Raw genomic sequence first — 57,671 nt, 5'->3', positions numbered from 1 at the left:
CAGTTTCCCCACGGTATTCATCCGGGATACCAACAGCTACAGCTTCCTGGATAGCATCATGCTCATAAAGGATTTCTTCAATATCACGCGGATAAATGTTATAACCCCCTGCGATGATCAAATCCTTTTTCCGGTCAATGATATATAAATAACCTTCATCATCCACACGTGCGATATCGCCGGTGTACAGCCATCCATCACGCAGGGCAAGCTCTGTTTCCTCCGGCATATTCCAGTATCCTTTCATTACCTGTGGTCCTCGGATAATCACTTCACCCGTATCACCTGCAGGGACTTCATCGATTCCGTTGCTGACATCTACGATTTTATAATCAGTCGATGGGATTCCGAATCCGACACTTCCCGGTTTTCTCTCCCCGAATAGTGGATTGCAATGCGTAACCGGAGAGGTTTCAGATAGACCGTATCCTTCATAGATACGTCCGCCAGTCTTTGCCTCAAAACTTCTCATCAGCTCCTGTGGCATCGGGGCACTGCCGCTGTTACACACTCGGATGCTGTCTATGCCATATTGCTCCGCCTTCGGATGGCTGGTGATGGCGACATACATCGTAGGGACCCCCGGGAAATAGGTCGGCTGCTCCCGTTTGATCGTCTCAAGGACTTCTTCTAATTCAAATCGTGGAAGCATGATGATTTTCGAACCTGATTGAATCGCCTGGTTCATACAGACGGTCATACCAAACACATGAAATAAAGGAATTACCGTCAAATAACGCTCCTTACCCAGTTCGATTTCATCTTTAAAATATTCATGAGTTTGCACCACGTTGGCTACTAAATTCCTGTGTGTCAGCATGGCACCCTTGGATCTTCCTGTCGTCCCTCCTGTATATTGCAGCACGGCAAGATCCTCACTTGGATTAATCTTTACACTTTTTGGTGGTCCAGGAGCAGTCTGTAAAAAGGTCGTGAATTCAATTTCGTTTCCGACCGGTTCGTATGCTTGAGAAAACTCTACGACAATTACATTTTTCAGCTTTGTGTTGGCTTTGATTTTTTCTAAAACAGGTACAAAAGGCGCATAAATGACCATCGTTTCGGCACCTGAATCAGTTAAGATGTGTTCGAGTTCACGGCCGACCAGCATCGGATTGACTTGCGTGACGACAGCTCCAGCACGCAATGCTCCATAATAACTGATAGCATAATGCGGACAGTTCGGCAGCATGATTGCTACTCTGTCCCCTTTTTCTACACCATTGTTCTGTAGGGAAGATGCAAAAGCTTCCACCTGGAGCCCTAACTCCTTATAGCTGATTTCTTTTTCATAAAAAGATATCGCCGGGTTGTCAGGAAATTGCTCGATCGACTTGTCCAAAAAGTCGGTGAGTGGAATGTCAGGAATCTCCACCTCACTTTGAATACGTTCTGGGTAATGCTTTTTCCACACTTTTTCCATTACGTGATTCCTCCCTATATTAAAATGTCAATCCTCCACCATCTACCAATAACGTTTCTCCAGTTATATAAGAAGCCTGGTCGGAAGCCAGAAACAAGACAGCTTCTGCGACTTCCTCTGGTTTTCCAAGACGTCCGAGGGCATTGGCACTGGCAATCAGCTTCCATTTTCTTTCATCTTCCCGCCAATTATCTACAATTGGCGTATCAATAACTCCTGGGGCGACAGCATTAACTCGTATTCCATATCGTCCATATTCGAGCGCTGCATTTTTGGTCAATGTGATAACCCCACCTTTTGATGCGTTGTATGGACCTGTCCGCTTTTTCCCTTTGAAACCTAACAGACTGGATGTATTGACAATCGCTCCCTTTTCTTGTTCAATCATTACTTGCGCTGCATGTTTAAGGCCAAAAAAGATTCCTTTTAAGTTAATATCAACAATCTGATCCCATTCTGACTCCTCTATTTCGTGCAGCTTTTTTTCATTACCTCCGACACCCGCATTATTGAATAACACATCCAGGGAACCGAACGTACCTTTAGCATATTGGAAGGCTTCCTTGAAACTTTTTTCGATAGCAACATCCACTTCTTGAAAGCTTGCTAGTCCACCATTTTGTTCAATAGTTTGAACGGTAGCTTGACCTTTCTCTTGGTCACGATCACAAACCAGAACCCTGGCTCCTTCTTGTGCCATTTTTATGGCAGCCGCACGGCCAATTCCGCTGGCACCTCCGGTAACCAGTACATTTTTCCCTCCAAACCTCACACAACCCCTCCTAAACTGCGTTCATACCACCATCTACCGATAATATTTCTCCTGTTACATAGTCAGATGCTCTTGAAGCTAAGAATAATGCAGCACCCATCAAATCTTCTTCTCCTCCAAGACGGCGGAGCGGCGTCCGGTCAAGAACCATCTCCTTCCCTTGATCAAGCAGCCCTTTAGACATTTTTGTAGGAAAAAATCCAGGGGCAATAGCGTTGACATGAACATTATCAGGACCCCATTTTGCCGCCAGGTCTTTTGTGAAGGTAACAATCGCTCCTTTACTTGTGTTATAGCCGATTGTATCCATAAACCGGGGATCGGTCCCTTTCAATCCTGCAACAGAGGCAATATTAATGATTTTTCCTGATTTTTGCCTGATCATATGGCGTCCGGCTGCTTTAGACATCAAAAAAGTTCCGGTGACGTTGACGTTCAATACTTTGTGCCAGGCTTCCATTGGCATATCAGAGACAGGCGCCCCCCAGGTCGCGCCGCTATTATTGACAACAATATCAATTTTTCCATACGCTTCGATCGTTTCTTCAACTACACGCTCGACCTGTTCGGCGATTCGTTACATCACAGGTGAGCGCCAGAGCGCTTCCTCCTTTTTCAGCTATTTCCTTTACCGTTTGCTCACAGGCCTCCATTTTTCGGGAACAAATCACTACATTGGCACCAGCCTCTCTGAAAGCCATGGTTATTTGCTTGCCTAGCCCGCGTCCTCCTCCCGTAATGATCGCTGTTTTTCCTTTTAAACTGAACAAGTGATCAAGGATAGTCATCCATCCCCCCTCAATGATAACGCTTACATTTCTAAATTAAGCAAATCCGCATTTCACGGATATCTGCTAACAGAACCTTTAATACTAACCGGTCGGTATGTTAATAATAAAAAAACTATTCCTTCCGAGGAATATACTTAGTCGCTATAATCAACTATATATTAACAATTCAGAAAATTCAATAGATAAATGAAAAGCAATAACGTTAAATTATTCCAGGATCATCCCTTATAGCGAAGAAGGTTGTGTAGGAATTGATTTTACAGTTAAGCTCCCTTTTGCTGAACACTCAGTATCGAGATATTTGGGTCCGTAACCATGAGAGGAATAGGATGGTTCGGGAAACGACTCGCTTTCCTGCGGGGGACCTGGCAAGCTTCCTCGGGCTAAAGCCCTGTGGGATCTCGCCTAGCCCCTTCTCCCGCGAGAGTCTCGCCGTTTCCCTGCCCATCCAGCCAGTTTAGTAATAAACGAACCCTTCAAAAGGAAAAAGTGTGTTTAACTAAAATCTTCATGTTCATGATTATAAGGAGGTATATAGAACTAAGGCTTCTTTCTACCATCATGGCGTTTACCCCAAGTGGGATTTCGAGAACTTCCTATGGCAAGGACGTGAGGGGAACGGCGAGACTCCTCGAAATGCTACGCATTTCTTCGTGCGGTGTTTCTCAAGGATGACAATTCAAAGTCCTGTGGGAAACGAGACCCCACAGAGCGTCAGCTCGAGGAGGCTCATCACTCGCCCACGGAAAGCGAGTTGTTCCCCAACGCCCTTCCCCTCTTATAATATCTCGAAATCGAGTCTTCCATTATACGGCCCTATTACTGAGAAAGGTTTTATGCCTTCAGTTTTAAAAAAACCTTGAAACCTGTCTTCAGATTCAAGCGTTTTTCCTTAAGTAATCTTTTTAGCAATGATTTTTAAATATATTCGGTAGAATGCAGAGAAAGAAAGGAACGCAAGCAAGCTTCCACTAAATAACGGGATAATGATAGGAAAGATATAGAGACTGATATACAAAACCACTCCGCTGCTGATAGAGACAGCGAGAAACAACAGCGGACTACCTACCGTTATAAAAAAAGAATGCCGCAACAGGCCGCGTAATTTCATATTATAATGGGCGCTGACAGAAAAGAAATTCAAGGTAAAAATGAACAACAGGATTCCCATCACAACAAATAAGTTCATCAGCACTTCATTTCTACCGGAAAAATAATAAATATCAGCAAGCAGTATGCCCCACAACGCGACAAACACAATTCCTGCAAGCAAGCTGGTCAGGTAGTTTTCTTTATAATAGCTCACATATTTGCGGGGTTCCCTTTCCTCTTCGTCCTTACGCACCCATTCCCTCGCTTTGGCAAACATGGCCGTTGTTGCAGGGAAAAATAAAGGTGGCAGCATTACTACCAGCGGAACTGTCAAATAAAATAGCTGATCAGAATTTTCTATATAGAGCATGCTGATGAGAAGGAGGGCAATTGGCAAGTTGAAAATGACCCACTGTAAATTGACGAGTGAAAATCGCATGATCCACTCACTTACTGCATAGAGTCCGCCCATAAAACCTGTATTTTTCACCTTGATCCCTCCTTCATGTCATCAACCTTAGGCCCACCACATATCTGCCGGGGGTTCTTCGATATTGACTGCTTTCAAATTTTTCACTGCTTGATTGAAGCCTTCGCTGATCGACATGATCGGATCCTCATGTTCGATGGAGATGACATGGTCATAACCAAATGTTCGAAGGGCACTTATAATATTAGACCATTCCTGGATACCGTGTCCATAACCGACCGATCGGAAACTCCACGCTCTTGTCTGAACTTCTCCATATGGCTGCATATCCGTAAGGCCGTACATGTCAACGTTTTCCTGGTCGATATAAGTATCTTTCGCGTGAAAATGGTGAATGGCGCCAGCTCTTCCCAAAATTTTGATCGCTGCGACTGGATCGATTCCCTGCCACCACAGGTGACTAGGGTCCAGGTTAGCTCCAACCGCCTCACATGTTTCCTCACGCAGCTTAAGCATGGTATACGGCGTATGAACAAGGAAGCCGGCATGCAGTTCTAAGCCTATTTTCACGCCATGATTTTCAGCAAATTTCCCTTGTTCTTTCCAATAGGGAATCAACTTTTCCTTCCACTGCCATTCTAGTACATCCGAATACTCTCCCGGCCATGGTGTTACCGGCCAGTTAGGTGTCTTGTCCCCTTCTGCCCCGCCCGGTGTTCCGGAAAATGTATTGACGACGGGTACATTGAGAAGTTGAGCCAGCTTTACGGTTTTTACAAAAATCTCATGGGATTCTTTTGCAAAGTCTTCATCTGGTGACAATGGATTTCCATGGCAGCTAAAGGCGCTGATTGTCAACCCGCGGGCATGCACTTTCTCCAAGTATTCTTCCCGTTTCTCTTCGCTTGCAAGCAACTCATCGACACCACAGTGAGCATTGCCTGGATAACCGCCAGTCCCTATTTCAACTGCTTTTAATCCAGCATTCTGTACATGATCGAGCATATCTTCAAACGCCATATCTGAAAACAAAACGGTAAACACACCTAATTTCATTTCGCTTCTCCCCTATCCTTTAAACTAATTTGATGCTTGAACCTGTTTCACTGCTTAAATAAATAGCTTCCATCAATTCGGTAACTTTCAAAGCTTGTTCCGGTTCGACAACTAATTGTGCGTCGCCTAAACAGCTATCGACAAAGTTTTTCGCCTGCAAAACTCCCGGACTGAGTTCTTCTTTTGGAAGTTTAACTTTGCTGTCCCACACAGCGCCGTACTTTGCCTGATAGAGCTCGAAGGGATAGACATCGAGCCCGCCATCGACCCCGGAAATACTGAGTGATGTCTTATCTTCTTTTATGTTGGCAGCCCATGAGGTTTCGAACTGCATCGACATCCCATTTTCAAAGGTAATGTAGCTTGTCACATGATCGTCGACATTGAAGGTTTCATGGTCGAACGGTCCCCAGTCATTGACCTGGCCCGGGATTTTGCTCAGCCGGTCATACGTTCTTCCCATCACTTCCACAGGTTTTGGATCATCAAGCAGCCAAAGCGACAGGTCGAGTAGATGACAGCCAAAGTCGATCAGACTGCCGCCTCCCTGTAATTCTTTATTTGTAAAAACGCCCCAGCCCGGTACTTTGCGCCTTCGTAACGCCTGCACACGTGTGACTAAAGGATCCCCGATTTCTCCATTGGTGATGAGGGTCTTGGCCAGCTGAGCTTCCGGTGTATAGCGATAATGGTAAGCAATCGACAATAGCCGGTCGTTTTTCTTGGCTGCTTTCACCATAGCTTTTCCTTCTTCTGTTGACATCGCCATCGGCTTTTCGCAAATAACATGTACCCCCGCTTCCAGAGCCGCAATTGACATTTCGGCGTGGAATTTGTTTGGAGTACAGATAGTTACGGCATCGACATGTTCAAAAAGCATGCCATAGTCTTCAAACACATGCGGGATATCAAATTGCTCTGCCACTTGCTTGGCGCGTTTCCCGTTGACGTCCTGTATTGCCGTTACTTCTACTTGATCAGAGAGTGATTGATAGGCCGGGATATGTCGTTGTGTAGCAATCCCTCCGACTCCGATGATTCCCATACGCAGCTTTGGCATCATTAATCACTTCGCTAACCTGGTGATTTGTTTGGTTTCTCCAGACTCCACGGCTGCAAGGATGACCTCTAAGGAACGTTTTCCTTCCTCACCATCAATCAATGGCTTTTTATCTTGGACGATACTGTCGACAAAATGATCGATGACACCTGTATTGGTTTGCCCTCCTTCATCATTTGACTGAATTTGGCCAAGCTCATATTTGACTACTTCCCCATTGGTATATTGGACAATAAGGGAATAATCAGGGTCGTCTTCCAGTCGAAGTGTCGCTTTTTCTCCATAGATGACAGTGGAGTTGTCTTCCTTTGCGTTGTATGCCCAGCTAGCTGTCAGAGTCCCCACAATGCCGGACTCGCTTCGTAAAATGCAGACGGCATTATCATCAACAGTGACATTATCTTTCGCATTATTTTCGACGAATCCAGCCACCTCGACAAACTCTTCCCCTAATAAGTGGCGCAACAGATCCGCTTTATGTACACCCAGATCGCCCATAGCCCCAATGAAGGCTTCATTTTTCTTAAAGAACCAGCTATCAGCACCATCGACACTCCAGCCCTCAGGACCACCATGGCCGAACGTCGTACGGAAGCTATAAATCTTTCCTGCTTCACCTGCTTCGATTAGATTACGCGCCCGTTCATGAGAAGAAACGAACCGCTGGTTGTGAGCAATCATCAATTTCTTGCCGTTACGTTCAGCAGCTTCGATCATATTTTCTGCTTCTTCCCGGGAAGTCGCCATCGGCTTTTCGCAAAGTACATGACAGCCCGCATTCAAAGCAGTAATCGATACGGGAGCATGTAAATAGTTCGGCAGGCAGACGCTGACAGCATCGATGTCCTCTTTTTCCAGAAGGTCTTCATAACTGGTATAAGATTGGGCGCCGAATGCCTCTCCCGTTACCATTGCCCGTTCCTCAACAATGTCGCAGACTGCGGTAATATCTATTTGTTCATTTGCTTCAAACTCAAGTAAGTGACGATTTTGCGCGATACTTCCACAACCGATAATAGCTACTTTTAACTTTTCCATCTGCATAGTCCTCCCCTGATTTTTATTTTTCGGATATCGTTTCTAATGGTTTTGCATTGCCATATACGTGTTTTGGAGTTCCTTCATTCTTGACCCACTTTACGCCATTTTGAATGACCTTTTGGATTTCCTGGTTATGGTAAGTCGGATAAGTTTCATGACCAGGACGGAAGTAGAAAATCTTACCGCGGCCACGACGGAAGGTGGCTCCGCTTCGGAATACTTCTCCACCTTCAAACCAGCTGACAAACAATAGTTCATCTGGTGCAGGAATGTCAAAATGTTCCCCGTACATTTCTTCTTTTTCCAGTTCGATATACTCTCCAAGTCCTTCTGTGATCGGATGACTTGGCTCCACAACCCATAAGCGCTCTTTTTCATCGGCTTCACGCCACTTCAAATCGCAGGTCGTACCCATCAATTTCTTGAATACTTTGGAAAAGTGAGCCGAGTGAAGGACAACAAGCCCCATTCCTTCTAATACACGCTGCTTCACTTTTTCTGCGATTTCGTCTTTTACTTCGTCATGAGCTTTATGTCCCCACCAAACCAAAACGTCGGTCTCAGCCAGCACCTCATCGGTCAATCCATGTTCTTCTTCATCGAGGATTGCCGTTTTCACATCGTGGCCTTCCTCCTTTAAAAATCCGGCAATGGCCCCATGAATCCCCTCGGGATAGATATCAGAAACCACTTGATTTTCTTGTTCGTGACGGTATTCATTCCATACTAAGACTTTCATGACTACATCTCCTTTAATATATAGATGGCAAACGTTTGCACTATTTAATACAAAATCACGGACTTACTTTTCATCTGACATAGCTTTTTTAGCTATGCAAGAATCCCTTTCCACGATAACTGTCGGTACGATGACGCTTTTTTTGAACACTTCGCCCCCACCGAGTAGTTCGACCAGACAATCCGCAGATTCATAACCAAGCTGATAAGACTGTGTATCCACTGTCGTCAATGGAGGATTGGCCAGTCTTGAGATAATCGTATTATTAAAAGAAAGAATACTCATTTCCTCCGGAATACGTACATTTTGTTCCTGCAATGCAAGCATGACAGATAACGCATTGAAATCATCGGTAACAATCAATGCTGTCGGAGGATTATCTACCTCTAACAGTTCAGAAACAATTTTCTTTGCGTCACCGCTATCTAATTGAATATTTTTAAACATAGCTTCTGGAAGCTCGATATGATGCTCTGCGATTGCCTGTTTGAATCCAGCCAAACGGGCAGTAGTCACTTCAAAATGGGAATCGCCGCCGATATAGCCGATCCTATTATGACCAAGTCTGATTAGAAACTCTGCCACTTCTTTCGCAGCCAGTATGTTATCGTTATCGACATAAGTAATATCGTTGGCATCTGCTGGTGGCTTCCCGATCATGACAAACGGGAAATCCCTTTCCCGCAAGTAAGGAACCACCTTATCCTCTTCCTTGGAGTACAAAACAATCACACCATCGACACGCTTTCCCTGCACCATTTTAACCACATCATGGAATATCGCTTCCTCGGAATCACCTGTGGTGATATTGATACTATAATCATGTTTATGACAGGAAGCGCTTATACCCCGCAATAACTCAGAGAAAAAGGGATTATCGAACGAGTGGCTGGAGGACCTTTTCATCACAATTCCAATTGTCTGCGTCGATTGCTGTACAAGCACACGACCACTGAAATTCAGGTGATATCCCATGTCGTCCATTACCTTACGCACTTTACGCTTCGTCTTCTCACTGATTCTCGGGCTATCCGATAGGACACGCGATACCGTGGATGGCGCCACATTCGCCTGTTTGGCTACATCTTTAATTGTAACTGACACCTCGACCCACTCCTAACAATTATTTTACCGCGCCTTCAGAAACCCCATTGATAATCTGCTTCTGTGCGAAGAAGTACCCAATAATGACCGGGATGATGGCAATTGTCAAACCTGCCAACGCCAAATGCCACTGCTTGGTATATTGTCCAAAGAAATAGAACATTTTCAATGGGATCGTCGCATTGGCTTCGCTTAAGACAAGCGATGGCAATAGGTAGTCATTCCAAATCCAGATGACGTTCAGGATTGCCACTGTTACAGATATTGGCTTCAATAAAGGGAATATAATTTTCCAGAATAGCTGGAAGCGGCTGGCTCCATCGATGATTGCTGCTTCATCTAATGATTTGGAAACACCAGTCATTGCTCCGTGATATAGGAAAATAGATAAGCTGCAGCCGAATCCCAGATACATGAAAATCAGTCCAGCCGCATTCAACATGTCTGCCTGTCCGAAAATAGAAATTAGCGGAATCATAACCGATTGGAATGGAATCAGCATTGCCGCTACGAACACAAAGAACATTACTCCACTGAGTTTGCTCTTATTACGAGCAAGTGCGTAACCAGCCATTGAAGAAAAAATAACGATGATTCCGACACTAAGCCCCGTAATCAAAACAGAGTTGAATAGCGATTTTAAAAATGCGAGATCAATGAATGCCTGGACAAAGTTATCAAATTCCCATTCTGCCGGGAACCCGAGAACCCCGCTGAATATATCCCGTTTCGTTTTAAATGCATTGACAATCATTAAATAAAAAGGTGCGATCCATAAAAACCCCAGAATAATTCCGAGAATTTCGATTGAGAATAAGCTTTTCTTTTCTTGATTTTTCATTACATCTCAACCTCTCGTTTCTTATTATAGTATACCTGTGTCAGCGCAACGACAGCGACAATCAGGAAGAAAATGACAGCCTTTGCCTGTGCATAGGACATTTGATTATCTGAGAAAGCTGTCCGCACGATTTCCATCGCCACCATCTGTGTGGAGTTATAAGGTCCCCCGTTTGTCAGTGATAAGTTCTGATCATAAATTTTGAAGGACGTGGAAAGTGTCAAGAACATACTGATGGTGAAAGCAGGCGCCACAAGTGGGAAAGTAATATTTTTGAAACGCTGAAAGCTGCTCGCTCCATCAATTTTAGCCGCTTCAATCAATTCTTTAGGAATGTTCTCTAAGTACGCGATATAAATGATCATGATATATCCGGCCATCTGCCAGGATGTCAGTATGACTAAGCCCCAAAACCCGGTCTCTGTGGTCGACAGCCAGCCTTGCATGGATTCAACCCCTAGCAACTCTCCGATATCACCGAACACACTGACAAAAATAAACTGCCAGATAAAACCGAGAATCAGACCGCCAATCAGGTTCGGCATGAAAAATACTGTCCTTAGCAAGTTGTTGGTTTTAATATTACGTGTGACAATCAAGGCAAGTGCAAGACCGAAAAAGTTTAATAGCAATACGGATGCTACTGCAAACTTAAGTGTAAACCAGATCGAATTCATAAACTCTTTTTCCTGGAACAAGTTGATGTAGTGTTCAAAGCCGATAAACTCCGTCGCTGCAAGGCCGTTCCAATCGGTAAACGAATAAACAAGCCCATACAAAAACGGAATGACCACTACTATCCCCAATGCTAAAATAACCGGTGTAAGAAAAAGCCAAAAGGCAGGGCTGCGGTTTTGCATCTGTTTCTCCTCCAATTCTGAGCACGATAACCCCTTTTGCTATCGTTTTGTGGTTTGCTTCTGATGTATAAATGAAAACATCTCAACTATCAGGCATTAGTTTCAATAATCACCTGACAGGAGAGATATTTTCAATTATGATCGACAAGAGAAAACTGAAAACAGCTTGTCTATGTCAGTAAATTTCACTTATTTATTGACGTGAGTTTTCCCAATCTTTTCGAGCATTTTCTTCTACTTGTTCCCATGTGATATCTCCACTTAGATACTGCTGCATGTTGACCGCAAGACTTCCTTCTGTCCAATTCGTTGGTGCTCCAAGGAATACCCATCCTAACGTGTCTCCAGCAGCTGCATATTCATAGATTTCTTTAGAAATTGGATCCGCAATCTTTTGATCTTCATAACCTTCGTATGCAGGGATGAATTTAAATTCTTCTGTAACGAATTTCTTACCTTCTTCAGAAGTATACATCCAGTCTAAGAATTCTTTACTTTCTTTGACTACTTCATCTTCTGATTGTTTGTTGACAGCCCAGTACATCGGAACGCCTACAGGGATACTTCCTTCATAGCCTTCAACCGGAATCGGCAAAAGACCTACATTATTCTTGGCCATCTCTTCATCCATTTGAAGAATGGTGTTGTATACCCAATTCCCTTGTTGAATCATAGCTACTTCACCTAAAGAGAACAATTCTTCCACCTGTTGAGAATAATCGAGACTCAAAGTAGGCTGTACGGAATATTCATTTTGTAGATCCAGGAACCGTTTCATCTGATCTCCCATGGCGAATTCAACTGTATCCGCCTGATATGCTTCCATTACATCATGATTGAATTCATCAGCAAGGAATGTATTAGCCAGATGATTTCCGATTACCCAAGTTTCTTTCGCAGGCAGTGCAAATGGCGCCTGAATTCCGAGGTCTTCTTTTTTGCTGTCCAATTTTTCTGTTGCCTTCACTAAATCCTCATGTGTTTTGATGTCATCAGGGTTGATGCCTGCTTCTTCAAAAATTTTCTTGTTGTAGAGGATCCCGTATCCTTCCTGGTTGAAAGGCAGGCCAAGGGTTTCATCATTTTTGTTCACGCTCGTAAGTGTACCTTCTAAAGCTGCTTTAGCAGCTTCTGTATCCGACATGTCTGCTAAGTATTTTTCATAAGTTTCCACGTCGGATGGACCTCCGATGTTAAAAATGTCAGGTTCTTCTCCAGAGGAGAATGAAGTCTTCAAGGAAGACCCGTAATCATTTCCCCCACCGACAGTTTTTACATTGATATTAACATTGGGGTTTTCTTCCTCATATTTCTTTGTCAGCGCTTCAAACTGATCTTTGAATTCTACTTTAAACTGGAAAATATCTACGGTTACTTGATCTCCAGATCCCTCGTCCGAACCAGAATCTGACCCTGCACCAAATGAACAGCCAGCCAATGCGATACTGGAAGCCAACAGAGCAGAAGCTACGCCATACAACTTTTTCTTCTTCATGTAAAACACTCCTTAAGTTGGAATAGGATTGAATGAATGCGCTTCCATCATTCACAAAAATACGCCTGTCCCGCTAGATTAATAGATTTAACCGTTAGCGCATACGTTTGCATTAAGATATGTAAGAAAATACAAACAGCTGTGATTGCACGCAATCAAATCATAGAGCAATGGTTTCGCGATTTTTGTGAATACGTTTGCACAAAATCATTAATCAAATCATATCACGCCACTTTATGAAATACAACATTAATTTTCAGAAAGTTCCCCCATTATTCTATCCCACTATTACAGCTCAATCATGTAAAATAATTAACAAATTGAACATACTTCGTCGCCTTTCTTATAATTTGTTACTAATAGATCATCCAATCAAAGCAGATGATACTGCCTATAATAAGATTAAAAAAAGAGACGCCCATAAACTGGACGTCTCAAAAATCATTATACCATTTATTGAAGGCGTGGATCTGCTAACAGACGATCCATTTCTTCCATATGATGTGTTTCATCAGCAATCATGTCTTCCAGTTTGACAACAAGTTCGGTAAGACCTAATTCTTCTGCTTGCTCCTTACGAATTTCATAACGCTTGATGGTATCTTCCTCGGATTTACGTGCTTCTTGCAGCATTTCTTTTACATTTTCTAACTGTTTAACTTCTGCAGGCTTCGTTGTTGGTGTTCCACCTAATGTTTTGATTTTTTCGGACAAGTAAAGGGCATGTCCCTGCTCATCAGCGATTTCTCCTTCGAAAAATGGCTTCAGTACAGAATAGTACAGACCATCTACGGTAGCAGCATTGTACGTGTACATAATTGACGCTGCATATTCATGTGCTAAGTCCTCGTTCAGACCCTCGATCAGTTCTTTCATTTTTGCATCCATTAAACAACATCCTTTCCACTAATAAATTGTTCATCTTACTACTATATACCTATCCCTGTATTCTCCCTGTTTTAAACATCTTCTATATATATGTATCATTTTAAAGATTTTTTAAACTTCACGAAGTGAAGAATATCACATTTTGTAATAGCACCAAGGAATAATCGTTTTCGTTTAAAGCTGTCTATCTGGAATAATTGGTTCTCAAAAAATGGTTAACCAGTCAAAGTCATTTAAAGATATTTTTACCCTGCAAGAGAAAATGATTCATCATCATATCAAAAACTCTCAATAAATGTGATTAGGAGCAGATATTTCTTTGAGATGACCGTCAAGTCCTTCTTCTTTTATCCCATCACCAACCCGTACACCACATATTGGATTCAACGGGATTTGTTTACATTTTTTCATTCTAAATAGCTGTTTTTTTACGTATGCATTACATAACTATTAAATTATTTTTATATTCTTTTAAAGTTTTTACGTGTATTATTTTTTATGGTAGTTTATAAAAGGGGAAAAGCAACCCAGCCATCTGGCAGTTGTTTTATTAGACAGAAAATTCCCAAAAAAGGCAATACCCACTATCCATTTTCTTCTATTACCCACAACAACTAAATATACCGTATAACATGGGAGGGAACACTATGAAACTGACAACTAAGATTCTACTCGGCCTCTTACTTGGTGCCGCCGTAGGTTTGGTCTTGCACATGACTGCACCTGACCTATTCACTACATTAGATACTTATATCTTCAGCCCGTTGGGCACGATTTTCCTCAACCTGATCAAAATGCTTGTCGTACCAATCGTATTCTTTTCCATCACACTCGGGGTGGCAGCATTAGGTGATCCGAAAAAGCTGGGACGAATCGGAGGAAAGACGATCGCCTTTTTCCTCGGTACAACGACATTGGCCATCACCATCGCAATCGCCCTTGCTTACATCTTCCAGCCAGGAAGCGGCGATTTTGATACCGGGGGAGCTGAGTATGAAAGTCAGAAAGCGCCTACAGTAGTTGAAACATTCACCAATATCATTCCGACCAATCCGATACAAGCGATGACAGAAGCCAACATGCTGCAAATCATCGCGTTCTCCGTTTTCATCGGTTTTGCACTTGCCATGCTTGGTAAAAAGACAGAAAGTGTCATGAGAGTCATCGAACAAGGGAACGAAATCATGATGTTCCTCGTCAATTTGATTATGCGATTTGCTCCTTATGGTGCATTCGGGTTGCTGGCTTCAGCAATCGGAACGATGGGGATTGATGGCATGATGGCAATGATTGCCTACATGCTGGTTGTCATAGCGGCATTATTCATCCATTTATTTGCTGTTTATGGTTCGGCTGTTTCTTTCTTAGGAAAGATGAATCCGGTTCACTTCTTCAAAGGTTTTTTCCCTGCTGCCACGGTAGCATTCAGTACATCAAGCAGTAGCTCGACGCTGCCGGTATCCATGAAAACGGCACAGGAAAACCTGAATGTTCCTAAACCGATCAGCAGCTTCGTTCAGCCTTTAGGAGCAACCATCAACATGGATGGTACAGCCATCATGCAAGGGGTCGCAACTATTTTCATCGCACAAGTCTATGGGACCGACCTGGCATTCAGCCAGTTAATCATGATTGTCGTAGTCGCTGTTCTGGCAAGTATCGGTACAGCCGGCGTGCCAGGTGTCGGACTGATCATGCTCGCCATGGTACTGAACCAGGTTGCCCTGCCAGTAGAAGGTATCGCGCTTATCTTAGGTATTGACCGTCTCCTGGATATGACGCGTACAGCTGTCAATGTTTATGGGGATGCCGCATGTGCTGTGGTAATTGCCGAATCTGAAAAGAAACATGGCATTACGGAACATAAGGCAGCCGAAGAAATTTCATGATAGAAATCTAAGAGCAGGCCCATGGGTCTGCTCTTTTTTGATGTATCCATCACCACAATTACACCTGTTTTAAGTGATAAACCCCTTGCAATTGTACTCCATTTTTAAGAAACTAGTATTAGTCTGAATTTTCCTTCTAATCCGAATAACCAACATACTAGTCCAATAATAATGAATGAGAAGGAAGCAGATTTTTTGTAAACGATTACATAGCTGAGGAGGAATATTATGTTAAAAGGTATCACATCATTTTTTGATCGTCTGGTCCAGCGCTACCTGCCGGACGCATTTTTGTTTGCGATCATTTTGACACTCGTAGTTTTGGTTTTGGGGATAGGAATTACAGGCAGCTCTCCAGGGGAAATGGTGCAATACTGGGGAGATGGATTCTGGAATCTTCTGGCATTCGCCATGCAAATGTCGCTGATTGTCGTTACAGGCTACATATTAGCTAACACTCCTGTCGTCAAATCACTTTTGTCAAAACTAAGCCGACTTGCTGATACACCTGGGAAAGCGATCATGCTCGTAACTTTCGTGACCGCTATCGCTTGTTTGATCAATTACGGTTTCGGGCTGGTAGTCGGGGCCTTGCTTGCCGTTCATGTGGCAAAAAGGGTACCAAATGTCGATTACCGGTTATTAATGGCCAGTGCCTACGGCGGATTTATTGTCTGGCATGGCGGCTTGTCTGGATCGATTCCATTAACCATTGCCACTGAAGATCATTTTTTAGTTGATAGTATCGGAAGCATCCCTGTTACAGAAACGCTGTTCAGCGGTTTGAACATAGCCATTGTACTAGCGTTGCTGGTTTCTTTACCTTTACTGAATTTATGGATGTTGAAAACAAGCGGGGATTTAAGTAAAAACAATCTGCACTTTTTGGAAAACGAATCAGCCGAAGAGGAACTTGCCGCAACTGCTGCAGCTGACATGACACCGGCAGAGCGCTTGGAAAACAGTATGATTCTTTCCATGTTGATCGGGATATTAGGTTTAGTTTTCATTATTTATCATTTTAAACAAAATGGTCTCGATTTGAATATCAATATCGTCAACTTCATTTTCTTATTTTTAGGAATCATTTTTCATAAAACCCCAAGACGCTTTTTAAACACGGTGACAGATGGGGTAAAAAATGCAGGGGGTATCATCATCCAGTTCCCTTTCTACGCTGGTATCATGGGAATGATGGTAGCATCCGGTCTATCTGAAGAAATGTCAAGGTGGTTTGTTAGCATTTCCACTGAATTCACCTTCCCATTATTCACGTTCCTAAGTGCGGGGATCGTCAACTTCTTCGTACCATCAGGAGGCGGTCAGTGGGCCGTACAGGCACCAATTATGGTTCCTGGAGCCATGGAACTTGGTGTAGGGACGGCTAAGACTGCGATGGCAGTTGCCTGGGGAGACGCCTGGACCAATATGATCCAGCCATTCTGGGCATTACCATTGCTTGCAATAGCAGGGTTGAAAGTAAAAGATATTATGGGATTCTGCGTCATTATCCTGTTCTGGAGCGCAGTACCGATTTCGCTTGCATTATTGTTTTTATAAGAAAAGCGCAAACGCCCTGAAAGACACGATACGCATAAGCAAAACGGCTGGAGGAAGGCGTCCTTTCCTTCCACAAGACGGGTTGCTTATGACGCGAGTGTCTTTCAGGGCGTTGAAGCTAGCAAATACTTCGCAGAAATGTTCAAACTTTTACACTTTCTTACCTTATAATAAAATGCAGCACGCTCAACCAAAAAAGTCCGTCACTTGGGAGTAACTTCCCAAGCGGCGGACTTTTGAATATCTATTGTTGAATGCCATGAATAGCTTAATGTTGATATTGATACCCTTCAAGCTTAGCGACAATTTGTTTAATCATTTCTTCTGAAGACTCGATTTCTTTCGTTTCCGTTTTCTGAATCAAATTCTGCAGCATTTCCGTCAGTTTCTTCTGTTCTTCCAACTACTATCCCTCCTAATCTATCCATTCCCGTTTGTCGATAACTAGAATAATACCATAAATTAAGAGGAATTTCTGTAGTTTTTTGTAAATTTATGTGTATATTTAGAATCTGGCATCCAGTTTACTAGTTCTCTCAGCTGTTACCTTTTTGTCTGATGGAACTCAAAACAATCCGGGCATAATTCTTTCCAATACGTTCTGCCATCGGTTACAGTCACAATTTCTGATTGATCTACTTTTTCCTCGCACCTCCAGCAAGTCGTTGTATACTCATCCATTATTTCACGTAGTTCCTCCTGGCGGATTTCTTCCTTTAAATCTTCATACATAGCATGTACCCCCTTCATGGAATATAGCTATATCTTATTCCTTACTCCAGCAGTTTGGCTAAGCGGGATAATAGAAAAATATCAATTATATATCGTTGTAAAATTATTTTTTTACCTATAAAAAAACAATAAAAGCTATTCATTTCTGAAGGAAAATTTCAATCTTCGACACTTTTCTTTATAATTGATAGAAAAGGAGGTCCTATGATGACCAATCAAACAAATGTCATTTTAGATTGTGACCCAGGGCATGATGATGCGATCGCTATCATCATGGCCGCTTCAAACGCTAATTTAAACATCGAAGCAATCACCACCGTAGCAGGAAATGTATCCGTAGATAAGACTACGCTCAACGCCCAGCGTATTTGTGATTTGATAGATTTAAAGCATGTACCGCTTGCCAAGGGAGCGAACCGGCCATTAGTAAAAAGGAGTGAAATTGCCGAAGAGATACATGGAGATAGCGGCCTTGACGGCCCTCAATTTCCAGACCACCCGACTAAAACTATAGAAAAAATCCACGCAGCCGACTTGATCATTGATAAAATACTTACATCAGATAAGCCAATAACACTAGTCCCAACCGGACCTCTCACCAATATCGCGCTGGCGATGTTAAAAGAGCCTGCTATCCTTCCTAAAATCAAGGAAATCGTTTTGATGGGCGGCGGCACATACGGCAACTGGACACCTGCAGCTGAATTCAATATCTATGTTGACGCAGAAGCAGCTAAAGTGGTTTTTGAAAGTGGTGTACCGCTAACCATGTTCGGGCTGGACATTACCCACCAGGCGCAGGCAACTACCAGTATCATCGATGACCTGGCTGCGATTAAAAATCCAGTCGCCGATACCGTAGTTGAGCTGCTTGATTTTTTCAAACATACATATCAAGAGTACTTCGGCTTTGATGGTGCTCCTATCCATGATGCCTGTACAGTCGCTTACCTGATCAACCCTTCGATTTTTGATTTCAAACATGTCCATGTCGATATCGAAACAAAAGGGGAATACTCCTACGGCATGACGTGCGTGGATTTATTAGGGGTAACAGGCAAAGAGCCGAATGTTCATTTCGCACATAACATCGATCAGGAAAAGTTCTGGAACCTATTGAAAGAAAGCTTGGACTCCTATTAAAATACCGCAGAAGCAATGCTTCTGCGGTATTTTTTATGTGTATAGGTCGAGGTTGCACGATTAAGTGTTCTTGGCGCACGATTATTAGCATAGCTCGCACATTTACTTCGCCAACTTGCACGATTACATAAAAAAAAGCACATTTAAATCTACCCATCGATCTCTTAAGCAGGTATAATAAAACAAAAATAGAAAGGAAACGCACGTTTCCCTTCATTTAGGAAGTGATGTATTGATCATTAAACCCCGAAAGCTCCCTGAAGAAATCAAGAAGCTCCGCGCGCTTACTCAAAGACTTCCGATCCATCATCCAAAAATGACTTCAATTACGGATCAGCTTAAACGTTATGAAGCAGGCTATAATGGTGAAAAATCCCTCGAATTTCCCTTATCTTTTCTCCAATCTGATACGCTGATCTTCCACAACCTGCGTCTACACGATGGCCAGCGTTACTTCCAAATAGACATTCTACTGCTAACTCCAAATCTCGCTATCATTTTAGAAGTTAAGAATTATTCCGGTACTGTAACGTTTGATGGTTTATTCCACCAGGTAATTCGAAAAAAAGAAAATATAGAAGAAGCATTTTCCGATCCGCTATTGCAAGTAAAACGGCAACAGTATCAATTGAGTAACTGGCTTTATCATCACCTAGATATATCCATGGATATAGAAGCCTTAATAGTAATGGCGAATGATCGCTCTGTAATTAAATCCACTAACGACCAACCCTCCAATATCAATAAAATTGTTAATCGTGCCTATCTTCCTTACCGTATACACGAGTTATTAGAAAAGCATAAGGATAAGCCTCCTCTGCCTTTAGAAGTCATCTCACAAACTTTATTAACTGCACACCAGGAACCTGGCCAAAACATCTTGCAACGCTATGATATAGCCCCTTCCGAATTATTGAGCGGTGTCGCCTGCCCGAAATGTAATATCCTCGCAATGAAACGCGAATATGGCAAATGGTACTGTCCCCGATGTACTTTTAAATCAGATACAGCACACAATCAAGCACTTTCTGAATATGCCTTATTAATCGCTTCTACCATATCGAATAGAGAAGCTTGTGCCTTTTTAGAAGTCCCATCACGTTTTGTCGTCCTTCGTATGTTGCAGAACTATGAATCATCCGGCCAAGGAAGAAATATAAAGTATATTTTAAGGGAGGATTAAACGAGGATGCACGTTTAGTGGTATAACTTGCACACTTATCTAAGTAAGTTGCACAATTATACCTTCCACTAGCACAATTGCAGCTAAAGACCGCACGTTTATTTACATAAAAAAGCCGAGCGCCTATTTTGAAAGCGCTCAGCTTTTTTTCCTCAATTATTGGTTAACGTCAACAATGCGTCCTTCTACTTCAGGAGCAACTGTTTCTAATGAAGTAACATGATCAATGAACATTTCATAGTCGATAAAACCAGGTTCACTGACACGTTTTTCTTCAAAAGCCTGTGCAAAAACATCATATCCATCGCCGCCTTTGGCAGTAAAGCCATTAGTAGCAACGTAGTAGTATTCTTCTTCGTTCAACGGTACATACGACCCGTCTTCCTGTTCGATTTCTACATTTACGACTCGCTCGCCTGCAGGCTGGCTGCTATCGTATTCAAACTGCATACCGGCAACCTGAAGGAATCCTCCGCTTGTGTTTGGCGCCTGGCTGACACTGTGCTCCAGTGCTTCAACAATTTCCACTCCAGTCAGGTTCATAATCGCTAGTGAGTTCCCGAATGGCATTACTGTCAATACTTCACCAACCGTGATTTCACCTGTGTCGATGGAAGTACGAATGCCCCCACCGTTGGTTACAGCGATTGCTGTTTCCGGATTAACGGATTTTGCTTTGGCAAGCATCCCGTCTGCAATTAAGTTACCAAGGTTTGTCTCTTGTGTACGGACAGATTCACGTTCCCCGTTCAAGTAAACCTCAGCTGTAGCGCCGATAGATTCATTCTTCACAGCTTCCACTTGCTCAGCGTATGGCGCAAGCATTTCTTTTACCTCTGGGTCTTCTTCTAAATCACCGATAGCAACCAATTCACCTTCATAGCTTAGTACTTTACCTTTTTTATCAAAAGTTACGTCGAGTGTACCAAGGTTATCATTGTATTCACCAGTCTGGACAATAACCGTCGGCTCTTCTCCAGCTCCAACATAGCGGGGTTCGATCAGTTCGCTATGTGTATGGCCGCCAACAATTACATCGATGCCATCCACTGTTTCAGCTAAAGTAAGATCATTGTCGTAATCCACATTGTCATCCAAACCAAGGTGCGTCAGTGCAACGATTTTGTTGACGCCTTTGTCTTCAAAAGCATCTACCATTTTTTCTGCTTCTACGATATAGTCTTCAAACGCTACATCTTCTGGACTGGAAATGTCAGTAGTTTCTTCTGTCGTCAAACCGAAAATACCAACCTTTTCTCCTTCCACCCATTTGATAATGCCGCCGTAGATATTTCCGTCTTCTGCTTTATGCGTTACTTTGTCTTCATAAAACATACCATCGAACAAAGCATCGCTAGAGAAATCTGTATTTGCAGCCACGAATGGAAATTCAGCATTTTCCACAAAGTCAGCCAGCGCCTGGTGACCTTCTTCGTTAGAACCGAGATCGAATTCATGGTTACCGAAAGTCATAGCGTCATAACCAAAGTAGTTCATGAACTCCAGGTCTGCTTGTCCAAGGAATTCATTAAAGTATAGGGTACCGGAGAATACATCTCCTGCACTCAACAATAGGGATTCTGGATTCTCGCTACGATATTTCTCGATAGCTGTTGCTGTTTTTGCAATTTCATCCAGGTTTCCATGTGTATCATTCGTGTGCATCAAGTTTAACTCATACTCTTTGTCTTTCCCCTTGCCAGGTTTCTCACCTTTTTCAACCGTTTTCTTTGGATGAATTTGGACCACAACTGGGTCGTGATCGCTTGCACGCCCATCTTCGACTGAAAAGTCAGAGTTGATATTCACGATGTCGGCTTTGGTGCGATGTGCCAAGTTGTTACTGACAAGGATATGATCCAACACTTGAGAGTTTCCTTGGTAGATATACGTGTAACGCTCTTCCCGCGGAAGCTCTTCGATCATGTTGGTAAGGATATCACCTTTTAACGTTTGAACTGGTGCTGAGAATTCAAAGTCATTCAAGTCCCCTAATACCACCACGTTAGCATCAGGATCTTCTGCCTTAATATCTTGCACAAATCCGTTAACAACCTCTGCCTGCTGCAAACGCTGCTCTTCACTTCCAAGTACAACTGGATGCTCAGCACCGAATAATGCTCCGTCGCCACCTTTAGAATTGAAGTGATTTGCGATAACCGTCACTTTTTCGCCATTGAACATAAATTCTCCGGCAAGAACTTTACGAGAATCATAGAATGCATCATTTGTCGGATCGATGCGCCCTGGATTCAAAGTCAAACCGCTATCATCTACATCAACTGAAGTTGTCGCATCGCCAGCCGGCTTGTCTGTCATCGATACACGGTCAGGGTTATAAAGGAAACCGACACGGATATTCCCTCCTGGCTGACCGCCATCTTCTTTGTCTTCTGGAGCAATATCAGAAAACTCGTAGCTTGGCCCGCCAGCCGCTTCAATTGCTTCAATCAACGTTTGATAGCTTTCCGTAGCATCCACAGTACCGTCGTCTTCAGGACCATTGTTATCCTGTACTTCGACAAGACCGATAATGTCTGGAGCGTTTAAGTTTTCTACCATGGTTTCAGCAATACGTTGCACTTTTTCCTGGTCTGTACCAGCGTGGAAATTCTCTACGTTATAGCTTGCTACAGTCAACTTCGGCTTCAAGCCCTTGAGCTCAGTACTATCAGGCTCGGTACCGCCATTCTGGATTTCAGGGAAACCACCTGTCGGACGGATTTTGAAGTTACTGTAGTCATAACTTACAACACCTGTAATTGGTTCAACAAAATAGTCGCCAGTCTTAGCTGTCAAATCAATTCCATCCACATCAATTAGCATACGCTCCGGATTATAGTCATCTGGTGAAATCAATAATCCTCCAGCATCTGTACGAAGTTGATCTTCACTAGTTTCGACTAATACTGGAAGTTCATCATATTTGATCGGACCAGTTACAGAAGCATCATTTAACTGGATTTGCATACCTTCCAGACTTTCATAAAAATCAAGGCCATCTGCTGCCGGGTCGAAGGATGTCATTTCATCATCTTCGATAACTTCCGTAGGCTGGATACGATATTCACCGATTACAACCGGATCAGGAAGTTCTACATCAGATTCTACTACTGTCACCCCGGAGCCTGTGATTTGAGTAGTCAATAAGTCATTTGCATAGGAATAACCATCTTCACGCCATTCTTTCACAGTTCCATCAACCGCAACCAAGTCGCCTACTTCAACGGCATGACTGCGCTGATAAACATAAATACCTTCGGATGTAGCAATATCATCATCAGGGTTCAGGCTTTGCATGTAAAAACCCTTGCTACCATCAAGCTTTGTTACGACACCTTCGACACCGGAAACCGCATTGCCTTCATAAGGGGAAGTGTGACCAGCACCCTGGATGTCATGGATATCTACTTCATCCGCAGGCTTCAAAATCGTGTAATCAAATGTAGCGACTTCACTAGTTTCGCCGCTTTCACGGGCAGCAACTGCTTTGATTGTCGTATCTTCTGTAATTTCGATCGCTTCGTCATAAAGCATACTATCAGTAGTAGGCTCTGAACCGTCGATATTATAATAGATTTCCGCGCCTTCTTCGTAAGTCTTTAATTTTACTTGTGTACCTTCAAAGACGGAGCCAGATGCAGGGTTTGCTTTCACAGAGAAAACAACATCAATAACATCATCCCCAGAACGAGGAAGAAGCTTATAGTTGCCATAGCTGTAATCAACGACACCTTGAACAACTTCGTAGGATTCTCCGACTTTTAAAAGGTCTTCATCTTGCGGCTGAATCAAGAAACTTCCATTTTCATCAGTCGCTGTAAATTCTCCGTGTTCATTTACTTCTGTGATTTCCACATTTTCAGTAGAAACAAATTCACCTTCGATCGCTTCTCCATTTTCCGCTGAAAAATCGATAGAGCTCATAGATTGTGCATCCGGTACACCTGCACCTTCAGTAACTACTTCAACTGTAGCGGAGGAAGCAAGAATCTGCTGCATGCCATAATAAGAAGAAAATTCACCTTGTGCTTCCACTTCATCTCCTGGCTGCACATTCAAGCCTGGCGCACGGACAATGATTCCTGCTGTGTCATCTTGTATGTAAAGGTTCGTCTGTCCGCCTGCTTCAAAGGATGCAGTCGTAATTCCCTTCACTTTTACTTGTGTACCTTCTTCAGCCTGGCGAGCCTCTTCGATTGTTTGAAGTTCTACTGGCTCAACTTCTGGCATCTCATAGGAACCAAGGTAATTGATCGTATCTTTAGGATAGCTATCCCACTCGTCACTTACTACAAATTCATCATTAGCATTCGTATCTCCATTAGTCACATCAGCGTTACGTACCAACGTAACATCTTTTCCAAAAGCGTCCGTACTACCAAGTGATCCAATGGAATCTACTACATTATCTTGATATTTTAATACTACCGGGTCATCCCCGTTAAAATTAGCTAAACCGCTGTCCAGTAAATTAGCCACGGCTTTAATTTCACTGCCAGCACTCCCATGAGCTACTACAAATACTTCTCCACTTTGTAGAGTCCCATCAAGATTAAGACTTGCTGTCGCAGTTTCACTTTGGTTGGAATATAACTCCAAGGTATACTGCGATAAATCTATTTCTTCACCTGTACCATTATAGAGTTCGAGTGCTTTATTGTAGCTGCCTCCCTCTACATATTCAGAAATAATCAAATCGTCCATGTGCTCATCCGCTTGAACCGGCTGGACCGGAGCAACGAACGTACCGAGCAGCAATACAGCAATCAAACTCAGAGCTTGAATCCGATTACGCAAGACTTTTTGCATCTGCATACCCTCCATTTAGATTAATAGTCATACGTCTAGCAATTCCAGTATAAAGAAATTTTGACAATAAGAGTATAATTATGACAAATTTTAATGAAAACGGTTCCAATTGACCATGCCAAAAGATATAATCTTACATTGGAGTTTTCACCTATACATGCCTGGAGTTTGTTGCAACATCGCTCATTTTCCCATTAAAAAAGTCCGTCTCTAAGGACGGGCTTCTTTGTTATTTTATTGTTCCACCAGATGACATGCCACCCAATGTTTAGGCCTGACTTGTACAAATTCAGGCAGCACATTCTGGCATTTCTCTTCTGCTAGCGGGCACCGTTGATGGAAGGGACATCCGCTTGGCGGATCAGTTGGACTCGGCACATCCCCCTTCAGTATGATTCGTTCTTTTTTTACAAGGGGATCAGATGTTGGCACGGCTGACAATAAGGCTTTTGTATAGGGGTGGAGCGGTTCCTCATACAAGGCCTCGGTATCAGCCAGTTCCATTATTTTCCCGAGATACATGACGCCGACGCGGTCGCTGATATGTTTGACTACGTTCAAATCATGGGAGATGAACAGATAAGTCAAGTCAAACTCCTCCTGTAAATCGACTAGCAGCTTTAAAATCTGAGCCTGGATGGAAACATCCAAAGCTGAAACTGGTTCATCCGCGACAACGAGTTTTGGCTTCAATACCAGCGCCCTGGCAATGCTGATTCGCTGCCGTTGTCCACCACTGAATTGGTGGGGATAGCGTTTCGAATGCTCTAAAGGTAATCCTACTTTCTCCAAAATCTCATCCACTCGCTGATCAGCCTCCATCTTACTAATGGAAAAGTGGGTGTATAAAGGCTCGGACACTAACTCTCTCACCGTCATGCGAGGGTTTAGAGAACTATAAGGATCCTGGAAAACCAGCTGCATATCCCGCCGCATTTTTCTTAGATCCTGTTTGGAATAATCCAAAATATTTTTATCGTTGAATAACACCTTCCCGCCTGTCGGTTCCAAAATACGCAAAATACTCCTGCCTAATGTGGATTTCCCACAGCCACTTTCGCCGACTAAGGACAGTGTTTCTTTAGCCTTTACTTCAAAACTTACATCGTTGACTGCTTTTACATAGCCTTTCGTTCGCTTGAATATGCCAGCTTTGACGGGGAAAAATTTTTCTAATGCTTCTACTTTGAGTAATGTCTCAGACATGGTTTGCCATCTCCTTCTGGTAAAGCCAACATTTACAGCGATGGTTATCCGCAACTTCCAGGTCATCAGGTGACACTTTTTCACATATATCCATCGCTTCGGGACAGCGTGTCACAAATCTGCATCCTTTCGGCATCTGTTCCACAGATGGCACTTTTCCAGGGATAGAATATAAGGCATCTGAACGGTCCCCTACCATAGATTTCAACAAACCTTTTGTATAAGGGTGCTTGGGTCGGTGAAACAGGCTGACGACATCAGTCTCCTCTACGATTTCACCGGCATACATGACAGCCACTCGCTGGCAGGTCTCCGCTATCACCCCTAAGTCATGTGTAATCATGAGGATGGACGTTTCGAAGTCATCCCGCAACTCTTTCATCAAGTCCAATATTTGGGCTTGAATGGTTACATCAAGCGCCGTTGTCGGCTCATCAGCAATCAATAGTTTTGGATTGCATAACATGGCAATGGCAATCATGATGCGCTGCCGCATTCCTCCGGACAACTGGTGAGGATACTCTTTCATGATCTGCTCTGGACGTGGAATCCCTACCTTCTCTATGATCTTCACGCACGCCCGTTTCATTTCTTTTTTTGATAGCTTGGTGTGAAACTTCAGTGACTCCATCAATTGGTCTTCGATGGTAAAAAGGGGATCGAGCGCCGACATCGGTTCCTGGAAGATCATCGAAATTTTATTGCCACGAATTTTGCGTAATTCCCTCGAAGATAATTTCAATAAGTCCTTATCCTCTTCAAAAAAGATCTCTCCTTTGGAAACTTGTAAGGGGGGACTCGCGAGCAACCCCATAATAGCTAACGAAGTCAGACTTTTCCCGCTGCCGGATTCACCGACAATGCCATAAATCTCCCTTTTTCCTATTTCTAAGTTGATATTTTTAACGACATTCAGTACTTCTTCATCCATTTTCACATCGATTTGCAAGTCCTTGATTTGTAATATTGGTGCCATCCTGACTGCCTCCTCTCTATTTCAATTTTGGATCCAATAAGTCTCGTAAACTATCCCCAAGCAGATTGAAACAGAAAATAGTGACAATGATGAACAATGCCGGGAATATCGCAATCCACGGAGCAATCTCCATATACTGGCGGCTCTCATTCAACATTGCACCCCAAGATGGATTTGGAGGCTGGATGCCAAGACCCAGGAAACTTAAGGCGGCTTCTGTCAAAATCGCTCCGGATAATGCTAATGTACTTTGAACGATAAATGGAGCCAGCACGTTCGGTGACACGTGACGGAATATGACCTTGTGCGTTTTGACCCCGATTGCTTTTGCGCTGGTGATGAACTCCATTTCCTTGACCGCAATGACAGCGGCACGAACCGTACGCGTAAAGACAGGTGTAAAAACGATTCCGATGGCAATCATGGTATTTTCCAAATTAGGTCCAAGTACTGCCACAATGGTCAGTGCAAGAAGAATATCCGGGAAAGCGAACAATATATCCATGATTCGCATAATCAGGTTGTCAATCCAGTTCTGAAAGAAGCCGGCAATCAGTCCGAACACAAAGCCTAACGAAGCACCAATGCCAACAGAAATCAGCCCTACGTACAACGAGACCCTCGCCCCTTCTACAACCCGGCTGAAAATATCCCTGCCGAATTCATCCGTACCGAACCAATAAGTTGCGCTCGGTCCTTCCAACATATGCTCTTTATACATTTCCGTCGAATCATGCGGGGAAAGCCACGGACCGAAAAGACCAAGCACAAGGACAAGCCCTACGCCGATGACACCAACAATTCCAACCTTATCTTTCTTTAATCTAGCTATGATTTCTTTCATAGTTACCACTCCGAAATCAATTATTTATATGTAATTCTCGGGTCCAAATACGAATAGAGAACATCAACGAATAGGTTGATAAGCACAAAAACGGTCGCTATGAACAAGACAGCTCCCTGAACAACGGGATAGTCACGCTGGTTGATAGCTGTCAAAACCATCTGACCTAATCCTGGCAAAGAAAATATTTGTTCAATGATGACCGTACCACCAAGCAACGTACCGATTTGCATTCCAATAATCGTCAAAATTGGGATCATCGCGTTTTTCAATGCATGATTGAAAATGACAATCCGCTCACTGGCACCTTTGGCACGAATCGTCCGGATAAAATCCTGGCGCAGCACTTCTAAAATCGACGACCGGGTCATCCGCATTACCGCTCCAGCCATCGCAGTCCCTAACACAAATGCCGGCAAAACCATCATCTGCAGGTTCTTCATAGGTTCTTCGAATAACGAGACATAGCCAGCTGGCGGATAATAGGAGAACGCCAGTGATAATACCAGTAATAGCAACGTAGCCAAAGCAAAGTTTGGCACCGAAACACCAAGCAGGGAAATGATCCGGACCCCGAAGTCTGTGCTGGTATTCCTTTTTAAGGCGGCCACAATTCCGAGTGGAATAGCGATGATCCAGGAGATGAATGCAGATAACAACGTCAACTCTAAAGTCAATCCGAAGCGGCTGATGATATCACCCAAAATCGGTTTCCCTGTTCGTAGTGACACACCAAAATCCCCTGTAAGCACGCCTCCCATCCACTGCAGGTACTGCTGATAGATTGGAAGATTGAGACCGAATTGTTTTTCTAATTGACTCCTGGCTTCATCGGTTGCTTCCGTTCCAAGTATTGTACTGACTACGTCACCGGGAATCATTTTCATAATCAAAAAGATGAATACAGAGATACCGAATAACACCGGTATCAACATGAGTAATCGTCGTAAGATATAAGCAAACATGAGGGCTTCACACCTTTATCAAAGTGATGAAAAAAGGGCAGAAATCGCTCTCTGCCCTGTGATTTTTATTCCATGATGACGACATCGTTGAAGTTCTCAGGCTCATTAGCCGTTGGTGAATAATTATCCACACTATCACGTACAATGAAAAACTTCTCCGGGGAGACTAAGAACAAGTTTGGCGTCTGCTCAATGACCCGCTTTTGCGCTTCATTATAAATCTCTACGCGCTTCTCTGGATCGATCGTTGTACGCCCTTCTTCGGCTAGCTGATCAATTTTTTCATCCGAGAAGCCCCAGACGTTGGCTGATCCATCGGTAGAGAAGAAAAAGCCGATTGAGCGATCCGGGTCAGATCCTGAACTGTTACGTCCGACCAGCATATCGTGATCTCCGTTCGTCCACGTATCAATGTATTGACCCCATTCCAGCTGCTTGATTTCTGCCTTGATGCCGATTGCTTCTAATTGCTGTTGTAACAGCTGAGCAGTGTCGACCATATCAGTATAAGTAGAAGCGGTGGAAATGACGGTTTCAAAACCATCTTCATAGCCTGCCTCTGCTAACAATTCCTTCGCTTTTTCGATGTTCTGCTGGTAAAGCTCTTCCTGACTGACGTCGATGGCCCATTGCCCCATGGACTCTGGGATAGGACCCGATAAAACGGCATCCCCCTTCCAGACGACATCCGCAACTTCCTTACGATCGACGGCCAGGCTGATTGCCTGTCGTACTTTCACATCATTGAACGGTTCTTTATTCACATTGAATCCGACATAGCTATATTCCGTAGATTGGTAGCTTTTGATTTCCACCCCGTCACTTTTTTCCGCAAGTGGAATCGACTGGGAGGATAATGTAGTCACATGTACCTCTCCCGTACGGATAGCAGCAAGACGTGCAGATTCATCCTTCATCGTCAAATACGTAATGCCATCCAATTTCGGCTGGCCATCTTTATAATAATCTTCGTTTTTTGATAATTTGACATGGTTGTCAGGAAGCCATTCATCTAATTTAAATGGACCTGTTCCGACAGCTGCCTGATTCAAGTCACCATTTTCTTCTACTACTTCTTTCGCCACAATCGCTGCATTCGTACTAGCAACATAAGAAAGGAAAGGAGCGTATGGCTCAGAAAGTGTGAACTTGATTTCTGTAGGACTGACCACTTCAATGGATTCAACTTTGTCAAAATAGGATTTAGCAATAGAAGCTGTCTCTTCATCCATGATTCGCTCAAAGCTGTATTTCACATCTTCAGCTGTCATTTCGCGGCCATTATGAAACTTGACGCCTTCCCGCAGGGTGAACACGTAGGTAGTTTCATCTGGCTGCTCCCACTTCTCTGCCAGTTCCGGCTGTACTTTCATGTCTTCATCAAACGTTAATAGGCTGTCATAAATTTTTTCATAAATACGAATCGAGGAATGCGCAGGAACTTTATGCGGATCAAGCCCGGCAGGCTCCTGATCATTCCCTATTTTCAAAACCTGTTCAGTGGCAGCCTCGCCACTGCCACCATCTGCATCCGCTTCATTACTGGAACCTTCATTAGAACAGGCGCTTAATAAAAGTGTCGCCATGACAATCCCCATCAATAAAGCCATCCAATTTTTCTTCATTTGTAAGCCTCCTTTTTATAAAACGCTTTCATAATTTCCTGATGCACATCCTTTCGTAACTCATTCACTGCTTTGGGCTTTTCCGTGTGCAAACGGTTCGTCAGCAGCACCGTAATCAACTGGTGATGATCGGAAACCCATAAGGATGTCCCGGTAAAACCTGTGTGTCCATAGCCTTTAGGAAACATCGGTGCAAACTGCCACCCCAACCCTCTAGCGCCTCCGTAATCCTGTTTGGCAGCCTGGATGATACTTCTATCTATCCACTGCTCGCCATCCCAGATTCCCTCATTCAAATAGAGTTGTCCTAGTTCAGCGACATCTTCTGCATTGGCAAACAATCCCGCATGACCTGCCACACCATCGAAATAGTAAAAACCATTCCCATCATTGACCTGTCCGTGAATGGGCTGGTCGACAGGCCGCCATTCATCAAAAGTCAGTCCTCGTTCCCGGCACATGCCCTGCTCGATTTGATTGCCGTACTCTGTCGCTGCTATTCTATCCTTCGGTGTATGTAAAGGGGTATAAAAAAGGGTGGGTAATCCTAACGGTTTGGAGATGTAATGCTCGACAGCCTCCTTCAAGGATAGAGAGGTTTTCGTTTCGATAATCTTACCAAGCAGCATGAAATTCAAATCACTGTAGACCGTGCTATTTTCCTTTGGGTACCTGGTCAGGATATCAGCTAGGATACTGAAAAAATCTTCTTCCCTACGCGTATAAAATGGGTACCAGGCCGGCAGTCCCGAGCTGTGGCTCAACAAGTTTTGAACAGAACACCAGACAGTCGTTCGCTCAGCGTTTTCGAGCCAGCCACTTCCGGCAGCAGCTCATCTACTTTGGCAGATAGCGTAAATGCTTGTTCATTCACCAATTTCAGGATAAGCGTGCTCGTGACGATTTTCGTCAGGGAAGCAATATCAAAAACAGTATCCTTCTCCATTGCAACTGGTACAGGTTCACGGACTGCCGAACCAAAAGCTTCATGGAAAACAACCTCACCCTGCTTCATGACCAGGCAAACCGATCCTGGCACTTCACCCTGGAGCAGCTTTCTTGCTAGACCTTCATTCATTTATGCACCCCCTTCAGCTTCATGGCAGCACCAGTTTTCCCATCACAACTGGTTTTTCAGCCCCGGTAGCACTCGGAAGATTATTCGCTGAACCGTGCAGAAACTCATTCCCCAGTATCGCAAACGTGATGGCTTCCTTCGCATCACTTGAGAAACCAACATCTTCCATGCGAAACACCTTCTGATGTAAAACCGCATCCAACCCTTCCAGAAGTGCGGGGTTATGGACACCTCCCCCAGCTACGATCACTTCCTCTGTTGTGTAAGTAGTATCGACAAACGTTTGAATATGGTAAGCGATGGCTTTGACAGTAAAAGCCGTAATCGTGGCAACTTTATCCTCAAAGGATAAATTCCGCTTACTGCCCGCTTCCCATAATCGTTTCGCTAACTCCCAGGTATACAGCTCTCGTCCAGTTGTTTTCGGGAGTCCCTGCTTCATATAACTGTCTGCTTTAAATATCTCTTCCAGCCAATCTTCATCGACCTTACCAGCTTGCGCCATTTTCCCGGCATGATCATATTTCTGTTCACCATTCGTACCGATCCGTACGAAAGCGTCAATTAACACATTTCCCGGACCAGTATCCATCGCGATTACTTTCTGACTGGCATTACCTGGAGCGAGGACGGTCAAGTTGCTGATACCCCCAATGTTCACGAGTATTCTCCCTGTGTGTTCATCCCGGAATAAAAGGTCGTCCACAAATGGAACCAGCGGTGCTCCCTGGCCACCAGCCGCCATATCAGAAGGACGATAATCACCTATTGTAATACAGCCGGTCTTCTCTGCAATAACTGCCAGCTCTCCAATTTGCAACGTCGCGGATTGTTCTGGCATATGAAAGATGGTTTGTCCATGTGAGCTAACAAAATCAACCTCTTGCATGGTGAGGCCGGCGTTTTTCGTCACCACTTTTGCTGCCTCTGCAAACTTTTCACCAAGCGTTACATTGGCCTTACAGATTTTGTCCACGGTCGATGTGGAGGGGTGACACAGAGCCAGAAATTCTTCTGTTTCTTTTACAGAAAAAGCGACACTTTCAAAGGCCCGCAAATGAACGGAAGTCTTTTTTCCATGGTTATGTATCTCGACTAATGCAGCATCAATCCCGTCCAATGACGTCCCCGACATCAAGCCTACAGCCAGTTTTGACGATTTGTTCATTAAATCGATTACCTGTTTGATCTAACGTCACCTCCCACTTTAAATATCGAATTTTTCAGAATTTTACTTAGGTTGATTATACAAAATAAAGTTACATTAATCAATATAATTTATGTAGTATTATTACAATGGTATTTAATCCATCCACTAATTATCGTGCCAGGAGATATAAAAAACCATCATCTCCTAATATGAGATAATGGTTTTTGAGTTAAAAAGGGTTATTTACTAAAATAGGGCCATTTATTGTTCTGAGCATAATAGGATTAGTACCCCGTGAATATTCAATCAAAGAAAAGGCTCCTTCTTCTGTTTCAACTTGTGGATCGATTCTTGCAGGCGCTTTTCCTAATTCAGAAATAATCGTTTGCGCATTGTTTAGTGTCAAATTTTCATTTCCTCGAATTACAATGTCCAAATCACTTTCTTCATTTACAGTTGGTTGTCCGCTTGCCAGTTCGAACCCAACACTTCCTGCTGGTCCCCATTCTAATTGATAATCTTTTAAAACCTTCACTACCACATCGAGAGAACGAAAAGCTTTCAGGTCAATTCTTTTATCTTCTTTCCACTCTTTTTTTGATATCAATTGTTCAGGACGGATATGTTTCTCAATTGCATCTATAGAAACATGTGCTGCAAAACGTTGAATTCTGTCAGCCCCCCTTACCCCGATAGGCACTTTCCCATTTTCTATGGGGGCACGACGTACCACCACATAAGGAGATCTTTTTAAAGACTCATGAACCCAACCCGGTATAGTGGATGGGGTTATCATCCGATTTTGAGCATCTGTTAACTGTATCAGATCATGAGGCTGAATCACCATAACTCTCTTAATTTCTCCCTTACTTTTATTGAAGCGGTGCGCCCTTGTTCAACAGCCTGCATAGAGGTAAGACGGCTGCTTAAATCACGGCTGGAGATTTTTATATCAAGAATAGCTTCATTTAATTGTTCCCTAACAAGCTCAACATCTTTTCGTGTTGGATCGTCAAAGTTCACTCCATCAATCAGGTCATGCAACGCTCCCAGACTTGCAAAAGACTTGATGTCATAAGCCATGGCAGGTACTTTTTTAGTAGCTTCTTCCAGTTCATCGACTGTACGTCGGGTTATTCTTGCAGCTGATGATTTTGACATAACATGGACATTAACTTTTTCATCGTCAAAAGCCAACACCCGATTAGACTGCATTCCATGAGATAAAAACGCTCCGGATATCGCATTTCCTACAATCAAACTAACAACAGGGTGCCCTGCCATACGGGCTGTTGCATAAGCATCCACCGCTGCGGCACATGCCTGATGCAGGCCAAGCAGTTCTTCTCTGTACCCATAAGCCTGGCTTGGTACATCAACGATGGCAACTATAGCTCGTTTTTCTCCATCCTTATCTTCTTCTATTGCCTGATGGACATAACTTGCAATTGCCCATCCTTGCTCTAAACCAACCTCACCGTTTCGCGCTCGGGGATACTTACTATGCGTGTCAGGTACCACTGAAATAAAACGAGTGTTTGAATCTCCTATTTGTTTATCACCACATAATACAGAAGGAATTTCACTTTTGGGCGACACTATACCAGTCAAAGCTTTAAACCATGTATATCCCCTACCTTCAGCATCCACTGCCTGATCACGGTGTCTATCATAATTGAAAGTTTCTCCTTCGATAATACTGTTCCACCTTTTTCTAACCTCATAAGGTTGGAGATCATCAGTAGGTTCCACCGAGTTTATCAAATGACAGAACTGTTCTACTTGAGTACTCCTCGGATTTTCATGAAGATCAGCTTCAAAAGCATTATGGATAGCTTCTTTTATAGCAGGTGAATCGTCCGCCACTAAACGCTCTGCCAGTCCTGCAGCAACTCGTTGTTCTCCGCCGATAGCATTCCATATTCTCTGTCTATCCTGGGAATCCAGTTCCTCTATACCTGCTTCCTGTTCGATTACTTCCGGCCCATTCAACCCAATTCGTCCTTCTCTTGTCATGAGTAAAGTAGTGCATAACCCAGCTGTAATTGACATACCACCAAAAGCACCTATCTTACCTGGAACTAACCCTATCACAGGAACATATTTCCTTAATGCAACAATGGCAGAACCTATTTCCGCGATGGAAAGCAAGCCATAATTGGCTTCCTGAAGCCGGACACCCCCTGTATCAAATAGAAGGACTGGATATACTCGTTCATTATCCCTATTATCTTGTAAGACCAGCTCTAACGCACCGGCAATTTTTGCCCCCGAAACTTCTCCAATTCCACCGCCTTGGAAGCTTGCTTCAATCGATATGACCACTGCTGACTCGCCATTAATCCGTCCTTTCGCTATCACGACGCCATCATCACTTTGTGGTACAATCCCTTGCTTTTCTAAATGCGGAGATTCCAGTTCTGCAAATGGGTCAAGTAATTCGCGGAACGTTCCTTCATCTAATATCGATTCGGCTCTGCTTCGAGCATCCAGTTCGACTAAGCTATGCTTTAACATGTTTATTGTCATTTTGACTCACCTCCAATGCCTGAGCTAATCTCAGAGAGACAACTCCAGGGGTGGCTCCGAAATCATTGATTTTTATTGTTGCGGCCATATCGTTAAGGGTAAAGAAGCGTTCAAGCACTTCGCCCCAGGTTTTTTCGAAACCCTGACTTCCCGTCCGGACGGCCACTCGGACAAAGGGAACACTGGATGGCTCAAGTAATATTTCCAAGTCCCCAGATCCGACAACACCAACATGTGCATAGCTATTCAATGTTCTTGTAGCAGGAAATTCAAACGTTAAAGTTTCCAATATAAGCACCTCCGCTTTTAAATTCAAACCAGAATGACGTTTGTTTTTTCCGATTCAGTAGGATTACTTGTCTCTTTTTCTAACCTGTCAAGAAATAATGCTGCTGCTAATAAGTCTGCACTACCGCCTGGAGAGGCATTATATTTTAACAAGGTTTGTTCTAGCTGACTTAGTGCTTCCCAGCCCTCTGCAGTAGCTACCCCGCCCAATTGAATGATATTTTTCGATTTCATTTTGGCAGCACTTAAGGCGGCGATACCGCCTCGGTGCAAGATACACGTGTCATCCACATGAGATATCAATTGAATCAAAGCTTCCAACCTTGCCATCGATTCAGACATACCTTTTTGCCTGGCTTCTTGCAATACAGGTAAAGCTACTCTTATAACATGGGGAAATCCCTGTTGGGCTTCTTCTCTAGCTCCTTTTACACCAAAACGCTGCTGCACATTCGATCCGTTTGTAGATATTTCTGGAGCTTTGCGATCCGTAAAGCAGGCAATTTCCCCTGCTGTACCTGTAATTTTTTCTAGTCTGGTACCTGGCAAGTGGACAGCTGCGCTTGCTACCAGCAACCCTAATGCCCAAATTGCCCCTTTGTGTGTGTTAGTTCCTACCGCCTCGAACATCTTCTTTTCTCCGACTCGTCCAATAAGAGCGATTTTTTCTCGTAATTCTTGATTAGGCTCTTGTAAAAAGGCAGCAGATCCGATATCTGCAAAAGTACTTTTCAAAGAATCCGCCGATCTTACCATAAGACCAAAATTCAAATCCTGATGTGCTCCTGAGTCATCCCTGTCTACTAAACCAGGTTTTGGGGTCAACTCTGCCTCTTCTACCAGTGCGTTAACAGCTAATTCTGAAAGCTGAGTTCCACATGCTTCCGCGTTATCCCAATACATATTCTTCCTCCTTTACCAGCTCCTGAATTTAGCGGGTGGATTGTACAAACCACCAGACCATTCCACAAGTTCTTCTACACTTTTTGCTGCTAACAAGGATCGCTTAGCATCCGTACGGCGAATCCCTAAATCCTCTGGAAAAGCAATAATCCCTTTTTGTCGCAACTGATCTGTTCGTTTAGGGTCATGTTGTAATCCGACTGGCGTCACTCCGGCAACAGCAGCAACAGCTTCCCTACGCTCCTCCATATTTGTAGTTTTGTACAAATATGCTATACCTTCCTCGGTGACTACATGGGTTACATCATCCCCATATATCATGACCGGAGTAGTGGCTAATTCCGCGTTTCGACCAACATCAATCGCATCAAGCGATTCCACAATAACAGGAGTATTGCCCGTCTGGAAGGTCTCTATCACTTGTACTACCAGCTTTCTCCCACGTGCAAGGGGCTCATCAGAAGTCATCATGTTCAGCCATGCCGGGGTTGAATGCCTTCTTCCTCGTGGGTCATGTCCCATATTTGGAGCTCCACCAAAACCTGCCAACCTACCAGATGTGACGGTAGAAGAGTTTCCGTATTGATCCATTTGAAGTGTTGACCCTAAAAAGAGATCGACAGCATACTGACCAGCCAATTGTGATAAGGTACGATTTGATCGCATGCTTCCGTCTTTTCCAGTGAAGAATACATCCGGCCGTGCTCTTACATAATCCTCCATACCAACTTCTCCGCCAAAACAATGGATACTTTCCACCCAACCGCTTTCGATGGCCGGAATCAATGTAGGATGAGGGTTAGACGCCCAATGTTTACATATCTTCCCCCTAAGCCCGAGCTGTTCACCGTAAGTAGGTAATAATAATTCAATAGCTGCAGTGTTATAACCAATTCCATGGTTAAGCGACTGAACCTCGTGACGTTCATAAATTCCCTTTATTACCATCATCCCAAGTAATATTTGCAAGTCTGTTATATGGCGAGGGTCTCTGGTAAATAAGGGCTCTAATTCGTACGGCTTATCCGCAACACAAACAAAATCTATCCAGGATCCAGGGATGTCCACCCGTGGCAACTCATCGACAAGCTCATTGACCTGTGCAATGACAATGCCGTCACGGAAAGCAGTTGCTTCTACAAGCGTAGGGGTTTCCTCTGTATTCGGACCAGTGTACAAGTTTCCTTCATTATCTGCTTTATCTGCCGCAACTAATGCAACAGATGGGATTAAATCAACAAATAAGCGACTGTACAATTCTAAATAAGTATGAATTTCACCCATTTTCACCTTGCCATCTTCAAGCATTTGAGCAATTCTTAAACTTTGCGGACCCGCGTAAGCAAAATCTACCTTTTTTGCAATTCCTTTTTCAAAGATATCGAGGTGTTCCGGCCGTGAAATACTAGACATAATCATATGTAAGTCATAGATTTGTTCAGGACTCACTTGATTTAAAGCTGCTGACAAAAAGGAGGCTTGCTTCTGATTATTTCCTTCCAATGAAACCCGATCACCTGGCACTATTAACGATTCCAACGCTTCGACGATTCTACCTGTCGGTATGACTTTACCCGATGCAATATCTTTCATACCCGTTAATCTTTCAGCCTTCGCATCACGCCTTTTGGTCCATGACCTTCTAGCAGGAACCTCTTGTTTTACACCTACCACATTAATCATTCCTTTCCTATTTTAATAACCATGGCTCACTGTGTTTGTTGCATTCGGTTTATTAAAACCTGGGCTGTCTTCAATCCACTGTCTGAAACAGATATAGATCGTGCCGATGGAAAGGCACGACAACTAAGGTCAGTTAAAACTCTCCCTGGAGGAAGCTCAATAAATAACCGTGCACCTAACTCGTAAAACAATGAAGTAGCTTGATGCCATTTAACAGAACGAGAAACACTGAAGGCAAGATCATCCTTGATTGCTTCAGGATCGCGCAATGCTCTGGCTGTCCTATTTCCTCCATAAGGAATAGTTGGCCTATGGAATGATATTTGATTTAAAGTAGAAGCCAAATTCTCTGAGACTGGCTCCAACAATGGACAGTGAGAAGGAACGCTTACATTTAGCATTTCAGTTTTCCGTGCGCCTCCCTCCTTAGCTGAAGCCAGTACCCTTTTTATCGCGGTTACCGACCCGGAAATAGTGACTTGATCAGGAGAATTAAGGTTAGCAAAATAAACATCTTCTTCACCGGTCGTATGATTCTCCAATATTTCTTCTAACTGTTTTAGGGGGAGTCCTGCAACAACCCCCATCCCGTACCCCTTCGGATAAGCTTGTTCCATCCATTCTCCTCTTTGTTTCACAACTGAAACAGCGTCCTTAAAGTCCATTACCCCTGCAATGACAGCAGCTCCAAAAGCACCGACAGAATGCCCTGCAACCATATCCGGCTTCACCTCTAATGTTTCAAGAACCCTTGCTGTGGAAACACCCGCTATCAACAAACATAGTTGTACTGCTACAGTAGATTGAAGACGTGATTCACTGTCCAGTAAGATAGCGCTTTCATTTATAGTCTCACTTGCTTCATCCAGTGTTTTTTGTACGACCGGATGATCAGGTAAATGGTGCAGCATATTAACCTGCTGGGACCCCTGCCCAGGAAACAGGTAAGCCACGCTCATTCCATCTCCTCCTCTCTTTTAAAAAATATTGTCGTTTGTCGACCGTAAATAAAGAAACAAGAAGAGAACTCTCTCTTCTTATAAAATCAACTATAAATAGATATTTTTATTCTGTTTTATTATTCTTGAAAAGTCGTTTTTGAATATTTGAAATGACATCATGATTGTGTTGACTTAATACATCTGCGGCTTTCATTATTTCTTTCTCTTTTAATAGCTGCACGATAACGACATGTTCTTTTACGGATTTTGGAATATTCCCCTCTTTGGCAAAAGAAAGGCTTTGGATTCTTAAAAGCGGAAGTTTTAAACGAGCATACATTTTCTTAATAACATCACTTTGACTCATATCGATGATACACATATGAAACGCATGATTCATTTCCGTGTATCGTCCAACTTCCTTTTGATCTTGCATCTTACTTAGAATGGCTTCCATGTCTTGCAAGATTTCTTCATCGATGCCAATTTCGTCAATACGCTTCATAGCTAAGGATTCAAGCATAATTCGAATTTCCAGCAAATCATAAATCTCCGATTCTGTATACCCTTTTACAATCGCTCCTTTTCGGGGAACACGTTCTACCAGTCCTTCTACGGTTAAAGTGAAGATAGCTTCCCTTACCGGTGCACGGCTAGTGCCATACTCTTCTGCATAATTATTTTCTATCAATTTTTCACCAGGTTGAAGTTTCCCTGTAATAATCTGATTAGTAATATGTTCAGCAATATGGTTCGATAAAGCGTTGTTGCTTAAATCAATTGAACCCATGATTGTCCCCCCTAAACTATTTGGTCGACTGTCGATTTAAATTATAACACGCTAATAACCCAACATTCAATAAATTTAGAAAATTTAAAAAAGTTATTGATTTATATTTCTAACACCTTTATAGTGAAAAATATAGTCGACAGTTGATTGACGCCTGTTGAAATGAAAACGCTTACTAAAGGGAGGTATGAAATTTCTATCACGTAAACAGCAGCAATAGACAAAGCTCTTCATGGATACACCCAACGATGAACTTACATACGACAATATTTCTATTTAAAGATGGAAGGTAATAGAATAGTTCGGTAATTTGCCATTGAAAATTTATTTAAAAGAAATATAGAGAGGTGGGAGTTAGTTGGTTATTTATGGAGTTACATTATTAGCAATATGTTTGTTAGTAGGTACATTCTTAGGTGAAGTACTAGGAGTAATAGTCGGAGTTGATGCAAACGTAGGTGGTGTAGGTATTGCGATGCTTATGCTCGTATTATTAGTGGACTACCTGAAAAAGAATGGGAAACTGACCGTAAAATCACAGGAAGGTGTGGCTTTCTGGAGCGCTATGTATATCCCGATTGTAATCGCAATGGCAGCAAAACAAAATGTTGTTGCCGCGATCGACGGTGGCCCTGTAGCTATTTTAGCCGGTGTTGCTGTTGTAGGTGTGAGCTGGGCAATGGTCCCATTACTTAGTAAAATCGGAAAAGACAAAACGGAAGATTTTGAACAGGAAATGATTGGGGGAGAAGCTAATGTTCGAGATGCTAAGTAATGTGTTTGTAGAAAATGGACTGATTGTTTCCTTCGCAGTAATTGGGGTTACCATGTACATTTCCTATTTGATTTCTGCTAAACTTACCAAAGGAAAATTTCATGGATCTGCAGTGGCGATCATTATTGGACTTTTCCTCGCTTATATCGGCGGCGTTTCTACCGGAGGAGAAAAAGGTTTGTCAGATATTGGCATTTTTGCTGGTATCGGAATCATGGGCGGTGGAATGCTTAGAGATTTTGCTATTGTTGCTACAGCCTTTGGCGCCGACTTTAATGAAATGAAAAAGGCAGGACTCCCAGGGATCATCTCTCTTTTCTTTGGTGTGATAGTCTCCTTTGTTGTAGGAGTGAGCATCGCTTTCGCATTCGGATACACGGATGCTGTCAGCCTGACAACCATAGGTGCTGGAGCCGCAACCTACATAGTCGGCCCGGTTACTGGTTCCGCTCTTGGGGCAAGCTCTGCAGTCATTACACTAAGTATTGCAGCCGGACTGGTTAAGTCAATCCTGACCATGATTGGGACGCCTTTTATCGCTAAATACATCGGTCTGAATAACCCTCGTTCTGCTATCGTTTACGGTGGATTGATGGGAACAACAAGTGGTGTAGCCGGAGGACTGGCAGCAACCGATCCAAAGTTAGTCCCTTATGGAGCAATGACAGCCACATTTTATACTGGATTAGGGTGTCTGCTTGCCCCGTCTGTTTTATTCTTGATTACTAGAGCCGTATTCGGTTAAAAGATTACACCCCGGGAAACCCATTAACTGGATGTCCCGGGGTAAGGTTTATTATCTAACTTGAAGAAAAAAAATGTGCCTCTGAGACTTCAGAGGCACATTTTTATTTATTCTACTTTAGCTTTAGGGTCCAAATCTTCCATAACATCTATCTCAGCCGGTCGGCTGGTAAGGTGAGAAACGACATAGAAGGCAATCGCACTGACAATCAATGCTGGATAAATCGGATCGAGACCGAAGAAAGGAATGATACCCCGCTCCGCTAATATTACTGTAATGCTCCCTAAAATCAGAGAGGTCATACTTCCCGTTGCGGTTGCCCTCTCCCAGAAGTGCCCGACTACATAAGGGAGGAAAGCACCGCCTGCACGTAAGGTGAAGGAGAACATGAGAAGTGCAATCAGGTTAGCGAAATCAAATACGGCAATGGCGTAGCTCAAACCACTGACGAGCAGCATCGTCCAGCGCACCATTTTTAGGAGTTCTTTGTCTGTGGCATTTTTCTTAATATAGGGATGGTAGATATCGTTAGTGAAAATGGATCCCGCTGCTAACAGGTTACTGGAAGCACTGGACATGGTGGCCGAAATCAAAGCGGCGAATAGGATACCCACCACTACGGATGGCAATACTTCCACTGCCATGACAGGCAAAGCATATCTTGCTCCCTGTTCAGCAATAATGCTGCCATCGATAAGACCATTTTGCACCATGCCATACATCAAAATACCAATGAAAGCCGGAATAAAGGCAAAAATGACGTACACAGCTGAAGTGATATAAGAAGCATGCTTAGCTGCCTTTCCATCCTTAGCGGAATAGTACCTTTGTACAGCCTCCTGCCCGACGGTAAAGGATGCAACATACATGACAATCAAGGCGAGTATCGTTCCAAAACCGGCCCCATCGACCATGCTCCATTTTTCATCGGGTACATTTGCAGTTAGTTCAGTAAAACCACCGCCATAATCAAGCGCAAATGGAATGATTAATGCCATACCGGCAAGAATGAAGAACCATTGCACCACATCCGTATATACGACACTGAACATGCCACCCATGACACTATAAGCAGCTACTACAACGGTAACTACCGCTACAGATAGGGCGTAGCTCCACCCGGTCATGACGGAAAGGATCGTGGCGGATGCGATCAACTGCACGGCAGTCAAACCGACCATCGGCAGCAGCATGATGATTGCCGTGACAAAACCGTTTTTCTTGCCATAGCGTTTGGAAAAGTATTCAGGCACGGTTTTGACAAGAGCCTTGCGCAAATGAGGAGCGATAAAGGATAAAATGATGAAGGCTACCGCCATCGCGGTTACGTACCAGAATGCTGAGAAGCCCCAATCCCCATAGGCCATTTCCACAACACCAAGCGATGACCCTCCACCAACCTCGGTGGCCGCTAAACTTCCAGCCAGCAGCCACGGTCCCATTTTCCGTCCTGCAACGAGGAAGTCTTCATTATTTTTGATTTTCTTAGAAGCTATAAATCCGATCAACACCATAATGGCTAAATAAATGACAACAATGCCGATTACCGTTAAATTTACTCCCATGTTAGTTCCTCCTCAAAAGTTTTACTTCATTGGCTTACGAACTGACATTCAAAGGTGTAGTGGCATAAGAACGGCGGAACACTTCCCCTGCAGGTTTACGAAAAGCTTCTTCTCCGTGAATCACAACCTGACCATTAACAACAACCGTCTGGATGCCTTTATTAAATTGACGAGGATTTTCATAGGTAGCCTGATCAATTACGATATCTGGATCAAATATGACGATGTCTGCCGCCAATCCTTCCCGAATAATTCCCCGGTCCTGCAGGCCGATAATTCTTGCCGGCTGTGAGGTCATGCGACGAATCATATCTTCTAACGGCAATACTTTCTCCTCTCTGACATACTTACCTAAAATCCGCGGGAAAGACCCGTAAGCTCGCGGATGTGGTTCCCCACCAAGCAGTCCGTCACTGCCAATCGTTCCTGCCGGGTGGGCCAAAATCTTCTTAACTGACTCATCATCCATGACAAAATCAATCATTCCGACGGCATTTTTCTCTTCTAAAATCAAATCCAAAGCTAGTTCAGCATAATCTTGGCGCCCCTTCATTGCCCCTATCTGTTCAATCGTATTCCCGACAAACGAGTGATTTTCCGGTGAATCGACGGAAGTAATGACAATACCATCCCAGCCTGCCCACTTCGACATGCTGTCCCAGCCTTTCAACGCGCTGGCCATTTCTTTGACCATGCGTTGGCAAAGCCCCGGTGTTTCTAATTTTTCCAGCATCGCTTCTGTTCCACCGTCATGTGCCCATGGTGGCAAAATTGCACTCAGCATCGTACTTCCAGCGGTATATGGATACTGGTCAAAGGTAACTTCCAATCCATCCGCGCGGGCTTGATCGATTTTCGCTAACACATCAGGCGTCTTATGCCAATTGTGTTTGCCGCAATTTTTTAAATGAGAAAAATGAAGATGGGCACCGCAGCGTTTCATCATGTCAATCAGTTCCTGCATCGATTCCAGGATTTCATCTCCCTCACTGCGCTGGTGAATGACAAGCGGCACACCGTATTCGGCAATCACCTGGCACAACGCTTCAAGCTCTTCCATTTCCGCAAAACAGCAAGGCGGGTAAATTAGGCCAGTCGATAATCCGACTGCACCTTCATCCAAAGACCGGCGAAGCACCTCCTCCATCTGCTTGATTTCTTCAGAGGTTGCCGGACGGTTATCGAGCCCCATCACTTCCATCCGGATATTGCCGTGAGGAGCAAGGGTTGCCAGGTTATAACTCGGTTCGTTGCGCTCGATTTTATCCAGATATTGTTCGACAGTATCCCAGTCCCACTCGATTGGCGGTGTGCCATCCAAACCAGCCAGATTCTTTCTCCAGGGAGATACATAGTTTGCGGGAAGCGGTGCCGCTGCAATTCCATCCTGCCCTAATAGTTCTGTGGTAATCCCTTGCCTGACTTTTGCTTCAATTAGTGGTTCATCGAGAATGACAAGGTCAGAATGGGTATGCATATCAATGAATCCCGGACTGACAATTTGATGATTGGCATCAATCACTTCAGCTGCTTCGATATCATCGAGTTTTCCAATTCTGGCAATCTTCCCTTTTTCAATCGCTATATCTCCGTAATACCAGGGTGAGCCTGTGCCATCAATAATCTTCCCGTTACGAATTAATAGATCATACATAGTTGGATTCCTCCTCAGTGGCTTTAACTGAACTTAAAGCTTTCATGATCACGGCATATCCAGCGGTGGCTTTTACTAATTGATCGATTTCGATATATTCATCATCGATATGGGCGAGCGATTCCGGTGATGGACCGAATCCGATTGTAGGAATTCCTGCTTCTCCTGCAAAATGGCTGCCATTCGTGCAGAAGGAATAATGAGAGATTGCAGCGTCCAGCCCTAACAACTGCAGTCCTTTGCGAGAGGCTTGCACAAAAGTTTCCTGATCGTCATATAACCATCCTGGGAAGAAACGTTCATCCCCGATGATTTCTCCGGTATAACAACGCTCTTCTCCAGTGGCGTAGCTTACTTTTGCCACGAAAGCAGGATCTTCTTTTTTAAGCTTCTCTATCAAATCTTGAATTGGTGCGAGTACCGACTCTTTCGTCTCGTCAACTAACAATCTACGATCGAATGTCGCTGTACAATGGGATGGTACGACGGAGGCACCAGGATAGGGAGACGACTTGATATCCGTCAATTCCAGAATCCCTTCCCCCATGACCTCGTGCTTTGCAACAGGTAGCTCCCTTATTCCATTAATTAACTTTGTCATCTGATAGACAGCATTCAAGCCCTTTTCAGGGTTGGAAGAATGCGCCGGCTTACCGAATGTCTCCACGACGATTTCTGCCCGACCTCTTTGCCCGCGGTTCAGATCCAGATTAGACGCCTCTCCGATCACTACAAAATCCGGTTTCACTTTTTCACTAACCAGCCTGGTGGCAACTCCTTCAAAGCACTCTTCATGGACACTGCAGGAGACTACAATTTTTCCCGGGAATGAGCGATTGGTATCTTCCGCAAAATTAAAGGCGGCGGAAATCATCGCACTGACGGCACCTTTCATATCAGAAGTGCCGCGTCCATATATCTTGCCATCCTTCACTTCTCCGGAAAATGCACCTACCGACCACTGGTCTTTCTGGACAGGTACCGTATCGATATGCCCATCAAACAACACGGTTGGACCGGGGCGATCGCCATTCCAAATCAGCAGGACATTGCCATATTCATCGGTAATAACTTCATCAACGCCTCTTTCTTCGGCATACTTCTGAATCGTTTCCGCCACCTGATCTTCCTCTCCGGAATAGCTTTTAATTTTTACTAAAGACTGGCACAGTTCAATCACATCTTTTTGCCGCTGCTCTGCTAACATGTAAATTTCCTCCCCTTATTTTATAGATTCGGATAATGGCCTTTCCAAACGACATCACGGTAGTGCTTCGCATCGGTATCTCCTTCTGTACTGATCAGCAAGACGCGTGAATGTTCATCCAAATTGATTTCATTAGAAATAGGAGCGTAGTTTGGATCCTTTCTTAAAAAGTGAAGCAAGCCTAGTGTCACAGCTCCTGACTCACCGGAAATAATACGCGGGTCTTTTGCCAGCGGGCTGCTGTAGATTCTCATACCCAGTGCGGACACTTGATCGGCGCAGGAAAACGCAGCACTAGCATATTGCTTTAAAATCCGAAAAGCTCTTGTGTTCGGTTCTCCACAGGCAAGACCCGCCATGATGGTATCCATATCACCCGTCACCAGCTCTCTTTCACCCGTTGGAGAAGCAAATGACCGGTAATAGCAGTCGGCCTCGTGCGGTTCTACCACCACAATCGTCGGAGCTTCCTCCCGGTAGTGCTCAACGAGATAAGCAGCAATCCCTCCGGCAAATGAACCGACACCTGCTTGAAGGAAAACGTGGGTAGGAGGCTTTTCGTTTCGACCTTCCAGCTGATCGGTGATTTCTTTCGCCATCGCCGCATACCCTTGCATGATCCATAACGGAATTTCATCATAGCCTTCCCAGGCTGTGTCCTGAACCATGATCCAGTTATTCTTTTCGGCCAGGTCGGCACAGAAACGAACAGCGTCATCGTAGTTGAGATCGGTAATATCGGCTGTTGCGCCTTCATTCCGTATTGCTTCCAAACGCTCTTTCGAAGAACCCTTTGGCATATAAATCACGGAATTATAGCCGAGTTCCCTCGCTGCCCAGGCTACCCCGCGGCCATGGTTGCCATCTGTAGCGGATATAAAAGTAAGATCGCTGAGCTGCTCCTTTACCTTTTTCGACTTCAAAATATCGAACGAAAGATTCTCGATATCTTCACCGATTTTGTCGGCAAGACATTTCGCCATCGCATAAATGCCGCCCATCACTTTGAAGGCATTCAACCCGAAGCGGTAAGACTCATCTTTCACGTTGATTGCTGCCACATTCAATTCCTGAGCAAGATGGTTGAGTTGAAATAACGGCGTCTCCGTGTAGGCGCCATGCGTCTTTTGGAAAGCATGAACCTTAGCTATTTCTTTTTGCTGGAAAAATCTTAGTTCCTTCTGGTTATATTCGCTGGAATAAAAATTGTTTTTCGTCCATTGAATGGTCTTCAGTTCTGTCTTCTGCATGTCTTAAACCTCCTAGTCCATTTGTGCAATGCCTTCGATTTCTACCAGAGCGCCTTTAGGAATAGCCGCTACTTCCACACAGCTTCTGGCCGGTTTATGATTAGAAAAATATTCACCATATATTTGATTGACCTGTTGAAAAGTATCTATGGAATCAAGAAAGATCGTCGTTTTTATGACATCTTCAAGGTTCAACTCCAGTTCTTGTAGCAGCGCTGTAATGTTTTCCAACACTTGTTTCGTTTGTTCTTCTACTGTGGATCCGGGAATGTTACCGCTTTCCGGATTCAGCGGTAACATTCCCGAACAATATACCTGTCCCTTCGAGATGACAGCCTGCGAATAAGGTCCGACAGCGGCTGGAGCTTTTACTGTTTCTACTTGTTTGATCATGATTCAGCCTCCTTTTTCTCTTTCACTTATATACGTTGCAATTATCGTGCCAATATTAAGAATATTAAGTTAATAGGATTTACTAAAAAAATAACACTGGTTCTCATCTCACAATGAGACTAGAGCCAGTGTTATTCCTGTCATCCTGCCGGAGTATCAATATGAGACGATGTATCAATTTGATACTTTTTAATTTTCCTGAATAGCGTAGCCCGTCCGATATTCAACAGTTCACTAGCTTTATCCATCGGCAAATCATTCTTTTTCACGTAAATTAAAGCTTTCTCGATCGTTTCTTTCTCTATTTGTTCAAGTGAAAAGGAAGGGAGTTCCGAAGATTGTTCCTGTTGTTTCACTTCCAATTTCCGTGAAATGATCGGCTTTGCTTCTTCTAAGGTAATCCAGCCATCCTGAATAAAGTTAAACAAGTACTCAATAAAGTTTTTCAGCTCTCTGACATTTCCTTTCCAGGAATGATGCAGCATCAATTCTTTCACGTCCTTGCCAAATCCAAGAACATTGGCGTTGAATTCTTCATTGAATTTTTTAATAAAATGATCACTCAACGCAAGGATGTCTTCCTTCCGGCTTCGAAGGGCGGGGATCATCATCGGAATCACATTCAAACGGAAATATAAATCCTCACGGAATAACCCGCTTTCGACCATCGACTGCAAATTACGATTGGTAGCTGCAATGACTCGGACATCAACAGGCTTCGTTTTCGTGCCGCCAAGCCGCTCTACTTCCATCTGCTGGACAACTCTCAACAGTTTTACCTGTAACTGGGACGGCATTTCACCAATTTCATCTAAAAATATTGTTCCTTTATTGGCCAACTCGAATTTACCAGGCTTTCCCGCTTGATTAGCTCCTGTAAATGCCCCTTTTTCATAACCGAATAACTCACTTTCTAACAAATGGTCCGGAATGGCACCACAATTGACAGTAATGAACGGATGATCCTTACGAGGACTGGCACGATGAATTGCTTTCGCAAACTCTTCTTTTCCTGTTCCGCTTTCGCCGAGGATTAAAATACTGGAGTGAGATTGCGAGGCTTTGAAGGCATAAAATCCTTCACTTCCTTTATTTGAGGACTGATGCCGATGATATGATCGAACGCTTTCTTTTTTGTTTCAGCAGCCTGATCAGCAAGATTTTGAATCTCTTCGACAGCCTGGATGATTAATAAGTATTCGGTAGATTTTTGTGAGGTGATCAGTTTTTGCAATGTGACAAACAGGGGCTGTTCCCGTTCATTTATAGTCAGGTTGATAGTTTGTCGTTTGTCCGGTGCGTCATAATCAATCTCTTTTAATAGTTTACAGACACCTTCTTTATCTGAATCTTCATTAATACCAAGCAGCATTTTAGCTTTCACATTCATTTCCGCTAAATTCTCCTGCTCATCCAATATGATGATCCCCTGCTCGACCAGGTTCATCATCTTCGTCATTTTCAGCGAGTTGTTAGTAAGTTCCTCGAGCATTTCATGTTCATGGAGCTTACTAGCTAAGAGATTTGCCATTTTTTCAAGGAAACTCAGAATATCATCAGTATTGTCAAATAAACGGAGCCGCTGGTCCTCATTGAAGGCAAGCAGTCCTATCACGCCAATCGGTTCCCCTTTATACGTTATGGGAGAGCAAATCTCCCCAGTTTCCGAACATTTTTGATAGAATAAGCACCGTTCACACACCGACTCGAAGCCAGGATTCTCGATGATAACAGGACGACCAGTACGAACAGCAGACTGATAGACCAGGTCTCCTTCCATCTGTTGAAGCACACCGCTTTCCTGCTCCCCCGTTCCTGCTACACGAATGAAATCATGGTTGGCGATTTCTACTTCTATTTTAAGCACGGAAGCAATAGCGTCTGCGATATTTTGCACCGTCGGCTGGATATCCATCAAGTCCATCTTCATCCCTCCCTTGTTTTTTTCTAGTATAGCATGATAAAGTTTAGAATTTTCTAATAGTTTGTTAGAAAATCTTACAAGGGAATTAACGACTCTCTTATACCTACATAAAAAGGAAGGGGAGAACCAATCATTTTTTCGGACACTCTAAAAATGCAATAGTAACGAAAGAGCTTTTTCATCAGCGATATTATACATACGAAAAAAGATGATCTCTTCTAGTATAGAGATCATCTTTTTTGGATAGCCAAACTTCCCAAAATGTCAACTGCATGAGATACACTTTATCCAGGCTCTACTTTTGTAATTATTATTTTTCTATAGGAATTTAAATCGACTTAACCATCCCTCCGTCGACAACCAATGAACTCCCTGTCATATATGTACTTGCATCAGACACAAGGAAAGTCACCACTTTTGCAAATTCTTCCGGCTTACCATAACGCCCTAATGGAATATTCTTTTTAGAAGCTTCCTCGATATCTTCTTTAGCGACCCCTTGTTTCTCAGCTTTCATCTGATCCAGGTGAGCCACTCGGTCGGTAGCAATCCTGCCCGGTGCTACAGTATTGACAAGGATATTGTATGGGGCCAGCTCCTCTGCCAGACTTTTAGCTAATCCTACGATTCCTAAACGGAAGGTATTGGATAATATTAACCCTGGTATTGGTTGTTTAATAGAAGATGAAGCAATATTAATAATTCTTCCACCTTCTTCTTTCATGTCAGGAAGAACTTGCCGTATGATGCGGATATAACTTAATAGATTTAATTCAAACGCATTCTGCCAATCTTCATCACTGAATTTCTCAAATGTACCTCCTGGAGGTCCTCCAGCATTATTTATAAGAATATTAATTTCCCCGAATACTTCTCTTGTTTTAGCTATAAGATTTTTAATATCTTCATCACTTGTAATATCCGCAGGGAAGTAGGACACATTCCCTCCTCCGATTTGTTCAAGCTCTTCATAAACAGTCTGCAATTTTTCTTCGTTACGGCTGGTGAGCATGACGTTGGCACCTTCAGTGACCAGTTGTTCAGCTATTGCTTTTCCTAATCCCTGGCTTGACGCCACTACTAATGCCACTTTTCCCTTCAGATTCAAATCCATTTAAAGCTCCCCTTTCGAACAATTATATTTCTATTCTGTAGAAACTTTACGTTCCCTAGGCTGTTTTACATTATTAACAACAAATTCCGGTGATTGGCCTTTCTCTACTCGTAGAATATTTTGAAAAGCTGTTTTCAAAACCCTATTTAAAGTGTCTCTCGTCCCTGCTCCAATATGAGGAGTAGCGATGACATTTTCAAGATCAAACAACGGGTTATTAACTTGTGGCGGCTCTTGTTCCCAAACATCTATTCCTGCACCGGCAATTTTTCTTTCCTTTAGTGCTTGATATAAAGCGTCTTCTTGTACAATTCCTCCACGTGCCACATTCACTAAAATAGCATGCTGCTTCATCAGCTCCAGCTCCTGTTTCCCAATAAGTCCTTTCGTTTCAGGTAACAGGGGAATATGAAGACTGATAATGTCCGATTGAGTCAACACTTCCTCTAATGATAAAAATTTCGCATCCAGAGCTTCCTCGTGTTCCGATGCAGCTTGAAATGCATCATAATAAATAATGTTCGCCCCAAAAGCATGTGACCTTTTCGCTGTTTGACGACCAATGTTACCAAATCCGATTAAGCCATGGGTTTTACCTTCCACCTCAAATGAGGTTGGTCGATGCTCCCACATTTCCCATTTACCAGATTTAGTTGTTCTGTTCATTAATGGTAATTTTCGATATAGAGCTAATATCATTAAAATTGTCAGCTCGGCTACACCGGTTGCATTTGCACCTGGTGTATTGGAAACAGGGAAGCCATATGTATCAGCAGATGAAAGGTCAATATGATCTACACCTATCCCTGTCTTTTGAAAAAATTTCGCATTAGCAGCTTTTGAAAAAATCTCTTCTCCCGTTTTGTGGGTAGCAGCTAATAAGTAATCGACCTCTGGAAGAATTCTTTCACGTTCGTTATCATCCATCTCATGCCAGAAATACAAATCGAATCCAGACGGTTTATGGCCTAATAAGATAGCTTTGAATTCTTCTGTCGTCCTATCAAAATAAAGAATTTTTTTATTCCCCATGGTTTCCCTCCAAATTTATTAACTGATTTTTGTTTCTTGTCCATCATCCAGGTTGTTCGCATTTCTTTTTTCCCACCATTTCATAACCAGTGGTGAAAATAGTGAAATTACAGTAAGAGCAATCAACACTACGGAAATAGGACGTGTAAAGTAATAAGTTAACAAGTCGGTTTTAGCCATTAACATAGATTGTCTCAACCCGTTCTCAGCAATAGGGCCAAGAATCATTCCAAGGATAACTGGTGCAGGATGGAATCCTGTTTTTCTCATAAAATAACCGATTACACCAAAAACCACCATCACCCATACATCAAAGATATTATTATTGATGGCATAAGAACCTACTACACAAAGCCCAATGATAATAGGGGCCAGTAACTTTTCAGATACGCCAGATATCTTTACAAAGAACCTTGCACCCAATAAGCCGATCACACCAAGCAATAAGCTGGCAATAATAAAACCAAATATGACAGAGTAAGTGATGTTAGCATGAGTGGTAAATAGTTCATGTCCGGGAACAAGCCCCTGGATCATCAAACCGCCCAAAAGTACTGCAGTGGTGGAACTTCCAGGTATTCCAAGCGTTAACAAAGGTATTAACGCACCACCGGTAACCGCGTTATTAGCAGACTCCGGTGCAGCAACCCCTTCAATATAGCCTGTTCCGAATTTTTCTTTGTTTTTCGAAAAGCGCTTTGCTTCATTGTATCCAACCCAGGACCCGATATCGCCGCCTGCTCCAGGAAGCATCCCTACGAATGTCCCTATTCCGGAAGACCGCAAAATAGATACCCAAACTGTTTTAAATTCCTTTTTGTTCGGCAGAACTTTTCCAGACATGGCATCAGCTGAAATTTTTTTCCGTTTTTTACCTCGGTTTTCCGCTTGGATCATAACCTGGGATAAAGAGAACAGACCAATCATTGCTGGTACAAGTGCAATGCCTGATTCTAGTGACATGCTCCCAAATGTAAATCGTGGATAACCAGTCAAAATATCAACGCCAATAGCACCAATTAATAAACCAATTACTCCAGCTGCTAATCCCTTTACCATGGACTTTGCTGCAAGACTACCGATAATTGTCAATCCGAACACCGCAATAAGAAAATATTCAGGCGCACTGAAGGCTAATGATATCTTAGATAGTGGAGGAGCGAGGAATAACAACGCCAATGCACTGACTGTTCCTCCGATCATAGAAGATATAGTAGCCATCCCGATCGCCTTGGCCCCCTGGCCTTTCAGGGTCATCTGATAACCATCCAAACTACTGGCAGCAGAAGCCGGTGTACCTGGGGTGTGAATCAAAATAGCAGATATGGATCCCCCGTATAATGCAGAGGTATAAATAGCTGTTAACATGGTTAGACCCGCAACCGGTTCCATTCCAAAAGTAACAGGAACCAGCAAAGCAACAGCCATTGTCGCACTTAGTCCTGGCAGTGCTCCGATAATAATACCTCCGAAAACTCCCAGGAATAACGCAAGAATGGTTTGAAAAGATAATAGGTTTTGAATAACTTGTCCTAAAATTTCAGCGTTCAAATTCAGCACCTCCTATTCGAAGAAAATTCCAGCTGGCAGTTGTACGTTCAGTTGCATGACGAAAACTAAATAAATGAATAAGTTTAATCCTACAATAGTGAAAACATAAGCTTTCCAGCTCTTTACTTGCATATATCCAAGGTAGGAAGCCATAAAGAGAATCGTAGCAGGAAAAAATCCGATGAACGATAAGAGCCATACATATACGACCACAATGGCCAGTGTTATAAGAGGGGATTTAAGAAGTTTTATATTTAACGGGGCTTCATCCCCATCATATTTTAACTCTTCTCCCTCTCTTAATAATTTTGTTTTCTTTATGCCTTTTAAAATAATAAAGATCCCAAAGAGCGTAAATAAAACCAATAAGCCTTGAGGGTATCTGGCAGCTTCTTCAATCAGTCCAAACGTTTTGATAAAAAGGAAGATAGACACGCCAATAACGATTACTCCTACATATAAATCCTGGTGGAGTTTACTGCTCATATTTCCTTCCTCCTTCTATGTATCAACCGGGCATTTCTGCCCGGTTGATGTTATGATTACCACCCCATAAGATCTGATAGAGCTTTAACTCCTTCTTCATCCTCTTTTAACAGCTGGTCGTAATCTTCTCCATCTAAATATTCTACCTGTAATCCCATTTCACCCATTTTCTCTACTTGTTCCTCGTTTTTAATTCCTTTTTCAAACGCAGCACGGAGGATTTCAAGTTTTTCCTCATCAATTCCCGCTGGTGCGGCCAGCCCTCGAGCAGACCAGGAATATACATCTTCATATCCACTTTCAGCTAAAGTTGGTACATCCTCCAGGAATGGAGACTTTTCTTTACTCATGACAGCAACAATCTTAACCTCACCCTCCTTATGAAGGGTTGCCAGCTCCCCTACGTTGGCAAATAAAACGTCTACATGGCCACCAAGAACAGCTGCACGACTATCTGCTGATCCACTGTTATGGACAGCCTTAAACTTGGTACCAAATTTGTCATTCAATTTCAAAGATGCGTAATGGTCATCACTACCTGCACCTGTAGATGTTGCAGTCAACTCATTTTCCTTAGCATATTCTATAAGCTCCTCAATAGTTGAAAAACGATCATCATTCGGGCGAATGGCGATGGCCCCAGGATCGGTTACATGGTTGGCAATCGGAGCGAAACTCTCAAGACTTTGATCGCGGTTGTATTTTGGATCAAGATATCCAGTCATCAGGTTAGGGGTATTGATATAACCGATGGTATACCCGTCCGGATCAGCATTAGCAAGCTCTGTCCAGCCAACCCAGCCTCCTCCACCAGGTTTGTTGATAATATTCATATCAACGCCTAGTTCTTCCTCGACATATGGAATCAGGATACGGGCGCCTGTGTCCGTACCTCCACCAGCAGAGTAAGAAACGATTACATTGATCGGTTTATCGGGAAAGCCTTCTGCACTTCCACTATCTGAGCCACCCTCCCCGCCATTATCATCTGACGAAGTACCATTCGCATCCCCACTACAAGCGGCCAATAACAAAATAAGTCCAAGCAACATAAATGCAGATAGTAATTTTTTCAAAATATTCAGCTCCTTATTTTTGAGTTTTAAAACGGTTTACCAACAGTCTGCTCCATGCATTTTTTATGTATGAATCCCCCCTTTTTATTAAGTTTGAAATCAACGCTAATAAAGGCGCTTTCATTTAATACCTAAGGAAGACGAGTCACACAAAATTGTTCATCATGTCCTAATATCTCTGCTTTTACTTGTTTTCCAGAAGCGACTTCCAGGATTTCCTGGTAGATTTCTTCTCCTGCTTGCTCAATCGTTTTTTCTTGCTTCAAAACCGTTCCTGCGTTAATGTCAATGTTCTCTTTCATTTTGATATATGTTTTTGGATTCCCGGTAATTTTAATTACTGGTATTCCAGGAAAACCTGTAGGAGTACCACGCCCGGTCGGGAACAAAATAATTTGAGCCCCTGCTGCAACTTGGCCAGTTGATACTTCGCCGTCATGTCCTGGTGAATCTAATAAAAATAAACCTTTTTTATCTGGCTGATGACCGTACTGTATCACCCCACTGAAAGGAGCGCTTCCTGACTTCTTCATACTTCCCAAGGACTTTTCCACTACACTTGATAAACCTCCGTCATAGTTCCCTTTAGAAATAAGGTGGGTACGATCCTTGTTAGTCGAACCCTTCGTTTGCCTCCTAAGCTTTTCCTCAGTAAGATGGATCATTCCTCTTATCGAGTTTGCAACCTCATCATCCACTGCTCTTCTCGCTAAAATGTCTTCCGTCCCTATCAATTCAGTAATTTCACTTAATATCGAAGAACCACCCTGGCTCACAAGTTTATCGGATGCATATCCCAATGCAGGATTGGCTATAAGCCCAGAAGTCATATCCGATCCCCCGCAGTTCAAACCAACCATTAATTCGCTGACTGGAAATTCCTCTCTCGTTTGCCTGGAAGCGATTTGCTGCATTTCTCGTGCGATCTTGCTCCCTGTTTGAATAGCAGCTAAAGAATCACCCTCTTCTTGAATCACTACTGTTTCTAACATCTTCTCAGAAGGCGCAATGCCCTCTGCCAGTTCATAGGGCGAAAAACGTTCACAACCTAGCCCCACCACCACTACACCTGCAAAATTCGGATTCTTACCTATCGCAATTAAAGTCTTGGCAGTTACCTCGAGATCTTCACCTACCTGACTGCAGCCAACGGGATGTCTGAAATAAACGCAGCCGGGTACTTGGTAAGCAATCCGTTCCGCTACCTTACCCGCACAAAACACGGATGGTATAACAGCAATCTGATTTCGTATCCCTACTCGTCCATCTTTTCTGGCATAGCCCATAAAAGTGTCCAATCTACTTCATCCCCCTTTCACAATACAAGTTGTGGGTATGTATCCATCCCCCTGTTTTGACAACTTCGCTCATCTTCCCGATTTCCTCTCCATACTTTAAGACGCTTTCTTCTTTTCCAATTGGGCAAAGCGCTAATTTATGACCAAAACTTATGTCATCTAAAGCAGTAACCCATTGCTCTGATTCTCCCAGCCTAACCGAACATTTTTCCCCTTTTTTCAAATCCGAAAGAGCTACGGCAACATTGTCATCTGGATGTATGACAAGCGCCCCTTTTTTTGTTTGCGTGGCAGTTTCCAAGATCCCCCCTCCTTTCTAATAAGAATAAACAGTAATTTTTTTGTCTAGATCGCCATTTTCATCATAGGAAAGCTCATGTTCATTTATTATTTCGAAACATCCTTGATCGTCTTCCATCTGTTTTAACACTGCTTGAGAAACGAATATATTACTTAAATGAAGGGTATTCGGAATTTGGACTACTTTACTTTCACTTATGTCTTTGTCTGGTCCGAGGCTCTGGATAGCGGTTTCAATAGATTCTTTTTCAGTTTCGTATATTAGTGGAATCATGGCTCGTTGAAGGTATGTACTGGTTAATGCATTCGTGTAGGTAGATTTTTTGTCGATTTTGTCAAACAAACGTTTAGTGGTGAAATCACCAAGCCCAACTCCTTGAGCGTTACCAAATGAGGCATTATTAAGGTCTAAAACAGCAATTTTACTTATTCGAGGCTTTGTTGGTTCAGGCACACCATTGATTCTCCATCTTCCAATGATATTGGGATCCATGCCTGTACCACTGAAACTCTTTCCCATTTCCTCTACAATTAATAGGTCAATATCTTCAACCGGAAGCCGGGGCATCATCTTTTTTGACCACTTTAACAGTTCGGCTTCTTTTTGATGCCATTCGGATTTGTTTATCGCGACGATGTCTGCAGTTTCATCGTAGCCATTCTCGATGATAGCTAATCCCATCAGTATGTTTGTGTTTTCCAGGGCATACTTGGATACGCTTTCAATATTTTCCGCCATTTGTAATGCTCCATCACTATGTACAAAAGATGCACCTTTTCTTTTCCCTAAGCCGATAGTGACCATTTTACTGAGCCCACTTTCAACATTGCCGCGAAATGCTGTATGAGCTTTGACACGATTGACAACTATTATCCCATCAGCTTGATACGCTATTTTATCCATATACACAGGTTTGCCATTTGGTGTCGTGCCAATGAATTCTGTTTCCATTGAGGATCGTATTGGTGCGCCAACAGAATCTTCTGTAATACCCAGGTGCTTTAAAACTTCCAACTGTCCTTCTTTTGTGGCACCTCCATGACTCCCCATGGCTGGTACTAAGAAAGGGTTAAAACCCATGGAATTAAGCGTGTCCACTGTCGCTTTTAAAATTGCCACAATGTTAGTGATTCCTCTGCTCCCCGCTGTGATAGCTATGTCTGCAGAAGAAGACAACTGACTTACAGATAAGTTTTCCATGATTTCTTCTTGAACTTTTTGCTCTACAGAAGTAAGTCTTTCACTTGAGAATTTCTGTTTAATCTCCATCATTTTCACGGTCATTTCCTCCTTTCTACTCTAATTTAAATTATTATATTAATATGGTCAGACCAATTTAATTGTGTGAATATAAAATTTTGTAAATTATATTGAGTTGTTGTTATCTTATAATATTTCAGAAAATTTTGTC

51 protein-coding genes and 1 pseudogene (1 of these 52 cut by a window edge) are annotated in these 57,671 nt (G+C 43.2%); 6 read left to right on the top strand and 46 right to left on the bottom strand.

Annotated features, from left to right (window positions below; all coding sequences use genetic code 11):
- The 13 genes and pseudogenes from BLV00_RS06640 to BLV00_RS06580 form a co-directional block, all read right to left on the bottom strand.
- A protein-coding gene (locus tag BLV00_RS06640; protein WP_093043692.1) for a long-chain-fatty-acid--CoA ligase crosses the window boundary here: on the bottom strand, positions 1–1,423 show its 5' portion. The gene continues 194 nt to the left of window position 1, outside the view; the window shows 1,423 of its 1,617 coding nt (coding positions 1–1,423); it begins with the start codon at positions 1,421–1,423; its stop codon lies beyond the left edge, outside the window.
- Positions 1,424–1,442: 19 nt separating this feature from the next.
- Positions 1,443–2,195 carry an SDR family NAD(P)-dependent oxidoreductase gene (locus BLV00_RS06635; RefSeq protein ID WP_093043691.1) on the bottom strand — a complete coding sequence of 251 codons (753 nt, stop codon included), beginning with the start codon at positions 2,193–2,195 and terminating at the stop codon, positions 1,443–1,445.
- 10 nt (positions 2,196–2,205) lie between these two features.
- Positions 2,206–2,983: pseudogene (locus BLV00_RS06630) on the bottom strand (SDR family oxidoreductase).
- An 895-nt stretch (positions 2,984–3,878) separates the two neighbouring features.
- Positions 3,879–4,568: a YesL family protein gene (locus BLV00_RS06625; protein WP_245728867.1), complete on the bottom strand. Its 690-nt coding sequence runs from the start codon at positions 4,566–4,568 to the stop codon at positions 3,879–3,881.
- Between the two features lie 27 nt (positions 4,569–4,595).
- Positions 4,596–5,564, bottom strand: a complete 969-nt coding sequence (locus BLV00_RS06620) for a sugar phosphate isomerase/epimerase family protein (protein ID WP_093043689.1) — start codon at positions 5,562–5,564, stop codon at positions 4,596–4,598.
- 19 nt (positions 5,565–5,583) lie between these two features.
- The gene (locus BLV00_RS06615; RefSeq protein ID WP_176791370.1) at positions 5,584–6,624 is read right to left on the bottom strand and encodes a Gfo/Idh/MocA family protein; all 1,041 of its coding nucleotides are present in this window, start codon (positions 6,622–6,624) and stop codon (positions 5,584–5,586) included.
- Between the two features lie 6 nt (positions 6,625–6,630).
- The gene (locus tag BLV00_RS06610; RefSeq protein ID WP_093043686.1) at positions 6,631–7,662 is read right to left on the bottom strand and encodes a Gfo/Idh/MocA family protein; all 1,032 of its coding nucleotides are present in this window, start codon (positions 7,660–7,662) and stop codon (positions 6,631–6,633) included.
- 22 nt (positions 7,663–7,684) lie between these two features.
- Positions 7,685–8,404 (bottom strand): ThuA domain-containing protein, encoded by a 720-nt coding sequence (locus BLV00_RS06605; protein WP_093043684.1) that lies wholly within the window; start codon positions 8,402–8,404, stop codon positions 7,685–7,687.
- Positions 8,405–8,467: 63 nt separating this feature from the next.
- Complete coding sequence (locus BLV00_RS06600; RefSeq protein WP_093043682.1) at positions 8,468–9,508, bottom strand: LacI family DNA-binding transcriptional regulator; 1,041 nt, start codon at positions 9,506–9,508, stop codon at positions 8,468–8,470.
- 19 nt (positions 9,509–9,527) lie between these two features.
- The gene (locus tag BLV00_RS06595; protein WP_093043680.1) at positions 9,528–10,349 is read right to left on the bottom strand and encodes a carbohydrate ABC transporter permease; all 822 of its coding nucleotides are present in this window, start codon (positions 10,347–10,349) and stop codon (positions 9,528–9,530) included.
- Positions 10,349–11,209: a carbohydrate ABC transporter permease gene (locus BLV00_RS06590; RefSeq protein WP_093043678.1), complete on the bottom strand. Its 861-nt coding sequence runs from the start codon at positions 11,207–11,209 to the stop codon at positions 10,349–10,351. The genes BLV00_RS06595 and BLV00_RS06590 overlap by 1 nt, the downstream gene beginning before the upstream one ends.
- A gap of 193 nt (positions 11,210–11,402) precedes the next feature.
- Positions 11,403–12,704 carry an ABC transporter substrate-binding protein gene (locus BLV00_RS06585; protein WP_093043676.1) on the bottom strand — a complete coding sequence of 434 codons (1,302 nt, stop codon included), beginning with the start codon at positions 12,702–12,704 and terminating at the stop codon, positions 11,403–11,405.
- A 453-nt stretch (positions 12,705–13,157) separates the two neighbouring features.
- Positions 13,158–13,592: a ferritin-like domain-containing protein gene (locus BLV00_RS06580; RefSeq protein ID WP_093043674.1), complete on the bottom strand. Its 435-nt coding sequence runs from the start codon at positions 13,590–13,592 to the stop codon at positions 13,158–13,160.
- Between the two features lie 647 nt (positions 13,593–14,239).
- On the opposite strand from BLV00_RS06580, the gene BLV00_RS06575 reads away from it, so the two are divergent.
- A complete protein-coding gene (locus BLV00_RS06575; protein WP_093043672.1) occupies positions 14,240–15,481 on the top strand; it encodes a dicarboxylate/amino acid:cation symporter in 1,242 nt (413 codons plus the stop codon).
- A 228-nt stretch (positions 15,482–15,709) separates the two neighbouring features.
- Positions 15,710–17,041, top strand: coding sequence for a short-chain fatty acid transporter (locus BLV00_RS06570; protein ID WP_093043670.1), 1,332 nt, complete (start codon positions 15,710–15,712; stop codon positions 17,039–17,041).
- A 268-nt stretch (positions 17,042–17,309) separates the two neighbouring features.
- Here BLV00_RS06570 and BLV00_RS22505 read toward each other — a convergent pair whose 3' ends face one another.
- Both BLV00_RS22505 and BLV00_RS06565 read right to left on the bottom strand, forming a co-directional pair.
- Positions 17,310–17,444 (bottom strand): hypothetical protein, encoded by a 135-nt coding sequence (locus tag BLV00_RS22505; protein ID WP_281242986.1) that lies wholly within the window; start codon positions 17,442–17,444, stop codon positions 17,310–17,312.
- 140 nt (positions 17,445–17,584) lie between these two features.
- Positions 17,585–17,773 carry a hypothetical protein gene (locus BLV00_RS06565; protein WP_093043668.1) on the bottom strand — a complete coding sequence of 63 codons (189 nt, stop codon included), beginning with the start codon at positions 17,771–17,773 and terminating at the stop codon, positions 17,585–17,587.
- Positions 17,774–17,980: 207 nt separating this feature from the next.
- Here BLV00_RS06565 and BLV00_RS06560 point away from each other — a divergent pair, with 207 nt between their 5' ends.
- Positions 17,981–18,916, top strand: coding sequence for a nucleoside hydrolase (locus tag BLV00_RS06560; RefSeq protein WP_093043666.1), 936 nt, complete (start codon positions 17,981–17,983; stop codon positions 18,914–18,916).
- Positions 18,917–19,148: 232 nt separating this feature from the next.
- Positions 19,149–20,099, top strand: a complete 951-nt coding sequence (locus BLV00_RS06555; RefSeq protein ID WP_093043664.1) for a nuclease-related domain-containing protein — start codon at positions 19,149–19,151, stop codon at positions 20,097–20,099.
- 156 nt (positions 20,100–20,255) lie between these two features.
- On the opposite strand, the gene BLV00_RS06545 is transcribed toward BLV00_RS06555, so the two are convergent.
- The 16 genes from BLV00_RS06545 to BLV00_RS06470 all read right to left on the bottom strand — a co-directional run bounded on the left by BLV00_RS06545 (position 20,256) and on the right by BLV00_RS06470 (position 39,889).
- The gene (locus tag BLV00_RS06545; protein WP_245728864.1) at positions 20,256–24,911 is read right to left on the bottom strand and encodes a 5'-nucleotidase C-terminal domain-containing protein; all 4,656 of its coding nucleotides are present in this window, start codon (positions 24,909–24,911) and stop codon (positions 20,256–20,258) included.
- A gap of 234 nt (positions 24,912–25,145) precedes the next feature.
- Positions 25,146–26,117, bottom strand: a complete 972-nt coding sequence (locus BLV00_RS06540; RefSeq protein ID WP_093043662.1) for an ABC transporter ATP-binding protein — start codon at positions 26,115–26,117, stop codon at positions 25,146–25,148.
- A complete protein-coding gene (locus BLV00_RS06535) occupies positions 26,110–27,093 on the bottom strand; it encodes an ABC transporter ATP-binding protein (protein WP_093043660.1) in 984 nt (327 codons plus the stop codon). The genes BLV00_RS06540 and BLV00_RS06535 overlap by 8 nt, the downstream gene beginning before the upstream one ends.
- Before the next feature lie 16 nt (positions 27,094–27,109).
- A complete protein-coding gene (locus BLV00_RS06530; protein WP_093043658.1) occupies positions 27,110–27,937 on the bottom strand; it encodes an ABC transporter permease in 828 nt (275 codons plus the stop codon).
- Positions 27,938–27,957: 20 nt separating this feature from the next.
- Complete coding sequence (locus tag BLV00_RS06525) at positions 27,958–28,902, bottom strand: ABC transporter permease (RefSeq protein ID WP_093043656.1); 945 nt, start codon at positions 28,900–28,902, stop codon at positions 27,958–27,960.
- Between the two features lie 65 nt (positions 28,903–28,967).
- A complete protein-coding gene (locus tag BLV00_RS06520) occupies positions 28,968–30,527 on the bottom strand; it encodes an ABC transporter substrate-binding protein (protein ID WP_093043654.1) in 1,560 nt (519 codons plus the stop codon).
- Complete coding sequence (locus BLV00_RS06515; protein ID WP_176791368.1) at positions 30,524–31,291, bottom strand: serine hydrolase; 768 nt, start codon at positions 31,289–31,291, stop codon at positions 30,524–30,526. The genes BLV00_RS06520 and BLV00_RS06515 overlap by 4 nt, the downstream gene beginning before the upstream one ends.
- The gene (locus BLV00_RS22500; protein ID WP_093043650.1) at positions 31,288–31,605 is read right to left on the bottom strand and encodes a serine hydrolase domain-containing protein; all 318 of its coding nucleotides are present in this window, start codon (positions 31,603–31,605) and stop codon (positions 31,288–31,290) included. The genes BLV00_RS06515 and BLV00_RS22500 overlap by 4 nt, the downstream gene beginning before the upstream one ends.
- A gap of 19 nt (positions 31,606–31,624) precedes the next feature.
- The gene (locus tag BLV00_RS06505) at positions 31,625–32,773 is read right to left on the bottom strand and encodes an anhydro-N-acetylmuramic acid kinase (RefSeq protein ID WP_093043648.1); all 1,149 of its coding nucleotides are present in this window, start codon (positions 32,771–32,773) and stop codon (positions 31,625–31,627) included.
- Between the two features lie 211 nt (positions 32,774–32,984).
- Entirely contained in the window at positions 32,985–33,602 is a 618-nt protein-coding gene (locus tag BLV00_RS06500; RefSeq protein WP_093043646.1) for a malonate decarboxylase holo-ACP synthase, read from the bottom strand.
- Positions 33,596–35,284: a biotin-independent malonate decarboxylase subunit beta gene (gene mdcD, locus BLV00_RS06495; RefSeq protein WP_093043644.1), complete on the bottom strand. Its 1,689-nt coding sequence runs from the start codon at positions 35,282–35,284 to the stop codon at positions 33,596–33,598. The genes BLV00_RS06500 and mdcD overlap by 7 nt, the downstream gene beginning before the upstream one ends.
- The gene (locus tag BLV00_RS06490; protein WP_093043642.1) at positions 35,259–35,573 is read right to left on the bottom strand and encodes a malonate decarboxylase subunit delta; all 315 of its coding nucleotides are present in this window, start codon (positions 35,571–35,573) and stop codon (positions 35,259–35,261) included. Before BLV00_RS06490 ends, mdcD begins: the two co-directional genes overlap by 26 nt.
- A 23-nt stretch (positions 35,574–35,596) precedes the next feature.
- Complete coding sequence (locus BLV00_RS06485) at positions 35,597–36,475, bottom strand: triphosphoribosyl-dephospho-CoA synthase (protein WP_093043640.1); 879 nt, start codon at positions 36,473–36,475, stop codon at positions 35,597–35,599.
- 12 nt (positions 36,476–36,487) lie between these two features.
- A complete protein-coding gene (gene mdcA / locus BLV00_RS06480; RefSeq protein ID WP_176791366.1) occupies positions 36,488–38,158 on the bottom strand; it encodes a malonate decarboxylase subunit alpha in 1,671 nt (556 codons plus the stop codon).
- Positions 38,159–38,184: 26 nt separating this feature from the next.
- Positions 38,185–39,117, bottom strand: coding sequence for a malonate decarboxylase subunit epsilon (gene mdcH, locus BLV00_RS06475; protein WP_093043636.1), 933 nt, complete (start codon positions 39,115–39,117; stop codon positions 38,185–38,187).
- A gap of 106 nt (positions 39,118–39,223) precedes the next feature.
- Positions 39,224–39,889, bottom strand: a complete 666-nt coding sequence (locus tag BLV00_RS06470; protein ID WP_093043634.1) for a GntR family transcriptional regulator — start codon at positions 39,887–39,889, stop codon at positions 39,224–39,226.
- A 358-nt stretch (positions 39,890–40,247) separates the two neighbouring features.
- On the opposite strand from BLV00_RS06470, the gene madL reads away from it, so the two are divergent.
- Both madL and madM read left to right on the top strand, forming a co-directional pair.
- A complete protein-coding gene (madL, locus tag BLV00_RS06465) occupies positions 40,248–40,664 on the top strand; it encodes a malonate transporter subunit MadL (protein WP_093043632.1) in 417 nt (138 codons plus the stop codon).
- Positions 40,645–41,409 carry a malonate transporter subunit MadM gene (madM, locus tag BLV00_RS06460; RefSeq protein WP_093043630.1) on the top strand — a complete coding sequence of 255 codons (765 nt, stop codon included), beginning with the start codon at positions 40,645–40,647 and terminating at the stop codon, positions 41,407–41,409. Before madL ends, madM begins: the two co-directional genes overlap by 20 nt.
- Before the next feature lie 107 nt (positions 41,410–41,516).
- On the opposite strand, the gene BLV00_RS06455 is transcribed toward madM, so the two are convergent.
- From BLV00_RS06455 to BLV00_RS06385, 15 genes are all read right to left on the bottom strand, one after another.
- Positions 41,517–42,974 (bottom strand): sodium:solute symporter family protein, encoded by a 1,458-nt coding sequence (locus BLV00_RS06455; protein WP_093043628.1) that lies wholly within the window; start codon positions 42,972–42,974, stop codon positions 41,517–41,519.
- Positions 42,975–43,008: 34 nt separating this feature from the next.
- Positions 43,009–44,628 carry an N-acyl-D-amino-acid deacylase family protein gene (locus BLV00_RS06450; RefSeq protein WP_093043626.1) on the bottom strand — a complete coding sequence of 540 codons (1,620 nt, stop codon included), beginning with the start codon at positions 44,626–44,628 and terminating at the stop codon, positions 43,009–43,011.
- Positions 44,621–45,835: a YgeY family selenium metabolism-linked hydrolase gene (locus BLV00_RS06445; protein ID WP_093043624.1), complete on the bottom strand. Its 1,215-nt coding sequence runs from the start codon at positions 45,833–45,835 to the stop codon at positions 44,621–44,623. Before BLV00_RS06445 ends, BLV00_RS06450 begins: the two co-directional genes overlap by 8 nt.
- A 20-nt stretch (positions 45,836–45,855) precedes the next feature.
- Positions 45,856–47,085, bottom strand: coding sequence for a diaminopropionate ammonia-lyase (gene dpaL / locus BLV00_RS06440; protein ID WP_176791364.1), 1,230 nt, complete (start codon positions 47,083–47,085; stop codon positions 45,856–45,858).
- Positions 47,086–47,097: 12 nt separating this feature from the next.
- On the bottom strand, positions 47,098–47,478 hold the full coding sequence (locus BLV00_RS06435; RefSeq protein WP_093043622.1) for a Rid family detoxifying hydrolase: 381 nt from the start codon (positions 47,476–47,478) through the stop codon (positions 47,098–47,100).
- A 140-nt stretch (positions 47,479–47,618) separates the two neighbouring features.
- A complete protein-coding gene (locus tag BLV00_RS22495; RefSeq protein ID WP_281242990.1) occupies positions 47,619–48,512 on the bottom strand; it encodes a sigma-54 interaction domain-containing protein in 894 nt (297 codons plus the stop codon).
- Positions 48,512–49,402 (bottom strand): GAF domain-containing protein, encoded by an 891-nt coding sequence (locus tag BLV00_RS06425; protein ID WP_093043618.1) that lies wholly within the window; start codon positions 49,400–49,402, stop codon positions 48,512–48,514. Before BLV00_RS06425 ends, BLV00_RS22495 begins: the two co-directional genes overlap by 1 nt.
- Before the next feature lie 328 nt (positions 49,403–49,730).
- Positions 49,731–50,516, bottom strand: coding sequence for an SDR family oxidoreductase (locus BLV00_RS06420; RefSeq protein WP_093043616.1), 786 nt, complete (start codon positions 50,514–50,516; stop codon positions 49,731–49,733).
- A 30-nt stretch (positions 50,517–50,546) separates the two neighbouring features.
- A complete protein-coding gene (locus BLV00_RS06415) occupies positions 50,547–51,548 on the bottom strand; it encodes a 2-hydroxyacid dehydrogenase (RefSeq protein WP_093043614.1) in 1,002 nt (333 codons plus the stop codon).
- Between the two features lie 18 nt (positions 51,549–51,566).
- Complete coding sequence (locus tag BLV00_RS06410; protein ID WP_093043612.1) at positions 51,567–53,099, bottom strand: tripartite tricarboxylate transporter permease; 1,533 nt, start codon at positions 53,097–53,099, stop codon at positions 51,567–51,569.
- A 12-nt stretch (positions 53,100–53,111) separates the two neighbouring features.
- Positions 53,112–53,585, bottom strand: a complete 474-nt coding sequence (locus BLV00_RS06405; RefSeq protein ID WP_093043610.1) for a tripartite tricarboxylate transporter TctB family protein — start codon at positions 53,583–53,585, stop codon at positions 53,112–53,114.
- 56 nt (positions 53,586–53,641) lie between these two features.
- Positions 53,642–54,661 carry a tripartite tricarboxylate transporter substrate binding protein gene (locus BLV00_RS06400; RefSeq protein WP_093043608.1) on the bottom strand — a complete coding sequence of 340 codons (1,020 nt, stop codon included), beginning with the start codon at positions 54,659–54,661 and terminating at the stop codon, positions 53,642–53,644.
- Positions 54,662–54,792: 131 nt separating this feature from the next.
- Entirely contained in the window at positions 54,793–55,959 is a 1,167-nt protein-coding gene (locus tag BLV00_RS06395) for a UxaA family hydrolase (RefSeq protein WP_245728862.1), read from the bottom strand.
- 1 nt (position 55,960) lies between these two features.
- Positions 55,961–56,260 (bottom strand): UxaA family hydrolase, encoded by a 300-nt coding sequence (locus BLV00_RS06390; protein WP_093043606.1) that lies wholly within the window; start codon positions 56,258–56,260, stop codon positions 55,961–55,963.
- A 15-nt stretch (positions 56,261–56,275) separates the two neighbouring features.
- Positions 56,276–57,532 (bottom strand): nickel pincer cofactor-dependent isomerase, group 22, encoded by a 1,257-nt coding sequence (locus tag BLV00_RS06385; RefSeq protein WP_245728882.1) that lies wholly within the window; start codon positions 57,530–57,532, stop codon positions 56,276–56,278.
- Positions 57,533–57,671 lie beyond the last annotated feature (139 nt).

The sequence above is a fragment of the Thalassobacillus cyri genome (genome assembly GCF_900107755.1).
Classification (GTDB): Bacteria; Bacillota; Bacilli; order Bacillales; family Halobacillaceae; genus Thalassobacillus; species Thalassobacillus cyri.
Note: the sequence above shows the minus strand (reverse complement) of the source record. Positions and strands in the feature narration are given on the sequence as shown.

What these genes read in the sequence shown, in the direction of transcription:
- BLV00_RS06620 (WP_093043689.1), bottom strand. Translation starts at nt 5,564, where the DNA reads ATGAAATTAGGTGTGTTTACCGTTTTGTTTTCAGATATGGCGTTTGAA.
- BLV00_RS06615 (WP_176791370.1), bottom strand. Translation starts at nt 6,624, where the DNA reads ATGCCAAAGCTGCGTATGGGAATCATCGGAGTCGGAGGGATTGCTACA.
- BLV00_RS06610 (WP_093043686.1), bottom strand. Translation starts at nt 7,662, where the DNA reads ATGGAAAAGTTAAAAGTAGCTATTATCGGTTGTGGAAGTATCGCGCAA.
- BLV00_RS06605 (WP_093043684.1), bottom strand. Translation starts at nt 8,404, where the DNA reads ATGAAAGTCTTAGTATGGAATGAATACCGTCACGAACAAGAAAATCAA.
- BLV00_RS06595 (WP_093043680.1), bottom strand. Translation starts at nt 10,349, where the DNA reads ATGAAAAATCAAGAAAAGAAAAGCTTATTCTCAATCGAAATTCTCGGA.
- BLV00_RS06590 (WP_093043678.1), bottom strand. Translation starts at nt 11,209, where the DNA reads ATGCAAAACCGCAGCCCTGCCTTTTGGCTTTTTCTTACACCGGTTATT.
- BLV00_RS06585 (WP_093043676.1), bottom strand. Translation starts at nt 12,704, where the DNA reads ATGAAGAAGAAAAAGTTGTATGGCGTAGCTTCTGCTCTGTTGGCTTCC.
- BLV00_RS06580 (WP_093043674.1), bottom strand. Translation starts at nt 13,592, where the DNA reads ATGGATGCAAAAATGAAAGAACTGATCGAGGGTCTGAACGAGGACTTA.
- BLV00_RS06575 (WP_093043672.1), top strand. Translation starts at nt 14,240, where the DNA reads ATGAAACTGACAACTAAGATTCTACTCGGCCTCTTACTTGGTGCCGCC.
- BLV00_RS06570 (WP_093043670.1), top strand. Translation starts at nt 15,710, where the DNA reads ATGTTAAAAGGTATCACATCATTTTTTGATCGTCTGGTCCAGCGCTAC.
- BLV00_RS06565 (WP_093043668.1), bottom strand. Translation starts at nt 17,773, where the DNA reads ATGTATGAAGATTTAAAGGAAGAAATCCGCCAGGAGGAACTACGTGAA.
- BLV00_RS06560 (WP_093043666.1), top strand. Translation starts at nt 17,981, where the DNA reads ATGACCAATCAAACAAATGTCATTTTAGATTGTGACCCAGGGCATGAT.
- BLV00_RS06545 (WP_245728864.1), bottom strand. Translation starts at nt 24,911, where the DNA reads ATGCAAAAAGTCTTGCGTAATCGGATTCAAGCTCTGAGTTTGATTGCT.
- BLV00_RS06540 (WP_093043662.1), bottom strand. Translation starts at nt 26,117, where the DNA reads ATGTCTGAGACATTACTCAAAGTAGAAGCATTAGAAAAATTTTTCCCC.
- BLV00_RS06535 (WP_093043660.1), bottom strand. Translation starts at nt 27,093, where the DNA reads ATGGCACCAATATTACAAATCAAGGACTTGCAAATCGATGTGAAAATG.
- BLV00_RS06530 (WP_093043658.1), bottom strand. Translation starts at nt 27,937, where the DNA reads ATGAAAGAAATCATAGCTAGATTAAAGAAAGATAAGGTTGGAATTGTT.
- BLV00_RS06525 (WP_093043656.1), bottom strand. Translation starts at nt 28,902, where the DNA reads ATGTTTGCTTATATCTTACGACGATTACTCATGTTGATACCGGTGTTA.
- BLV00_RS06520 (WP_093043654.1), bottom strand. Translation starts at nt 30,527, where the DNA reads ATGAAGAAAAATTGGATGGCTTTATTGATGGGGATTGTCATGGCGACA.
- BLV00_RS22500 (WP_093043650.1), bottom strand. Translation starts at nt 31,605, where the DNA reads ATGAATGAAGGTCTAGCAAGAAAGCTGCTCCAGGGTGAAGTGCCAGGA.
- BLV00_RS06505 (WP_093043648.1), bottom strand. Translation starts at nt 32,773, where the DNA reads ATGAACAAATCGTCAAAACTGGCTGTAGGCTTGATGTCGGGGACGTCA.
- BLV00_RS06500 (WP_093043646.1), bottom strand. Translation starts at nt 33,602, where the DNA reads ATGGTGATTCAGCCTCATGATCTGATACAGTTAACAGATGCTCAAAAT.
- mdcD (WP_093043644.1), bottom strand. Translation starts at nt 35,284, where the DNA reads ATGACAATAAACATGTTAAAGCATAGCTTAGTCGAACTGGATGCTCGA.
- BLV00_RS06485 (WP_093043640.1), bottom strand. Translation starts at nt 36,475, where the DNA reads ATGTATTGGGATAACGCGGAAGCATGTGGAACTCAGCTTTCAGAATTA.
- mdcA (WP_176791366.1), bottom strand. Translation starts at nt 38,158, where the DNA reads ATGATTAATGTGGTAGGTGTAAAACAAGAGGTTCCTGCTAGAAGGTCA.
- mdcH (WP_093043636.1), bottom strand. Translation starts at nt 39,117, where the DNA reads ATGAGCGTGGCTTACCTGTTTCCTGGGCAGGGGTCCCAGCAGGTTAAT.
- BLV00_RS06470 (WP_093043634.1), bottom strand. Translation starts at nt 39,889, where the DNA reads ATGGGTTCAATTGATTTAAGCAACAACGCTTTATCGAACCATATTGCT.
- madM (WP_093043630.1), top strand. Translation starts at nt 40,645, where the DNA reads ATGTTCGAGATGCTAAGTAATGTGTTTGTAGAAAATGGACTGATTGTT.
- BLV00_RS06455 (WP_093043628.1), bottom strand. Translation starts at nt 42,974, where the DNA reads ATGGGAGTAAATTTAACGGTAATCGGCATTGTTGTCATTTATTTAGCC.
- BLV00_RS06450 (WP_093043626.1), bottom strand. Translation starts at nt 44,628, where the DNA reads ATGTATGATCTATTAATTCGTAACGGGAAGATTATTGATGGCACAGGC.
- BLV00_RS06445 (WP_093043624.1), bottom strand. Translation starts at nt 45,835, where the DNA reads ATGTTAGCAGAGCAGCGGCAAAAAGATGTGATTGAACTGTGCCAGTCT.
- dpaL (WP_176791364.1), bottom strand. Translation starts at nt 47,085, where the DNA reads ATGCAGAAGACAGAACTGAAGACCATTCAATGGACGAAAAACAATTTT.
- BLV00_RS06435 (WP_093043622.1), bottom strand. Translation starts at nt 47,478, where the DNA reads ATGATCAAACAAGTAGAAACAGTAAAAGCTCCAGCCGCTGTCGGACCT.
- BLV00_RS06425 (WP_093043618.1), bottom strand. Translation starts at nt 49,402, where the DNA reads ATGGACTTGATGGATATCCAGCCGACGGTGCAAAATATCGCAGACGCT.
- BLV00_RS06420 (WP_093043616.1), bottom strand. Translation starts at nt 50,516, where the DNA reads ATGGATTTGAATCTGAAGGGAAAAGTGGCATTAGTAGTGGCGTCAAGC.
- BLV00_RS06415 (WP_093043614.1), bottom strand. Translation starts at nt 51,548, where the DNA reads ATGGGGAATAAAAAAATTCTTTATTTTGATAGGACGACAGAAGAATTC.
- BLV00_RS06405 (WP_093043610.1), bottom strand. Translation starts at nt 53,585, where the DNA reads ATGAGCAGTAAACTCCACCAGGATTTATATGTAGGAGTAATCGTTATT.
- BLV00_RS06385 (WP_245728882.1), bottom strand. Translation starts at nt 57,532, where the DNA reads ATGATGGAGATTAAACAGAAATTCTCAAGTGAAAGACTTACTTCTGTA.